Genomic DNA, 41,224 nt, shown 5'->3' on the forward strand with positions numbered 1-41,224 from the left:
CTGGACGACCTTGCGTTCGCGTTCGCCGAGGGTGGACAGCACCGCGTCGAGGTGCTCGCGGAGCAGCAGGAACGCCGCGGATTCGACGGGTGAGGCGGCGTCGCCGTCCTCGATGAGGTCGCCGAGCGCGACGTCCTCCTCCTCGCCGACCGGGGCGTGCAGCGAGACCGGTTCCTGGGCCAGCCGGAGCACCTCGCTGACCCGTTCCTCGGTCAGGTCGAGGTGGGTGGCGACCTCCACGGGGGTCGGCTCGTAGCCGCGTTCCTGGAGCATCCGGCGCTGGACCCGCACCACGCGGTTGATCAACTCGACGACGTGGACCGGGACGCGGATGGTCCTGGCCTGGTCGGCGAGGGCGCGGGACATGGCCTGGCGGATCCACCAGGTGGCGTAGGTGGAGAACTTGTAGCCGCGGGCGTAGTCGAACTTCTCGACGGCGCGGATCAGGCCGAGATTGCCCTCCTGGACGAGGTCGAGCATGGTCAGGCCGCGGCCGACGTAGCGCTTGGCGACGGAGACGACGAGGCGGAGGTTGGCCTCGATGAGCCGGCGTTTGGCCATCCGGCCGAGGACGACCAACCGGTCGAGGTCGTAGGCGAGTTGGGAGGACAGGTCGGGGGTGTTGGTGAGCTTCTCCTCGGCGAACAGGCCGGCCTCGACACGGCGGGCGAGTTCGACCTCCTCGGCCGCGGTGAGCAGCGGGATCCGGCCGATCTCGCGGAGGTACTGACGGAAGAGGTCGGAGGAGGGGCCGGTGCTGGTGTCGGCACGCGGCGCCGGTACGGACTCGGGTTCGGACTCGGGCTCGCGCTCGGTCTCGGGCTGCGCTTCCGGCTCGCGTTCGGCTTCCGCTTCTGCCTCCACATCCGGGTCGACTTCCCCCTCCGGGTCCCGTGCGGCTTCCGCCTCCGCCTCCGCCTCCGGATCGGCCTCCGCTTCCGCTCCTGCGGCTGCTTCCGCGTCTGCGGCCGGCTCTCCGGAGAGGGCCGGTCCGGGCTCCGGGTCGGGGGCGGGCTCGGGGCCGACGGCGTCCGGGGCGAGAGTCAGGAGCATTTCGGCGGCGGGGGGTTCGGCCTGCTGCGGGACGGTGAGGGACTCGTCGGCGAGGGTCTGGGTCTGCACGGGGGCGACCTCCAGGGTGATCGCTGCGGTGGCGGCAGAAAGGCCGGGTACGGTTGCGGCCGAGCCGCCGTCCGTCCCGTACGTCAAGAGCGGTTCCGCGGGGGTTTCCGGGGGCGTACGCCCGGACCCGCCGCGCTCCGAGGACTCAGGCACCGCTCCTCAGTGTGGAGTACGACACACTCCCGCCACGAGGGGCGTGCGACCACTTTTTGAGTCCGGTCCGTGACCGGACGGCTACCGCGGGGTGTTACGGGTGGCTTGGCCGGGGTGGCGGGAGCCGGGGGCGGGGTGGCGGGGGCGGGGTGGCGGGCGTGGGGGTGGGGGGCGCGGTCGGGCTCGGGGCCCCTAGGGGGCGTTCGAACGCATCCCGTAAGGGTCGCGAGGGCCCCCTGCGGGGCCACAACGTGGCGGGGTGGTGGGGTATTCCGGGTCGGGCGCCCTGGATTGGGTGTTTCCGGGTCGGGTGTCCCGGGCGGGCATCCCGGGTCGAGTGTCCCGGGGCGGATATTTCGGGTCGGGTGTCCGGGCCGTACCCCAGTAGGGACCCCGGTCGGGACCCCAGGCGCAGTCGCCTTCTACAGCGCCGCGTAGCCGCGTTCGCGGAGGGATTGGCCGTATTGCTGGAGGACCCAGAGTTCGTTCTGGACGGCGGCCAGGTGGTCGGGGTCGGCGCGGGGGCCGAGGCGCTGGAGGGCGCCGCGGATCTCGGTGACGCGCTGGTTGACCGCGGCGAGGCGGACGGTGACCAACTGGACGCCGGCGTAGGCCTCGTCGGGGTCGCGGCGGGTGTGCAGGGGCTCGACGGCGAGTTCGGTGATCATGGCGCGGACGGTGTCGTCGGGGGCGGCCTCGCGCACCCGGGCGACGTAGCCGTTGTCGGCGGCGCCGGCCGTGGCGCCGCCGGCCTCCTCGATGCACTGGCGGACCACGGCGTAGGGCGGCGCGGTGAACTCGTCGGCGCCGTACGCGTCGAAGGCCGGGGAGACCAGGTCGGGGCGCTGCAGGGCGAGCTTGAGCAGTTCCCGCTCGACGCGGTGGGCGGGGCTGCGGAGGTTGAGCGCGGGGCCGCGCGGGACGGCCGGGCGGGGCGGTTCCGCGGCGGCCGGGGCCGCGCCGGGGCGGGGTCGGCGGCCCTGGTCGGGGCCGGTGCCGTCGCGGCCGCGTTCGCGGGCCCAGCGGGCGAGCTGGGCGACCCGCTTGACCACGAACTGGGTGTCCAGGATGCCGAGCATGCCGGCGAGCTGGACGGCGGATTCGTGCTGGATGGAGCTGTTCTTGATGTTCGCCACGATGGGCGCGGCCTCGTCGAGGGCGGCGGCGCGGCCCACCGCGGTGTCGAGGTTGTGCCGGGAGACGACGTGCCGCAGGGCGAACTCGAAGAGCGGGGTGCGGGACTCGACGAGGTCGGCGACGGCGTCGTCGCCCTTGTGGAGGCGCAGGTCGCAGGGGTCCATGCCGCCGGGGGTGATGGCGATGGAGGTCTGCGCGGCGAACTTCTGGTCGTCCTCGAAGGCGCGCAGGGCGGCTTTCTGGCCCGCGGCGTCGCCGTCGAAGGTGAAGACGACCTCGGAGCCGGAGTTGTCCATCAGCAGTCGGCGGAGGATCTTGATGTGGCCCTCGCCGAAGGACGTGCCGCAGGTGGCGATGGCGGTGGTGACGCCGGCCAGGTGGCAGGCCATGACGTCGGTGTAGCCCTCGACGACCACGGCGCGGTTGCCCTTGGCGATCTCCTTCTTGGCGAGGTCGATGCCGTAGAGGACCTGGGACTTGCGGTAGAGGGGGGTCTCGGGGGTGTTGAGGTACTTGGGGCCGTTGTCGTCGTCGCGGAGCTTGCGGGCGCCGAAGCCGACGACCTCGCCGGCGATGTCGCGGATCGGCCACATCAGGCGGCCGCGGAAGCGGTCGATGGGCTTTCCGCTGCGGCTGTCCTGGGAGAGGCCGGAGAGGATCAGCTCCTTGTCGCTGAAGCCGCGGCCGCGCAGGAAGCGGGTGAGGTGGTCCCAGCCGGCCGGGCTGTAGCCGACGCCGAAGTGCTGGGCGGCGGCCTGGTCGAAGCCGCGCTCGGCGAGGAACCGGCGGCCGATCTCGGCCTCGGGGCTGTCGAGCTGGTCGACGTAGAACTGTGCGGCGGCCTTGTGGGCCTCCACCAGGCGGGTGCGCTCGCCCTGCTGGCGGCCGGGGGTGTAGCCGCCCTCTTCGTAGCGCAGGGTGATGCCGGCCTGGGAGGCGAGGCGCTCGATGGTCTCGGCGAAGGAGAGGTGGTCGATCTTCATGATGAAGTCGACGGTGTCGCCGCCCTCCTGGCAGCCGAAGCAGTGGTAGAGGCCCTTGGCGGGGCTGACGTGGAAGGACGGGGACTTCTCGTCGTGGAAGGGGCAGAGGCCCTTGAGGTTGCCGCCGCCGGCGTTGCGGAGCTGGAGGTACTCGGACACGACGGCGTCGATCGGGACCGCGTCCCGTACCGCCTTCACATCGTCATCGTTGATCCTGCCTGCCACGCGTGAATTCTACGGCCGGGGTCGGACAGTCCCGGCCGCGTGGGCCTCGCGGCCGGGCCGGCCGGGCGCGGGGCGGCGGGCATCAACCCAGGTCACCCGCGGGGCCGGATTCCCCGGACCGCGGTCGGGCCGTCAGCCGCCCGCGCCCGCCATCACCGCCAGGAACCGGTCCAGGCCGATGTTGCCGCCGGAGATGATCACGCCGGTGCGGGGCGGGAGCGGACCGGCCCTGCCGGTGAGGAGGGCGGCCAGGGCGCTGGCGCCGCTGGGCTCGGTGACGATCTTCAGTCGTTCGAAGGCGAACGTCATGGCGGCGCGGATCTCGTCGTCGGTGACCAGGACCACCGAGTCGAGGAGGCGCTGGTTGATCGCGAAGGTCAGGGCGCCGGGGGTGTCGACGGCCTGGCCGTCGGCGATGGTGCGCGGGACGGGGATGGTGACGGGGTGGCCGGCGGCCAGTGAGCGCCGGGTGTCGTCGCCGGCCGCCGGCTCGACGCCGATCATGCGGATGCCGGGGGCGAGGGCGGTGGCGGCGGTGGCCGAGCCGGCCATCAGGCCGCCGCCTCCGACGGGCACCAGGAGCGCGTCGAGCGGGCCGGTCTCCTCCAGGAGTTCCAGGGCGGCGGTGCCCTGACCGGCGATGATGTGCGGGTGCTCGTACGGCGGGATCAGGGCCAGTCCGCGGTCCTCGGCGAGCTGCCGGGCGAGGGCGGCCCGGTCGCCGGTGTAGCGGTCGTAGCGGACGATCTCGGCGCCGTAGCCGGCGGTGGCGTCCCTCTTGGAGCGCGGGGAGTCCTCGGGCATCACGATGACGGCGTGGCTGCCGAGTTCGCGGGCGGCGAGGGCGACGGCCTGGGCGTGGTTGCCGGAGGAGTACGCGACCACTCCCCGGGCGAGCTGGTCGGGGGCGAGCCGGGAGAGGGCGTTGTAGGCGCCGCGGAACTTGAAGGCGCCGATGCGCTGGAAGTTCTCGCACTTGAGGTGGGCCTCGGTGCCGGCCAGCGCGTCGAGGGTGCGGGAGCGCAGGACGGGCGTGCGGTGGGCCACGCCCGCCAGCCGCCGGGCGGCGTCCCGGACGTCGTCGAGGGTGAGGGTGTCCGGGGCGCCGGGGCCGGCGGGGCGGGGGTGGCCGCTGGGGCCGCTGGGGCTCTGCGTCATAGGCGCACGCTACGGGAGCAGCGAGGCGAGCGGAACATCCGGATCGGCCAGCGCGGTGGGCTCCAACGGGGCACCGCTGCGGATGAGTTGCTGGATGGTCTCGGCGACGTCCCAGACATTGACGTTCATGCCCGCCAGCAGCCGGCCGTCGGCGGCGAGCCAGAAGGCGACGAACTGCCGCTTGGCGACGTCGCCGCGGCAGACGACCTGGGCGTACGAGCCGGGCGGGGCGTAGCCGGAGTACTCCATTCCGACGTCGTACTGGTCGGAGAAGAAGTACGGGACGCGGTCGTAGCTGATGTCCTGGCCGAGCATGGCGCGGGCGGCGGCCGGGCCGCCGTTGAGGGCGTTGGCCCAGTGCTCGACCCGGATGCGGGTGTCGAGCAGGGGGTGGTCGGCCGCGGCGACGTCACCGGCGGCGTGGACGTACGGGTCGGAGGTGCGCAGCGCCGCGTCGACGGCGATGCCGCCGCCGGCCTGGGGGTCGGCGAGGTCGAGGCCGGCCTGTTCGGCGAGGGCGGTGCGCGGGGCGGCGCCGATCGCGGCGAGCACGTCGTGGGCGGGGTGTTCCTCGCCGTCGTCGGTGCGGACGGCGACGACCATGCCGTCCTGGCCGACGATTTCGGTGAGGCGGGCGCCGAAGTGGAAGCGGACGCCGTGTTCGCGGTGCAGGTCGGTGAAGAGGGCGCCGAGTTCGGGGCCGAGGATGCCGTGCAGGGCGGTGGGGGCGGGTTCGACGACGGTGACCTCGGCGCCGTAGGAGCGGGCCGCGGCGGCGACCTCCAGGCCGATCCAGCCGGCGCCCGCGATGACCAGCCGGTCGCTTTCGCGGCCGAGGGAGGCCAGGACGCCGCGGAGCCGTTCGGCGTGGGCGAGGCGGCGCAGGTGGTGCACGCCGGCCAGGCCGGTGCCGGGGATGTCCAGGCGGCGCGGTTCGGCGCCGGTGGCCAGCAGCAGCTTGTCGTAGGCGATGAGGGTGCCGTCCCCGAGGCGGACGGTCCGGCCGGCCGGGTCCAGGTGGACGGCGGGCTGGCCCAGGTGGAGCTCGATGTGTGCCTGGGCGTACCAGGCGGGTTCGTGGATGAAGACGCTGTCGCGCTCCTCCTTGCCGAGCAGGTATCCCTTGGAGAGCGGCGGGCGCTCGTACGGGTGGTCGCGCTCGTCACAGATGAGGATCACCCGGCCGGTGAAGCCCTCGGAACGGAGCGTTTCCGCGGCCTTCGCCCCGGCCAGGCCACCCCCGACGATGACGAACGTCTGGTGTGCGTCGACCACTTGCTTCCTCCTCGTTGCGGTGCCGTACGTCCGCGTCCGCGTCCGTAAACGCCCCCGATGTGCCCCCGGTGTGGTGTTTCCGGTGTGCCTTCCCCGTGTGCTGACCGGGTGTGCCGTCCCGATGCGCTGTCCCGGTGTGCTGTCGCCCGTAGGTGTGGGCGGTGGTGCTGTCTCCCGTGGATGTGGGCGGTGGTGCTTTCCCTCGTAGATGTGTGCGGTGTTGGCGGGGTTCTCTCAGTTCGCCGTTCGATAACGGTCGGGTTCGAGCGTCCCGCACGGAGCGTGAGGGGGGAAGAGGGGCTTCCCCCCTAGGGTCACCCTGGGTTGCCCGGCGCGTTACCGGGCCGTCGGGTGAGACGGGCGTGCAGGGAGCGGGCCGTCGTGTCCGTCAAGGCCGCGATCTGGTCGATGACGGCCCGCATCCGCGCGGTGTCGTCAGGGGCCGCCTCGAACAGCGAACGGAACTGTGGGTCAAGGCCGTCGGGGGCCCGGGCGAGGAGTGCCTCGGCCAGTTCGGCGATGACGATGCGCTGGTCGGCGCGGAGGGCCTCCTGGTCCGGGCGCTGCATCACGTACCGGTCGGCGACCGCTTTCAAAACGGCGCATTCCAGCCGGGTTTCGGCCGGAACCACCAGCTCCGCGGTGTACCGGGTCAGCCGGCCGCTCCCCCACCGGGCCCGCGTCGCGCCCTCCGCGGCGAGGCAGAAGCGGCCGATCAGCTGGCTGGTGGCGTCCTTGAGGCGGGCCTGGGCGAGCGCGCTGCCGTCGTAGCCGTGCGGCCACCACTCCTGCTCCAGCAGGCGGTCCAGCGCCGCGGCCAGTTCCTCGGGGCCGGCGCCCGGGGCGTAGCGCTCGGCGGCGACCGCGAAGATCTCGGCGCGCTCGGCGTCGGCGAGCAGGAGGTTGGGGTCGAGGTGACCGGCGTGCAGCCCGTCCTCGACGTCGTGCACGGAATACGCCACGTCGTCGGACCAGTCCATGACCTGGGCCTCGAAGCTGCGGGCCGCGTCGGGCGCGTCCTGCCGGAACCAGACGAAGACCGGCCGGTCGTCCTCGTAGACCCCGAATTTCGGGGAGTGCGGATCGGTGGGGTGCGCGCCGCGCGGCCAGGGGTACTTGGTGGCGGCGTCGAGGGCGGCGCGGGTGAGGTTGAGGCCGACGCTGAGCGCCGTGCCGTCCGGTGCGGGCACGAACCGCTTGGGCTCCAGACGCGCCAGCAGCCGCAGCGACTGGGCGTTGCCCTCGAAGCCGCCGCAGGGCGCGGCGACTTCGTTGAGGGCCTGTTCCCCGTTGTGCCCGAAGGGCGGGTGGCCGAGGTCGTGCGCCAGACAGGCGGTCTCGACCAGGTCGGGGTCGCAGCCGAGGGCGGCGCCCAGTTCCCGGCCGACCTGGGCGCATTCCAGGGAGTGGGTCAGCCGGGTGCGCGGGCTGGCGTCCCAGGCGTGGGTGAGCGTGCCGGGGGTGACGACCTGGGTCTTGCCGGCCAGTCGGCGCAGCGCCGCGGAGTGCAGCACCCGGGCGCGGTCGCGCTGGAAGGCGGTGCGGCCCGGGCGTTTGTCGGGCTCGGGGACCCAGCGTTCGGTATCGGCCGCGGTGTAGCCGGTGATGGTCGGTCGTGTGCCCGTCATACAGCGACGGTAGCCGCCCTGATGCTTTCGGGACCGGATCCGGTGCGGGTCAGGAGCGCCTGGTCGTAGCGGTGCAGTACGAGGCGGGCCAGCGCGGGGTGGTCTCCCAGGGGCGCGGCGGCGACGCCGGGGGCGGCGGCCGCGCACTGGGTGGCGAAGCGGCCGGGGGCGGTGAAGCAGCCGGCCAGCGCGATCCGCTCGTGGCCCTCGGCGGTCAGCGCCCGGACGGCTTCGGCGACGGTCGGGGCGGCGGCGGACGCGTAGGCGGGGACGACCGGGAGGCCGCCCAGGCGGGCGGAGAGGAGGCGGGCGGTGTGCTCGGTGTCCCGGGCGGAGCGGGCGGCCCGGGAGCCCGCGGCGGCCAGGACCACGGCGGTGCTCCCGGGCCCGGCGGCGGCGCCGGCCTCCAGCAGCCGGCCGTGCAGCGCCTCGGCGAGGAGCGGGTGCGGGCCGAGCGGTGCGGCGATCCGGCCGGTCAGGTGCGGCGCGGCGGCGAGCGCGGCGGGCAGGTCGTGGGTGACGTGGTAGCCGTGGCCGAAAAGCAGCGGGACGAGGACGGCGTCGCCGCGGAGATCCGCGAGGGTGTCGGCGAGCAGCGGCCGGTTGAGCTCGATGTGCCCGAGCCGTACGGGGAGGCCGGGGCGGAGCGCACGGACGCGGTCGAGGAGCGCGCGGACGGCCGGCAGGGCGCGCGGGTCCCGGCTGCCGTGCGCGACGGCGACGAGGGTGGGGGCGGCCGGGCGCGGTGGGCGGAAGCCGCGCAACCGGACCGTGCGGAGCCCTCTGCTGAGCTGCGCGGTGATCTCGGCGGCGAGCTCCCCCGCACCGAGCGGCGCGGAGGAGGCGGAGGCGGAGGGCTGCGGTATCGGCACCGTCATGATCCGAGCGTGGCAGCCGGGCGTTGCGCTGCCGTTTCGTGGTGGGGAACTCCGTGTTCCGTATGCCTGCCGCCGGCGTCACGCCCCGTGTGCGTGGGCACTACGGCCCCTCCGCGTCGGCGTTTCGCCCCACGTACGTCGGCGTCACGCCCCGTGTGCGCCGTCCTCCGCGCCGTGCCCGCCGCTCGCCGCGTCGCTCTCCCTGGTGGCGACCTCGTGGGCGTCGATCTCCTTCAGGTAGCGCTCGCGCGTCGGCTCGTCCAGGAAGGACGCGCGGAAGGAATTGCGGGCGAGGGTGCGCAGGGTCGCCTCGTCGAGGCCGAGGGCGTCGCGTACGGCGGTGAAGTTGTCGTCCGCGTAGCCGCCGAAGTACGCCGGGTCGTCGGAGTTGACGGTCACCAGCAGCCCGGCGTCCAGCATCGCGGGCAGCGGGTGGTCCGCGAGGTCGTCGACCACTCGCAGGCGGAGGTTGGACAGCGGGCAGACCGTGAGCGGCACCTGGTCCGTCACCAGGCGGGCGACCAGCCGCTCGTCCTCCATGGAGCGCACGCCGTGGTCGATCCGGTCCACGCCGAGGACGTCCAGGGCCTCCCAGACGTACGCCGGCGGGCCCTCCTCGCCCGCGTGCGCCACGCACTTGAGCCCGGCCTCCTTGGCCCGCGCGAAGACCTCCCGGAACTTCACCGGCGGATGCCCGACCTCGGCCGAGTCCAGCCCGACGGCGGTGAGCCGGTGCAGGTGCGGCCGGGCCGCCTCGAAGGTGGTCAGGGCCGACTCGGCGCTCTCGTCCCGGAGGAAGCACATGATCAGCCGGGTGCTGATGCCGTACGTCTCCTCGGCGGCGTCCAGCGCCCGGGCCAGGCCGTCGATCACCGTGCCGATCGCGACGCCGCGCGCGGTGTGCGCCTGCGGGTCGAAGAAGATCTCGGCGTGCCGTACGCCCTGCTCCTTGGCGCGGGCCAGATAGGCGTGCGCGAGGTCGGCGAAGTCGTCCTCGGTGCGCAGCACGGCCATCAGCGCGTAGTACAGGTCCAGGAAGGACTGCAGGTCCTCGAAGGAGTAGGCGCGGCGCAGCTCGTCCTCGGTGGCGTAGGGCAGCCGCACGCCGTTGCGCCGGGCGAGCGCGAAGGCCAGTCCGGGCTCCAGCGTGCCCTCGATGTGCAGGTGCAGTTCCGCCTTGGGCAGCGGCCCGGCGGCCGGCCGGTCGGTGGAGGGGTTCGGGGAGGAAGCCACGCTGGTCAGACCTGTTCTGCGGTAGGTGAAGGGCCCTCGGTACTACGGGAGGGATCTTCCAGGTTAGTCGCCGGAGTGCCGGAGCCCACCGGGTGGTGGGGAGCCGCGGAACCGACCGGGTGAAGGACGCGCCCGGCGGGGGCGGCCAGCCAGTCGCCGCCCTCTATGGGGGTGCCGGTCGTGCGCAGGCGGGCGGCGAGCGGCGCGGCGGCCAGGTAGACCCAGGCCCGTACGGTGCGGCCGTCCGGGCGGACCGCGTCGGTGACCACCCGCTCGTAGAGGTTGCGCGGGTCGCCGGGGGCGTAGTCCTCCAGCCGGTCCAGCACCGTTTGCACCTCGTCGTAATCGGCGGGCCGGGGGTGGACGAGCGCGCCGTGCACCACCGCGTCCGGCGGCCCGGGTACCGCGTACGGGTAGCCGGGGCCGTCGTAGAGCAGCGCGCCGGCGATCCGGGCCGGTTCCTCGTGGGCGGTCCGGCCGCGGAGCGCCCAGGCGTGGTTGGCCTGGCCGGGGAGCAGCGTCCCGTAGACGAAGAAGGGCAGGCGCTCGGGCTCGGTGGTCATGGGGCGCGGTCCTCTCCCGGGTGGTGGGGTCCTGGTGGTGAAGTCCTGGTGGTGGAGTCCTGCTGGTGGGGTCCTGCTGGTGGGGTCCTCTCCAGGGTCGTACGGCATCGGCGGCAGGGTCGTACGGCTTCCAGCCGCATCGCACCGCATCGCCCCGCGGCGCCCGTCATCGGCCGGTGCAACCATCATCGGCCCGTGGGCGTCGGTGCCTGCAGACACGATCGCGATCAGACGCGATCAGACGCAGTCGGGCCCGGTCCGGGTGCGGTGCGAGCGGCTGCGATCATTTGCGATCGGGGACGGGGGCGGGGCATGCGGGAGCCGGTGGCAGGGCTGGTGCGGCGCATACGGGGCGGGGTGTCCCGGCTGCGGCTGCCGCGGACCCGGCGCGGGCAACGCCGCGCCTTTCAGACCGTGGTGGCCGCGACGGTGCTCGCGCTGGCCCCGGCGACCTGGCTGAACGCCACCGCGGGCCCCCGGGTGCGGACCGTCGCCGACGCCCCCGCCGCGCCGGTCGCCATCGTCTTCGGCGCGGGCCTGTGGGACGGCAAACCGTCCCCGTACCTCGCCCACCGGCTGGACGCGGCCGCCGCGCTCTACCGGCGGGGCACCGTCCGGGCCCTCCTGGTCACCGGCGACAACAGCCGCCACGACTACGACGAACCGGACGCCATGCGCGGCTATCTGCTGCACCACGGCGTACCGGCCAGGAAGATCGTCAGCGATTACGCGGGCTTCGACACCTGGGACTCCTGCAGCCGGGCCCGCCGGATCTTCGGCGTGGACCGGGCGGTGCTGGTCAGCCAGGGCTTCCACATCCGGCGTGCGCTCGCGCTGTGCACGGCGGCCGGGATCGACTCCTACGGGGTCGGGGTCGCCGCCAAGCGCGATGTGACCTGGGCGTACGGCGGCGTGCGGGAGATCTTCGCGGCCGGGAAGGCGGCGGCGGACGCGCTGCTGCGGCCCGACCCGCAGTTCCTCGGCCCGCGCGAGAAGGGCGTGACGGAGGCGCTGCGCTGAGGCCGGCGGGGGGCGCCGGCTGAGGCACTGCGCCGAGGCCGGCGGGGGGCGGTACAACGGCCGGCGCGAGTCACCGCTGAGACTGGCGGAGGCACTGCGCCGAGGTGTGACGGAGGCGCTGCGCCGAGGCGGGACGGAGACGCTGCGCCGAGGGGCGCGCGCCTCCGTCTCCGGCCCCGGTCCCGGTCTCACGCCTTGGTCGCGCGGGCGTACAGGCTGAGGATCTTCGCCCCGAAGTAGGGGCTGTAGGAGACCCGGTCGCTGTTCGGGCCCTTGGGGCCGCCGCCGTTGAGACCGCCGATCAGCCCGATGATCCGGCCGGTTCCGGTCCGCTCGTCGAAGCCGGTGAGCCAGGGGCTGCCCGAGGTGCCGCCGTAGAAACCACCGCATTCCATGCGGAGTTGGTCGGTACCGGCGAGCCGGGAGGTCCGGGTGGCACAGCGCACCGCACGGTCCTCCGGGTCGTTGCGGACGGTGGGGTAGCCGATGACGGTGACGTCGTTGGTGTAACCGGGCGTCGGGGCCAGGACGTTGCCGCCGGTGACGTCCTCCAGGGCGCGGCCGTCCGCGTCGTGCTCGACGGTGGCGAAGGCGAAGTCGAGGTCGGACTTGTCGCCGGTGGTGCCGCGGTCCGGGTAGGCGAAGGACTCGTCGATCGCCCACACCCCGTGCGGCTGGGTCTGCGCGCCGGAACGATACTGCGGGACGAACGCGGCCCGGTCGCCCGGATCGCAGTGCCCCGCGGTGAGGATCAGGTTGCGGTGCGGGCTGTGCACGACGCTGGCGGTGCAGTGGTGGGCCCGGGCGTCGCCGTCCACCGAGAACAGCACGCCGACGGTCGGGACGCCGTCGAAGTGCCGGGCGGTGGCGGGGAGTCGGGCGGCGGCACCGGACGGTCGGGCGGCCGGGGCGGACCCGGAGGACCCCGCCGCGCCCGGGGTGGCCTTCGCGGCCGGTGCGGCGGCGGCCATCCGCTCGGGCGTCCAGTAGGCGGCGGCATCCCGGCTGGTCCAGGGCGCGTCGGGGGCCCGGGTCGGCCGGTCGCCGGCGGCGGCACTGCCCCGGGCGCTCTCTGCCGCGTGCACGGTCGGTGTCGCGGCCAGGCAGAACGCCATGCCGAGGGCCGTCGTCACGGCCTTGCCGCCGCGGGTCAGCAGGGGGATGCGCAGCGGGCCCGGGGTCCGCCGCCTCGCGTGTCGCGCCACGTCAGCTCGTCTCCTCTGCGACCCAGGACAGATAGCCGGCCCCGCCGCGGGTGATCGGGGTGGCGATGATCTCGGGGGTTTCGTAGTCGTGCGTCTGGAGGAGGTACCGCTCCAGCTCCGGGTAGCGCACCTGCGAGGTCTTGAACAAGACCTGCCATTCCCGCGAGGTCTCCACCGCGTCCTTCCAGCGGTAGACCGAGGTCACCGGGGCGCCGACCTGGGCACAGGCGGCGAGCCGGCCCTCGATCGCGCCGCGGGCCAGGCGCTCGGCCGTCTCCTCGCTGTCCGTGGTGGTCATGACGGTCAGGAACTCGGTGGATACGGGCGGTTCGACCGGGCGGGAGCTGGGGTCGCCCGGGCGGGAGGTCGGGTCGGTGGGATCGGCCACGGCGGCATCCTTCATGGTGGGGGACATGGCGGGGGCACATGGTGGGCACCCGGTGGGGGACAAACGGACGCTGCCCGCATCGTACGGACCGGGATGATCATTCCTCAGCTGACGGGCCGCCCCCGTAGGGGCACGCACCCGGAAGCACGGGGCCGAATTCCCCGGTTGCATCCGCTGGTACAGCGGCAACGATGGAAGGGAGCCAGCCGCCGGCACCGCATCGAAAGGCCAGCACCATGGACGACCTCGACGCACTCACCCGCCAGCAGCTCGACGACGCCAGGGCCTCCGCGCACGGACGCAGTGCCCATCTCTTCCTCCACGACGGTCCGCTGCGGCAGACCGTGATCGCGCTGATCGCCGGGGCCTCGCTGGACGAGCACCAGGCGCCACCGGCGGCGAGCCTGCAGGTCCTCAAGGGGCGGGTCCGGCTGACCGGGCCGGGCAACGGCACCGAGCTGAAAACGGGTCAGATCGCCGTGCTCCAGAAGCGGCACGGCGTGGAGGCCGTCGAGGACTCGGCAGTGCTGCTGACGTCCGTCACGGAGTTCAAGGGCGAGGACGTCCGCGGCGCGGAGACGGCGGGGGCGGCGCGGGGGTAGGGCGCACAGCTTCACGTTTTTCTGAATCTTATGTAGCTTGAGGAGCATGCCAAGTTCCAGGCCCGGTGACGGCCCCGCCGGTGACGGCCCCGCCGGTGAGGGCCCCGCCCGCGGCGGGCCGGGCATCAAGGTGCGGCTGACCGGCGAGAAGGAGACCCTGCTCCCCACGCTCTACGCCCGCGCCGTCGACTGCCTCTCCCCCGACCCGGTCCTCGGCGACACCATGGCCCTGGACACCGTCCGCCGGATCGACTACGACTTCCGCGCGATGCGGCTGACCGCCGGCGACGCCGTCACGGTGGTCCTGCGCGCCCGCCAGTTGGACCGCTGGACGGCGGAGTTCCTGGACCGGCACGACGACGCGGTGGTGGTGCATCTGGGCTGCGGTCTCGACACCCGCGTCCACCGGCTGGACCCGGACCCCGGAGTGCGCTGGTTCGACGTCGACCACCCCGAGGTCATCGATCTGCGCCGGCAGCTGTACCCGGAGCCGGCGGCCGACTACACGGCCGTCCCCTCCTCCGTGACCGACCCGGCGTGGGTCGCCCAGGTGCCCGCGGACCGGCCGACGATGATCGTCGCCGAGGGGCTGCTGATGTACCTCACCGAGGCGGACGCCACCGCGCTGTTGCGGCGGCTGATCGTCCACGCGCCGCACGGCGCCGCGGCCTTCGACGCCTTCAGCGGCTTCGCCATCCGTACCCAGCGGCTCAGCCGCATGCTCAGGAAGGCCGGGGCCCGGGTGCGCTGGGGCACCGACCGCGCGGGGATCGCCGCGCTCAGCCCGCGCCTGCGGATCGTCGAGGACGTCAGCGCACTGGAGCTCCCGGGGATCGAGCAACTGCCGCCCGCCTCCCGGCTGGCCGCCCAGGCCGCGGCCAAGGTGCCGGCGGTACGGGACACCTGGCGGCTGTACCACTGCCGGTTCTGAGCCGCCCTCCGCCCCGCCTCGCGTCCCTCAGACCGCGATCCACTGGTCGTACGCCAGCTTGCACAGCAGGGCAACGACCACGACCACCAGCACCCCGCGGACGAACCCGGCCCCGCGCTTGAGCGCCATCCGGGCACCCACCAGGCCGCCCACGAGGTTGAACAGCGCCAGCAGCGCGCCCAGTTGCCACAGCACGGTGCCCTGGACGGCGAACATCGTCAGCGCGCCCACGTTGGTGCAGACGTTCACGACCTTGGCCGTGGCGGACGAGGTCACCAGGTCCATGTGCAGCACCGCGGCGAGCGCGATGACCAGGAACGCGCCGGTCCCCGGCCCGATCAGGCCGTCGTAGAAGCCGATGCCCAGACCGGCGACGAGGACCGCGGCGAGCACCCGCCGCCGGGAGACCGGTCCGGACGGCGCCGGTGCGGTCCCGAAGGCCGGGCGGAAGAGCACGAAGGCGAGCACGCCCAGCAGGACCGCCATGATCAGCGGGCGCAGCACCTCGCTGTTGATCCCGGCCGCGAAGAACGCCCCGCCCAGCGAGCCGGCCACCGCCGCCAGCCCGATCCGCAGCGCGGTCCGCAGATCGATCGGCGCCTTGCGCACGTAGGTGACCGCGGCCGCCGTCGTGCCCACGATGGCGGTGGACTTGTTGGTGCCGAGGACGTACGCGGCAGGCGTGTGCGGAAGGCCGACCAGCAGGGCCGGGAGCAGCAACAGTCCGCCCCCGCCCACCACGGCGTCGATCCAGCCCGCCGCGAGCGCGGCCAGGCAGAGCAGGGTCAGGGCGAAGAGCGATATGTCAGCGGGCACCGGCTGATCTTAAGAAGCGGGCCGCGGACCGGGCCCCGGAATGACGGCCGCTGTGACGAACACCGCCGGGACGAAAGGGTTGTGGGCGGTGCTGCGGCCACTGCTGCCGAGGGCGCACTCACCCGTGGCGCTTGAGGTCCTCCAAACCGGGTGCGACCAGCAAGGGTTCGAACTCGACCACACTGTGCGAGGCGACGCCGTTGAGCACGTACGGATCGGTCGCGAGGATCTGGTCGAGCTCCTCGACGGGCATCTTGGCGGCCAGGTAGACGCCCCCCACCAAAGGGACTTGGCGACCGACTGCCAGCAGCCGCCGCCGTGAAATGAGGTCGTTCAGCCAGTCGCCGTGGGTCGGTCTCCACGGGTCCACTTCCGCCAGGGGTGCCGTATAGGTCACTGTGACAACGAACATGGCGGGACCGTAGCCGAGCGCCACGTACCCCAGCGACTCCCTTTCCGCGCTCAGCTCCGGGCGGCGATGTGACCGCGACTCAGGCGGGCGGCAGCTGGGCCTTCGCATCGAGATGCGCCCCTCAGCCGAAGCTGCTCTACTGGGGATAAATGTGCATATTCGCGGCCGTCAGGGAATGACGGATGGCCGCGAATTCTTTTGCCGTGGGGGGTTGCCCAGCGCGGGATTTCTCGGCGCGAGATTTCTCAGCGCGAGAGGAGATGTCATGAGCAGGGATGACCTCGTGCAGACGCCGTACGGCCTCGTTCCCAGGTCTGAGGTGGTTCCGATCAGCAGGGACGAGACCGTCAAAGTGGTCGAGGGCCGTCTGAAGAAATGCGATCTCCACACGGACCGCGTGCTGGAGGACCTGGGCCCGGTGGCGGATGAGGCGCTGTCCGCCGACCCGTACGCCTACGCCGCACGCCTGAGGGAAGACTCGGCGCCCGCGGGGCGGAAATTCGTCGACGGACAAAGGAGCGGCGGGCACGCTGCGCAGGACGAGTCCCTGACCTACATCCAGTCGTTCCGGACGACGTGGACCGTGCCATCCAAGCCCAGGAACCCGCTCAGCCCGAACGTCTTCTTCCTGTGGAACGGCTTGCACCGCGGTGCGCTGCAACCGGTGCTGGACTGGTCCAACAATACCGAGGGAAAGGCGAGTTACGGCATCGCGAACTGGGCCTATATCGGCAACAAGTACGTGCACGGTGACCATCTCTACGTCGACCCAGGCACTTCCCTCACCGGCGTCATCCGGTTCCGTTCGCTTATCAGCGCGGGCTATATGTACACGCTGGGATTCGTCGGCTTCCCCGATGCCGACTTCACCGTCGTCCGTTCGCTCACACAAGGCCCGGCAAACGGTGTCATCCTGTGCTTCGAGCCGTACTTCGACACCTCGGACGAATCGTCCCTGCCGCCCGACACGAAGGTTGACTTCGTCCAGATCAACCTCTCCATGCAGTCCGGACACCCCACCCCGCCAACGATCAATTGGGACACGTCGGGCGGCATGAAAGTGGTGGACAACAGCAGCTCTCATGGCGAGGTCGACTGCTACCTCCACTCGCAGTAGCCTCCCGCTGCCGGCCCGCCCGACGGCAGATCGCGCACGGGAACGGGCACGGCGCTATGGCAGCACCCGCCGGGACGTGCACCACGGCGGGTGACGGCCGACCCAGCAGGGGCGCCTCGGAAGCGGGACCTGACTCTTCCCCCGATGATGCAGTCGGCGTCACCGGGCGCCCCGGCTCTCCGCGATCCGCTGCACCGCGTCGAGCGCTTCCGTGAGCTCCACCGCCAGCAACTGGAGCTCCCCGATCGTCCAGCTCCGCCCGTCGAGCATCCGCCGTGCCTCTTTGCGCAGTTCGGTGGTGTAGCAGAGCTGCTCGGCCTCGATGTCGTTCGCAAGCCGCGAGATGAAGCCCTCGCCGTCCCCGAGGGGCAGGCAGGGCTTCTCGTCGGGACTCGTCCAGGGGAGGAGTCGGGGGGTGGGGGTGGAGGTGGAGGTGGGGGCGGGGGTTTCGTCCGTCATGTCGTCGGCCTCCTGGGCTCGCTTGCCGAGTAACCGGATGTAGTCATTCGGTCACGCGGCCAACGCAACGGCCAATAGGATGAAGCTGTTTAAACGGCAGTGCTGACATCAGCAGCCTGCCGCTATGCAGTCTGTGGTCACAGGACGAGAGGTCACAGCGTTGGACGAGACGACCGCACCTGAGATTTTCAATCCGCTTCAAAGCTTCGGCCTCGACGTGAAACGGGTGCGCTCGGGGCGCAAGCTCACCCAGAAGCACTTAGGCAAGGCCACGGGCTACTCACATGCGTACGTCAGCATGGTGGAGGCGGGGAGGGTGAAGGCGAGCGAGAAGTTCGCGCAAGGTTGCGACCTCGCGTTCGGGACGAACGGCCTATTCGCCGGTCTGCTCCGGAGGATCGACGAAGGAGACCACCCCTCGTGGTTCGTTCCTTACCTCAACCTGGAACGGAAGGCGTCGCGGATTCTGACCTACGAGACGAACCTCGTGACGGGCATCGTCCAGACAGCGGACTACGCGAGAGCCGTCTTCCGAGCGTCCAATCCCCGAGCGAGTACGGAGGGGATCGAGGACAAGGTTGCCGCGCGACTACGGCGGCGCGAGGTGTTCGATCAGGACAATCCACCGTTCGTTTGGGTCATCCATCACGAGGCGTGCCTGCGAACCGTCGTGGGGGGTGCCGATGTCATGGCCAGGCAGCTTGACTACCTGCTGACGGTAGCTGCGTCGCCACACGTCGAACTCCAGGTCATGCCGTTCTCAGCGGGTGTACCGGCAACATCCACGCTGCCCTTCACCGTGCTGCGCTTCCGGGACTTCCCCACGGTGTTGTACACGGAGACCAGGGTAGGGGGAAGAATGCATGATTTCGCACAGACGGTCGACGCAGCACTGGATGACTATGATCTGCTGAGGGCGCGCGCGTTGTCCCCGGATGAATCGCTGACCTTGATCAAGACTCTGCTGAAGGAGCATCGAGCATGAGCGCCGACGTGGATCTGGCCGCCGCCGAATGGGTCAAGTCGTCCTACAGCGAGGGCAACGGAGGCCAGTGCGTCGAGTTCTCCCGCGCCCTCACCGTCGCCCACGGCCTCGTGCCCGTCCGGGACAGCAAGGAACCGGGCAGGCCGGCGCTGATCTTCCCGGCGGGCGGCTGGGCCGCGTTCATCTCAGCGGTCAAACAAGGGCAGTTCACCGCCTGAGGAGGCCGCGTGGATCTCAGCACCGCCACATGGGTCAAGTCCACCTACAGCGACGCCAACGGCGGCGAATGCCTCGAATTCGCCCGAGACTTCGCCTGGATCAAGTCCTCCCACAGCGAAGGCAACGGCGGGGAATGCCTCGAATTCACCCGCGCCCTCACCGACGCCCACGGCCTAGTCCCCGTCCGTGACAGCAAGGACCCCAGCGGCCCCGCCCTCGTCTTCCCCGCCACCAACTGGACCGCGTTCATCTCCGCCGTCAAACAAGGCGAGTTCGGCGCCTGAAGGGAGCGAGCCCGTGAACCTCCGTGACGACGCCCGGGCGCTGTCCGACGACCTCATCCAGCTCCGCCGTACGCTGCACCGCATCCCGGAGACCGGGCTCGAACTGCCCCGCACGCAGGAGGCCGTGCTGGGCGCGCTCGACGGGCTGCCGTTGGAGGTCGGTACCGGCGACGGGCTCAGCTCGGTGACGGCGGTGTTGCGTGGGGGACGGCCGGGGCCCACCGTGCTGTTGCGCGGGGACATGGACGCGCTGCCGGTCGCCGAGCGGACCGGGCTGGACTTCGCCGCCGACAACGGGCGGATGCACGCCTGCGGTCACGACCTGCACACCACCATGCTCACCGGCGCCGCGCGGCTGCTCAGCGCGCACCGTGACCGGCTCGCGGGGGACGTGCTCTTCATGTTCCAGCCGGGCGAGGAGGGTTACGACGGGGCGCGGCACATGCTCGCCGAGGGGCTGCTGGACGCGACCGGGCAGCGGCCGGCCGCGGCGTACGCGATCCACGTGCTGTCGGCGGGGCTGCCCAGCGGTGTGTTCCGGACCCGTGGAGGTACGGCGATGGCCGCGTCCAACACGTTGCGGGTGACGGTGCGCGGCGAGGGCGGGCACGGGTCGATGCCGCACCGTGCCAAGGACCCGGTGCAGGCGGGCTGTGCGATGGTGACCGCGCTGCAGGCGTGGATCACCCGGACCTTCGACGTCTTCGACCCGGTGATCCTGACGGTGGGCACGTTCCACGCCGGGACGAAGCAGAACGTCATTCCGGACACCGCGGTCTTCGAGGCGACGGTGCGCAGCTTCTCGGACGCGGCACAGGCCCGCGTCAAGGACGGCACGGTGGAGGTGTGCCGCGGCATCGCGGCGGCCTACGGGGTGGACGTGGACGCGGAGTTCCTGGAGGTGTACCCCGTCACCGTCAACGACCATGCGGAGGCGGACTTCGCGGCGGGCGCGATCCGCGAGGCACTGGGCGAGGAGCGCTACGTACCGCAGGCGCAGCCGCTCCAGGGCTCGGAGGACTTCTCCCGCGTGCTCGCCGAGGTGCCGGGGGCGATGCTCTTCCTCGGCGCACCGCCGCGTGGCGCCGACCCTGAGCGGAGCGCCAACAACCATTCCCCGCTGGCCGAGTTCGACGACGCCGTACTGGCGGACGGTGCCGCCGTCTACGCCGAACTGGCGGCCCGGCGACTGGCCTCGGCCTGATGACACCCGTACGGAGAGTTCCGGCATGACCCCCACCCCACGCGACGCCCCGCACCGCCCCGAAGACCGGGTCTACGACTCCAGCCCCTGGTGGGCGGGGCTGGGGCCGGTCGGGGCCGTGGTGCTGATCGTGGGTGGGGTGGTGTGGGCCGTGTGGTCGTTCCTGCGGCTGCCCGGGGATGCGCAGGGGCAGGCGATGGGCTACTACCGCGCGAGCCGGTTCGTCGCCATCGGGCTGGTCGTCGGGGGCACGGCCTTGCTCGGGTGGATGCGGGACCGGGCTTCAAAGGCGGCGGAAGGGGCTGCGGGCGACCCGGAGCAGGACGACGAGGAGTGAGGCGCGGTGAGCGGTTGTCGGAGGGCTTCTCGGAAGGGTTCTCAGAGGTCGCGCAGATAGGCACGGTGGTATCCAAGCAACGAGGCAGGGACAGAGCCCTGGCACTCAGGGAGTTGCGACGCCCTGTGATCATGGATGAGTGCTTTTCTTAAGCACACCCCCTCACTCGACGGCCACCGTCGCCTGCCACGAGCCAGGGCGCATGCCTGTCGCCTTCCGGAAGAACACCGAGAAGTTGGACGCGTCGGGGAAGCCGAGCGTCTGGGCGCAGGCGGCCGCGGTGAGACGGTCGTGTGCGAGGAGCCGCTTGGCTTCCAGGACGATCCGCTCGACGATGTACACCTTCGCGCTGCGGCCGGTGACCTGCTGCACCGCTCTTGAGAGAGTGCGGGGCGCGTATCCCAGTGTCCGGGCGTAGTAGCCGGCGTCGTGATGTTCCCGGAAGTGCGCTTCGACGCTGGACCGGAACAGTCGGAACACCGGATTGATCGACCGCGCTTCGGCGTGCGGGGGCCGGAGCCGGGCGATGAGTGCGGAGAGCAGGATCTCGGGCAGCTCCGTCGAGATGTCCCCGGGTGGGGCGGAGGCTTCGAGAAGGAGATGGTTACGCGCGGTGTCGACGAACGGCCAGTCGGCGTCGGGAATGGTCCAGTGTGCGACCAGGTTCGGGGACGCGACGAGCTCCCGGGTGGCGTGGGTGACCGGCGCGGTCGGCACGAACAGCACGACGTGCCCAGCCACGCCGGCGATGTCGTCCCACCGGTGCACAGCTCCAGGAGCGACCCACACCGCGGACCGCTCCTGGATCGGATGTCGGAGGAAGTCCACGGTGACGGAGCCGTGCCCGGCATCGACGACGGCGAGGACGTGGAAATCGGCACGCTGTGTCCCGCCGTCGTTCAGCTCGCGAAGGCGGTCGAACGTCATGGTTTCGACAGTGGCGGCAGGGCGCCCGACGGGCTGGTAGGTCATCTGCCGGATCACGGTCATCTGTCCAGTTTCCACCATCAGGCGACCAGTCATGCCGATGCCCCGGCACAGCGGAAGAGATTCCATGAACACATGGAACAACCGCCCAGAACACTGATCGAGAGAGTCACGATGCACACGACGCAGCAGCCGCTGCTGCCCGCCCATGACCACCGGCCGGGGGCCGGACCGACCCTGGTGTTTCTGCACTACTGGGGTGGATCCGCCCGCACCTGGGACCTCGTCGTCGACCGCCTCGCGGGACGCGACATGCTCACTGTCGACTTCCGCGGGTGGAGCCGCTCGAGCAACCTGGCCGGCCCCTACACCCTCCGCCAACTCGCCGACGACACGCTCGCGGTGATCGCCGACCTGGGCGTCACCGACTACGTCCTCGTCGGACATTCCATGGGTGGCAAGGTCGCGCAGCTCATAGCGGCGACCCGGCCCACCGGCCTCCGCGGGATCGTCCTCGTTGGTTCGGCTCCGGCGAAGCCCGCCGCAGGGCTCACTCCCGAGTACCGGGAAGGCCTTTCCCACGCCTACGACTCCGACGAGTCCGTCGCCGGCGCCCGGGATCACATCCTCACCGCGACCGAGTTGCCCGAATCGATCAAGTCGCAGATCGCGACCGACTCGCGGGCCGGCACCGACGCCGCCCGCATGGAGTGGCCGCTGCGCGGCATCGCGGAGGACATCTGCGAGCACACCCGCATGATCAGCGTCCCCACCCTCGTCGTCGCCGGAGAGAACGACCATGTCGAGCCCGTCGACGTGCTCGTCAACAACCTGGTGCCCTACCTGTCCGGAGCTGACTTCGCGGTGATTCCGAACACGGGTCACCTGATCCCGCTGGAAGCTCCGGCCGACCTCGCCGACGCAATCACGGCCTTCGCACCAGCAGCCTGACCATCTGCGCGGCCTGAAAATCGGCTTCGTCCCCGATCACCCGCGGGGCGCCACGCCGCGTGACAGCGCGAGGCTGAGGCCCGGCCCTCCCGCGTTGATACGCACCCCATGCCGGACCTGCTTGCCGCGGCCGACCGGGGCGACAAGCAGGTCGGCCTCACCGCCCGGTGCCACGCCTATCTGCGCGACCTCTTAGAAGGCTCTTAAGGGTCCTCACTATCCAGGGGGCATGACCTCATCATTCACGAGCTCCCAGGGTGTCAACTCCCCTACGGGCGGGCCGCCTCGCCGCCGATTCTCCCGGGCCCGGACCACTCGCGTCCTCGCCGCGTCCCTCGCGCTCGCCTCGACCGCCCTCGGTGTGACCGGATGTGACAGGGCCGCCGCCGGGACGCTGCACGGGAGCAAGCTCGAATTGCCCGTGGCGGGTGGCACGGCCGTCGTGGACACCGGGACGCTCGCGGTGAGCGCGCGGGCCGGGGACGGGCGGCGGATGGTGTTGTCCGAGGCAGCGGCGGCGGCCGGGGGCGGGCTCGGGAAGCCGGGGGCGGTGACGCGTACGGCGGACGGGGCGCGCTGGAGTTATCCCGCGAAGGGGCTGTCGGTGACGGCCGGCGCGGAGCACGGGCGGCTGCGGATCCGGCTGCGGGCGGAGCGGGACGGGTCGGTCAGCTGGCCGGTGACCGGGACGGACCGGGCCGCCTCGTCCGTCCAACTGCCGCGCGGCGAAGGGCTGGACATTCCCGTGCGGGACGCCTTCTGGAACGCGGGGGCGGAGAAGGGCGGGCTGGCCGGGAGCACGGCCGATGTGGGCGCGGATCTGGCGTTGCCGCTGTGGGGGTATGCGCTGGACGGCTCCCGCGGCCGCAGTGGTGGCGGCAAGGGCGACGGGCAGGGGCACGGGGTGAGTTATCTCGTGCCCACGGACATCGGGACGTCGTTGCGGTTCGCGTCCGTGGGCGGGCGGTTGCGGAGCACCGCCACCCATGCGTTCGACGGGGGCGCGGGCACCCGGGAGTACGAGGTGTCGTTCGCGCTCACCGACGGTGATCCGGTCGCGCCGGCGGACGACTACCGCGCGTACCTCGCCCAGCACGGGAAGCTCGGCAGTCTGCGGCGGAAGATCCGGCAGAACCCGGCCACCGCCAAGCTGCTCGGGGCGTTCCACGCGTATGTGTGGGGGGAGGCGCGGACCGCCGCCGGTATCGAGACGCTCAAGCGGCTCGGCGTCGGGCGGATGTGGCTCGGGTATGACGCCGGCCCGCATCCGATGGACGCCGCGGCGGTGCGGGCCGCCAAGAAGGCGGGCTATCTCGTCGGCCCGTACGACACGTTCGCCAACGGGCAGGACCCGAAGACCGCCGACAGTCCCACCTCGGCGTGGCCGGACCGGGTGTATCCCGACTTCTGTATACGAAAGGCGGACGGCACCTGGGAGACCGGCTTCGGCGGCCGCGGCTGCTACCTCAGCTCGCGCGCCTTCGAGAAGGCCGAGGCGACGAAGCACTATCTGGCCGACCGTACGCGCACGATGACCGCCAACGGGGCGGACAGCTACTTCCTGGATGTCGACGCGACCGGGGAGGTCTTCCGGGACCACACCGCGGGGCACGAGATGACCAAGGCGGGCGACCGGGCCAACCGGCTGGCCCGGATGCGCCGGCTGTCCCGGGACTTCGTGCTGGGCTCGGAATCTGCCCAACCGTGGGCCAACGAGGTGCTGGCGTACGACCACGGCTCGGGCACCCCGGTCGCGGACGGGCTGTGGGCGCTGGAGCGCGACAAGCCGACCTGGGGCAACTACTACCCGGAGAACGCGCCGAAGGCGTTCTTCAAGCCGGTGCGTCTGCCGGCCGAGGTGGCGAAGGCGATGTACGACCCGAAGTACCGGGTGCCGCTGTACGAGACCGCGCTGCACGGCTCGCTGGTCAACGCCGAACGCTGGGAGCTGTCCTACGAGAAGCTGCCGGCGCAGAAGACCACCCGGGCGCTGCTGGCGATGCTCTACAACACGCCGCTCAACTATGTGCTGGACGGTCGCTCGCTGACCGAGCACGGGAGTGAACTGGCCGCGCTGCAGCGGTACTTCGCGCCGTTGCACCGGGCCGCGGGGACCGAGCGGATGACGTCCTTCCGGTGGCTGACCGGCGACCGCACCGTCCAGCGCACGGTCTTCGGCAACGGCACCCTCACCGTCACCGCCAACTTCGGCAGCACGGCCCACGACGGGCTGCCGGGCGGCTGTGTCGACGCCAAGCTCCGCACCGACGCGCAGCCGCGCCGGCTGTGCCCGGCTCAGCTCACGCCGGCGGAGCCCGCGGCCTCCAGGTAACGCAGCACCGCGAGCACCCGGCGGTGGTCCGTCTCCGAGGGCGGGAGGCCGAGCTTGGCGAAGACATGGGCGACGTGCTTCTCGACCGCCCGCTCGGAGACGGTCAGGGCGGTGGCGATGGACTGGTTGGTGCGGCCCTGCGCCATCAGGGCCAGCACCTCGTGCTCGCGCGGGGTGAGCGCGTCCAGCGCCCGGGACCGGCGGCTCGCGCCGAACAGCTGGGACACCACGTCCGGGTCCAGCGCGGTGCCGCCGGCCGCCACCCGTTCCAGCGCGGCCACGAACTCGCCGATGTCCATCACCCGTTCCTTGAGGAGGTAGCCGACGCCGGCGAAGCCCGCGCCGAACAGCCGGTCGGCGTAAGCGGTCTCCACGTACTGGGAGAAGATCAGTACGCCGGTACCGGGGTGGTCGCGGCGGAGCCGGACGGCCGCCCGCAGGCCCTCGTCCGTATGACCGGGCGGCAGCCGGATGTCCACCACGGCGGCGTCCGGGCGGTGCGCGGCAACCGCCGCGAGCAGCGCCTCGGCGTCCGCGACGGCGGCCGCGACGGTCACCCCGCGCAGCTCCAGCAGCTGGACCAGGCCCTCGCGCAGGATCGCGGAGTCCTCGGCTATGACGATGCGCATGGGGTCCCCCGTCGGGTCGTCGTGTCTGCCCCGTCCAGCCTCCCGCGCGGGCGCTTCACGTGGGTGCCCGGCCCGTTGCCGGGCAGGGAAGGCGGACGGTGATCACCGTAGGGCCACCGGGCGGGCTGTCGCAGGTCAGCGTGCCGTCGACGGTACGGATCCGGCCCAGCAGCCCGGTCAGGCCGGTGCCCGCGCCGACCACCGCACCGCCGCGCCCGTCGTCCCGTACGGTCAGCAGGAGGGCCCCGTCGGGGGAGCCGCCCGCGGGGCCGGCCGCAGCTTCCGGCCCGGGGGCCGCGGGCTCGTGCCGCGCCTCGACCGTCACTTGTGCCGCGCCGCTGTGTTTGACGGCGTTGGCGAGCAGTTCGGCCGCGCAGAAGTAGGCGAGGGATTCCAGGGCCGGGGAGGGGCGCGGGCCGAGGGCGGTGTGCAGGGCGACCGGCAGCGGGGTGTCCGCGGTGAGGGTGGCCAGGGCGGTCGCCAGGCCCTGGTCGAGCGCGGGCGGGTGGATGCCCCGTACGAGGTGGCGCAGATCGGTGACGGCCTGGGTGGCATTGCTCCGGGCCGTCTCCACCACGGCGAGCAGCCGGTCCCGGTCGGCGTCCTGGGCGATCAGTTCGCTGATGAGGGTCAGGTGCATGCCCAGGCCGACGAGCCGGGCCTGGGTGCCGTCGTGGAGATCGCGTTCGATGCGGCGGAGAGTGGCCACGGCGTCGTCGACGGCATGCGCGCGGGTCTCCTCCAGGGTGCGGATACGGGCCTCCGCGGCGCTCGGCCCCAGCAGGGCGCGCAGCAGCAGCCGGTGCGGGGCGCCCGCCCGGCGCACCAGCCAAGGTGCGAGCAGCACGAGCAGCGCACCGGCGGCGACCACCACGGTCCAGCGCGGCCAGCTGTCGAACTCCACGCCGTAAATCTGCAGCGACACCCGGCGCACCGAGCCGTCCGCGCCGCGCAGGGTGACGTAGTTCCAGCGGCGCAGCACGGGGTGGCCGAGCGCCAGCAGGCCGTAGACGTAGCCGACCAGGACCGCGAGCAGCGGCAGCAGGGCGGTGACCGGGGTGAGCAGCGCGGCGGCGACGGCCCGCCGGCCGGCCGGGTCGCCGAGCAGCGCCCGCCGCCAGCCGAACGCCCCGCGCGCGACGCGCCGCCCGGCCGGTTCGATGTCCACACCCAACAGGCGCCGCGCGAGGGCCAGTTGGATTCCTCCCAGGCCGAGGGCGCCGCGTACGGTCAGCGCCAGCAGCCAGGGCCCGAGGGCGGTCCACGACAGCACCGCGCCCAGCGCCAGCCCGCCCGGCACCAGGACCAGTCCACAGAGCGCGAGGGGCGCGGCGAGCAGGGCGTGGGCCACGGCCGCGAGGCTGCGGGGGGTGAAGGGCGCGGTGAGGACGGTGCGCAGGGGGCGGGCCCGGGGCACGGGGCCCGTGGAGCCCGCAGCACCCGGCACGGTCGTACTCAACCGGAGTGCCGGGCGAGCCAGATCCCGCGGCCGGCGGCGATCAGCACCAGCGCGGCCACCACCGGGCCGAAGGCCATCAGGACCACGCCCGCCCCGATGTTCGCGCCGATGGTCCCGGCGGTCAGCACCCGCCACCCCCAGCCGGCCAGCAGCCCGGCCGCCAGCAGCGGGGCCAGCACCTGCCACCAGCGCCGGTCGAAGGCGTGGTGGCAGGTGGCGCGGGCCAGCGTCACCGCGCTCACCACCACGGCCGTCAGGGCCAGCACGCCCAGCGCGGTGTCCAGGCCCGGCGGCAGCTCCGGGGGCCGGACGAAATAGTCCAGCCGGGACGGCGGCACGCCCTGGTAGTCGTCCTGTCCCAGCAGCCCCCACACCGCGACCGGTAAGGCCACGGGCAGCACGGCGGCGGCCGCCGTAGGTGTCCCCGGTATCTTCATGCGCCCATGATGGCGGGCGGTCCCCAGCGCGGCATGAGTAGGGGTACTCACCGGATCACCGCCCGGTACGAGAACCGGGGCCCTGCCTCACACGCCCTCCTCTCCCGCACTGAGGCAGGCGTTCCGCCCGGGAAACAGACCAGATGCCGGCGGGTAACAGCGGCCCCGCAGGCTGACGACCATGACCTCCACTCCATCGCTCCCGGACACCGCACCGGCCACCTCACCGGACACCGCCCCCACCATCGCCCTGATAGGCCACGGCATGGTCGGCCAGCGCTTCCTGGAAGAGCTCGCCGACCGCGGCGTCACCGCACGGGCGCGGGTGGTCGTCCTGTGCGAGGAGACCCGCCCGGCCTACGACCGGGTCCAGCTGACCTCGTACTTCGCCGGCCGCAGCGCCGACGATCTGAGCCTGACCGATCCCGACTTCCTGGCCCGGCACGGCATCGAACTGCTCCTCGGCGACCCGGCCACCGCCGTCGACCGGGCCGCCCGCACGGTCACCGCCCGCTCGGGGCGGACCGTGCGCTACGACGCCCTGGTGCTGGCCACCGGGTCGTATCCGTTCGTCCCGCCGGTGCCCGGCAAGGACAGCGCGGGCTGCTTCGTCTACCGGACCCTCGACGACCTGCTGGCCATCGAGGAGTACGCCAAGAACGCGCGCACCGGTGTGGTGGTCGGCGGCGGACTGCTCGGCCTGGAGGCGGCCGGTGCCCTCAAGGGGCTCGGACTGCGCACCCACATCGTGGAGTTCGCGCCGCGGCTGATGGCGCTCCAGGTCGACGAGGGCGGCGGCCGCGCGCTGCGCCGTACCGTCGAGGAGATGGGCCTCACGGTCCACACCGGCGTCGGCGGCAAGGAGATCGTCGCGGACGGGGCCGGGGCGGTGACCGCCATGGGCCTGTCGGACGACTCCCGCATCGACACCGACCTGGTCGTCTTCTCGGCCGGCGTCCGCCCCCGCGACCAGCTCGCCCGGGACTGCGGACTGCCCGTCGGGGAGCGCGGCGGCATCGTCATCGACGCGCAGTGCCGCACCGAGGACCCCGCCGTCTACGCCATCGGCGAGTGCGCGCTGGCCGTCGACGGCCGGGTCTACGGGCTGGTCGCCCCGGGCTACGACATGGCCCGGGTGGCGGCCGCGGACCTCGCGGAGCGGCTGGCCGAGGCCGCCGCCCTCGCTGAGGAGCCGGCGGAGCCCGCCGGGGAGCGTCCCGGATTCACCGGCGCGGACCTGTCCACCAAGCTGAAGCTGCTCGGCGTGGACGTGGCCTCCTTCGGTGACGCGCACGGCGCCGCCGCCGGCTGTCTCGACGTGGTCTACTCCGACGCCCGCAGCGGCGTCTACAAGAAGCTGGTGATCGGCGCCGACGGCGCGCTGCTGGGCGGGGTGCTGGTCGGCGACGCCGACGCGTACGGCACGCTGCGCCCGCTGACCGGCACGGTGCCCCCGGTGGCGCCCGAGCAGCTGGTGCTGCCGGCCGGTCTCGCGGAGGGCGGCGGCGCCGCGCTGGGCCCGGACGCGCTGCCCGGCGACGCGGTGATCTGTAGTTGCCACAACGTCACCAAGGACGCCATCCAGGCGTGCGCCACGCTTCCCGAGGTCAAGCAGTGCACCAAGGCCGGTACCGGGTGCGGCAGTTGTGTGAAGCTGATCGGCCAGCTGCTGCCGCAGTCCGAGGACCAGGGCCTGTGCGGCTGCTTCCCGCACACCCGCGCCGAGCTCTACGAGATCGTCCGGGTCCGCCGGATCACCTCGTACGGCGAACTGCTGGACGCGTACGGCCGGGAGGAGGCGCGCGGCGGCGAGGGCTGCGAGATCTGCAAGCCCGCGGTCGGTTCGGTGCTGGCCTCCCTCGCCCCGGCGGTCGGTGCCGACGGCTACGTGCTGGGCGGTGAGCAGGCGGCGCTCCAGGACACCAACGACCACTTCCTCGCCAACCTCCAGCGGAACGGCTCCTACTCGATCGTGCCGCGCATCCCCGGCGGCGAGATCACCCCGGAGAAGCTCATCGTCATCGGTGAGGTGGCGCGCGACTTCGGCCTCTACACGAAGATCACCGGCGGCCAGCGGATCGACCTCTTCGGCGCCCGCGTCGACCAGCTGCCGGCCATCTGGGCGCGCCTGGTGGACGCCGGTTTCGAGTCGGGCCACGCGTACGGCAAGGCGCTGCGCACCGTGAAGTCGTGCGTCGGCGAGACCTGGTGCCGCTACGGCGTCCAGGACTCCGTCCGGATGGCCATCGATCTGGAGCTGCGCTACCGGGGGCTGCGCGCACCGCACAAGCTGAAGTCCGCGGTCTCCGGGTGCGCACGGGAGTGCGCGGAGGCCCGCGGCAAGGACTTCGGCGTGATCGCCACCGCCGGCGGCTGGAACCTCTACGTCGGCGGGAACGGCGGTGCCACCCCGCGCCACGCCGATCTGCTCGCCCAGGACCTGAGCGACGCGGAACTGATCCGGCTGATCGACCGCTTCCTGATGTTCTACATCCGCACCGCCGACCGTCTGGAGCGCACCTCCGCCTGGCTGGAGCGGATCGAGGGCGGCCTCGACCACGTACGCGACGTCGTCGTGCACGACTCCCTCGGGCTGTGCGACGAACTGGAGGCGCTGATGGCCGCCCATGTCTCCCACTACCGCGACGAATGGGCCGAGACCCTTGCCGACCCCGAACGGCTCGGCCGCTTCGTCTCGTTCGTCAACGCGCCCGGCGCGCCGGACCCGTCCGTCCGCTTCGTCCCGGAGCGCGACCAGGTCAAGCCGGATCTGACGCTGCTGGCCGGACCGACCCTGCCCGTTCGCACTCTGGAAGGGACCTCTGCCCGATGAGCCTGATGACCACCACCGTTTCGCCCGAAGCGACTCCCGCCCTGCCCGAAGCCACCGTGCGCACGGACACCGGTACTGCCACCGGTGCTGCCGCCGGCACGTCCGGCGGCACGGCGGCCGCCCTCGTGGAGATCCACTGCCCGGAGGGCAGCTGGCTCCCGGTCTGCACCCCGGAGGACCTCACTCCGGGGCGCGGAGTGGCCGCCCTCCTCCCGGACGGCAGCCAGGCCGCACTCTTCGCGGACCGGGCCGGCCGGCCGTACGCGATCGGCAACCGCGACCCGTTCACCGGCGCCCAGGTCCTCTCCCGCGGCCTGACCGGCAGCGTCGACGGCCGCCCGTTCGTGGCCTCGCCCCTGCTCAAGCAGCGCTTCGACCTGGAGTCGGGCGACTGCCTCGACGATCCGTCGGTGTCGGTGCCGGTGTACGGGGTGCGGGTGCGAGCCGGCGAGTGACGACGGCCGGTGGCGGTGCACGCCGACGGGCGTGCCCGTCCGGCCCGGTGAGCGTGCCGACCGGCCCGGTGACCGTGGCGGCCGGCCCTGTGATCGTGCAGACCAGCCCGGCGACCGTGGCGACCAGCCCGGTGAGCGTGGCGACCGGCCCGGCGATCGTGCCGACCGGCCCGGCGATCGTGCCGACCAGCCCGGCGATCGTGCCGACCAGCCCGGCGATCGTGCCGACCGGCCCGGCGATCGTGCCGACCAGCCCGGTGACCGTGGCGGCCGGCCCGGTGATCGTGCCGACCAGCCCGGTGACCGTGGCGGCCGGCCCGGCGACCGCGTCGGCCCGGGGGGCGCCCCCGGGCGACCCGGGGCCCGCCCCCGCGCGCCAAGCTACTCGGGCGTAGGGTGGGTGATCCGTCGGCTCGCCGGCCGCGGGCTCACCCCCGGCCGCCGGCCCCGTAGGGAGGAGTGCAGGCGTGACCCGGTGGAACACCAGCCACATCCCCGACCAGACCGGCCGCTCGGCGGTGGTCACGGGCGCGAACAGCGGCATCGGCTACATCACCGCGCGCGAACTGGCGCGCCGCGGCACCCGCGTGGTGCTGGCCTGCCGCAGCGCCTCGCGCGGCAAGGCGGCCCTGGACCGGCTGCGCACCGAAGTCCCCACCGCCGAGGCGGAGTTCCGGCCGCTCGACCTCGCCGACCTCTCCTCCGTACGGGACTTCGCGGCCACCCTCGACGACCTCACCGGCGACCGCCTCGACCTGCTCATCAACAACGCGGGCGTGATGGCACTGCCGCACCGCACCACCGCCGACGGCTTCGAGATGCAGTTCGGCACCAACCACCTCGGCCACTTCGCACTCACCGGACTGCTGCTGCCCCGGCTGCTGGCCACCCCGGAAGCCCGCATCGTGTCCGTCTCCAGCATGCTGCACGCGCTCGCCGACCTGGACTACGACGACCTCAACAGCGAGCGCTCGTACGGTCGTTGGATCGCCTACGGCCGCTCCAAGAGCGCCAATCTGCTCTTCGTCCACGAGCTGACCCGGCGGCTCGCGGCGGCCGGTTCGCCGCTGGTCGCGGCCGCCTCGCACCCCGGTTACGCGGCCACCAACCTGCAGACCGCGGGCGCCCGGATGGAAGGCCGCAACGCGGCGGAACGGGCCATCGAGCTGGGCAACCGCCTGATCGCCCAGCCCGCGGAGGGCGGCGCGCTGGGCACCCTCTGCGCGGCCACCGCCCCGCACATGCGGCCGGATTCCTTCGTCGGCCCGCGCAACGGACTGCGCGGCGCTCCGGCACAGTCCTTCCGCGCCCCCTGGACGAAGAAGGACGCAAACGGCGAACGGCTCTGGGCCGCCTCGGAGCAACTGACGGGCGTGCACTACGACTTCGCCGCGGCCCTCACGTCCGGCTGAGCGCTCACTTCGGCCCCCAGCCGCCGCGTGTCGTCCGGCTGAGCGCTCGCTCCGGCCCGGGCGCTCCGTGCCGACCTGCTGAGGGCCCAGTCCAGCCCCGGCCGCCCGGTGCCGTGTCGACCGGCTGGGCCTCACTCCGGCCCGGACGCCCCGTGCCGACCGGCTGGGCCTCACTCCAGCCCCAGCCACCCCGTGTCGACCGGCTGAGCCTCACTCCAGCCCGGACGCGTCGAAGACCGCCCGTGCGCCGTCCTGATCGATCCGGTCCGCCAGGACCTGGAGCGTCGCCACGCCGCAACGCAGCAGTCCGCGCTCACGGGACCGGCGGACGCCCTGGTCGAGTCGGTGCCACAGCACGGGGTTGGCGCTGAGGACCTTGGGATCCAGCTCGACCCGGCCGCCCCGGGCGTCGCGGAGCACCAGCCGCGGCGCCATCCCGTCGGTGCGCCGTACGACGACGAGCCGGTCGGTCTCGACCCGGTGCCCGCGCACCAGCCCACGGGACCTCAGCCAGCCGTCCCCGGCCGTCACCCGTGGCGGGAAGAGGACCGCGAACAGCACCAGAGCGACGGCCAACCAGCATCCGGCGCGCCACGGCGTGAGCGTCCCGTTGGCGAGGTCGACCAGCAGCATGACGACGAGCAGCCCGGCCGTGCAGCAGAGCGTGGCGCACAGCTCGGGCAGCCAGGTCCGGTCGTGAACGGTGCCGTTCGCAGGCAGGGGCGGGGGGATCGCCGACCGGGCGACCGGCAGCCGCCACGCGACCCGTCGTCCTCCGTCGTCGCCCCCGCCGTCCCCGTCCTTCGTGAAGCCGGGCCCCAGGCCCCGTCGCCGTCCCATGCCTCGACGCTAGGGCGGCGCACCGGGCCCTCCCCAGACGTTTACAGGGCGCTGATGCGGCCGCTCCCAACCTTGACGTGCCGATGACGTGGCGTTGACACGGGCACCGGAAAGTGGCCATACGAGGCGCCGGATCCGGCCGTGCGGCATGTGCCCGCTTCAGGGCGGAGGCGCACGCGTCAAGAACCGGTGAAGAACGCCCCACCGTCCGCCAAGGGACCACCAAGGCCGCTCGTCGGCGTCCGCCACGGCCCGCACACTGGACCGGTCCAGCCGGACCGCCGCACCGCGCTCCAGGGCCTGGCCGCCCGCTCCCTCGACGCCATGGCCTCCGTCGCGTACGGCCCCGAGTCGATCGTGCTGGTCCTGGCCGCGGCGGGCGGTTACGGGTGTCGACGGCTCCGGGGGGCGACGGCTCCGGGTGTCGACGGCACCGGTTTCCGAGACCGTTCGCGATTGCCGACGGACGCCGCGCCGGACCACCACCGGCAGGACCGACCGCCTCAGCGACGTCGTAGCCGGACGCCGTAGCGGACCACCACCCGGCAGGACCGACCGCCTCGGTGACGTCATAGCCGGGCGTTGTCCGTCATGCCGCCTACGGTGACGTCATGCCCCCAACCATGGATTACGACAGCCACTGCACCGAAATCGTCACCCAGTCCCTCCTGCTGGGCTCCGCCCTCACGGAGGACATGGACCTCAGCCCCGTCGTACCGTCCTGCCCGGACTGGAACCTCGCCCAGTTGGTACGCCACCTGGGCGAGGCCCACCGCTGGGTCGCGGAGGTCGTACGGACCCTGGCCACCGCACCCCCGCCCGACACCGCCCTGCGCGTCCTCTCCCGGGACACCACCGAGCCGCCCACCGCCCTCGCCGGCTGGCTCATCGACGGTGCCGAGCTGCTCGCCGCGACGCTCCGCACCGCCGGCCCGGAGGCCAGGATCTGGACCCCGCTGCCCTCCGGGAGTCCTCGTTTCTTCGCGCGCCGTATGTGCCACGAGACGGTCATCCACCGGGCCGACGCCACCCTCGCCCTGAACACCGACTTCTCCGTGACCCAGCCGGTCGCCCTCGACGCCCTCGACGAGTGGATGGAACTCGGCTCGCTGCCCGAGATGTTCGACTACCACCCCGACCGGCGCGCCCTCCTGGCCCCCGGCCGCACGCTCCACTTCCACGCCACGGACACCCCGCCGGAGGCCGCCGCCGACTGGCTCGTCGACCTCACCGGCGACGCCCTCGCCTGGCGACGCGCCAAGGAGCCGGCCGCCGTCTCCGTCAGCGCCCCGCTGACCGACCTCCTGCTCCTCATCTACGGCCGCCGCTCCTCCGATCAGGAGGCCTTCACCGTCACCGGCGATGCGGACCTGCTGGAGTTCTGGCTGTCGCTGGTCAACTTCGAGTGAGCATCCGTTGAACGTGTTGAGCATCCGCGGGGCCTCGTAGGGCTTCCGCGGGGCCTCGTAAGGCCTCCGTTGGGCCTCCGTGGCCGCCGTGGGCCGCCGTTCGGCATACGCGCACCGGACGCCCGGGCAATCAGCGGACGACCATGCCTCCAGGCGAACCAATCAAGCCTTCAGCGCGTGAGTTAAGTTGACCACCATCGACAGGATCAGCGCCGAGGAGACAGCCACATGACCGATTCCGATCAGACGGGAAGCGACCCGACGGCAAGCGGCCCGACGGGCGGCAACCCGGCAGGCGGCAACGCGGCGGGTGGCAACGTAGCGGGTGGCAACGTGACGGGTGGCAACCCGGCAGGTGATATCCCGGCAGGTGGCAACCCGGCAGGGAACGGACTGACGGGGCACAACGGGTCGCTGCCGCCCGCGCCTCCGCCGCTGCCCCCGCAGGTGGCGGACGAGGGGCCCCGGCCCGTCCCGGCGAATGCGGACGAGGCGCTCGAAATCGGCCGTCAGCACTTCCCCGATGTCGGCTCGCCCAACGGTCCTGCCAGCCTGCACGTGCACGAATTCGATCTCGGCTACCTCATCTACGCCGGCTGGCCCCTCCCCGAGGACCCCACCGCCCCGCCCGCCTCTCCCGGTGGCAGCAACATCGTCATCAACAAGGAGAACGGCGACGTGACCTTCCTGCCCAACTTCCCCCCGGCCGCGGCCGAGAAGCTCTACCACCGCATCTACCGTCCGTCTTCCGAGGCCTGAGGCACGACCGGGCCGGGGCCGGGCCGGGCTCGGCGGCGGTGATGCCACGGCCGGGGCAGGGCTGGACCGTCAGCACCTGTCGGCGTGTCAGTGGCGACAGTTAAGCTTTACCTTGAATATCTCATTGGGTAACCGTTACGAACGCGGGGGGCGTTGTGGCCGGAGCAGGCGGTTTTCAGACCGATGTGGAGTCCCTCAAGTCCGAGGGCACGACCTTCACCAAGCTCGGCGAGGACTTCTATCAGTCCGTGGCGCGGCTGATGAACGGCCTGAGTGCACTGGGCGCGGGCCCGCCGGCCGACCCCTCGAACGCCCCCAAGCCGGAGGAGAAGTCGTTCGGCCAGCAGTTCATAAGCGGACTGACGACGTTCGACAGCAAGGACGGCGCTCCGCCGTGGGGGGACGACGACCTCGGCGAGAAGTTCGGCGTGGCCTACGAGGGCGTACGTGACGGCATGTACGAGTCGATGGGCCACCTCTCCGCGAAGCTCCAGGAAATCGGCAAGGCGCTGACCGATATGTCCAAGAACCACGCGGAGAACGAGGACTTCAACGAGGCGCTGATGAAGCAGCACGTCGACAACAAACAGGCCTGGCAGGACCCGACGAAGCAGCAGCCCGACGAGGTCGTCACAACCGCCTGGTACCCGGCCAAGAACTGAGCCCACCAGCCGCAACACCCGCCTGGCCGGACCGCACACCCAGCCGGGCCCGCCCTTCTGACGCCTTCCTGGCGCCCTTCTGACGCCCTTCTGACGAGCGCGCCTCCCCGCGAGGCCCTCATCCGCACCACGCCGATATGCGCACATTTCACGGGGGAGCTCCACCTTGTCCATGATGCTGCCGAACGCTCTTGAGTGGGTCCTCGAGATGCTCGGCTTCAACTGGCCCACCGCCGACGAGGACAAGCTGATCGAGTGCGCCAACGTCTGGCGTACGTTCGCCTCGGAGGTCGAGGGCCACCAGGCCACCGGCACGAGCGCCGCGTCGAACGTGCTCAGCCAGAACGCCGGCGACTCCATCGAGGGCTTCAGCAAGGCATGGGACAAGTTCGGCGGCGGCTCGGGCTACTTCAACGACGCCCGTGAGGCGGCCGAGGTCATTGCCTTCACCTTCGAGGCCGCCGCCGCGCTCGTCATCGGCATGAAGGTCGCCGTCATCGTCCAATTGGCGATATTGGCGGCAGAAATCATCGCCGCGCAAGCCGCGGCACCCTTCACGCTAGGCCTATCGGAAATCGGCGGCGCGGCGGCGACCCTGGCCACCCGCGAGATGGTCCGCAAGATCCTCAAGGAGGTCGCGAAGCAGCTGCTCGACGCGATCCTGGAGGCCGCCAAGGAGCCGGTGATCTCCGCCCTGGAGGCCATGGTCTCGGACATCATCGCCCAGACCGTCAACCAGAACTTCGGCGCGCAGAACGGCTACAACCTCGGCCGGACCCTCAAGGAGGGCCAGAGCGCCGCCACCGACGCGATCAAGAACACCGGCGAGTCCCTCGGCGAGAGCCTCCGCGACGGCGCCGGCCACCGCGCCGGCCACCGCGCCCGCGGCGGCCTCGACTCCGCCGCCGGCCACGGCAACAGCCACGGCGGCGACGGCGACCACGGCAGCAGCGACAGTGGCAGTGGCAGTGATAGCGGCAGCGGCAGCGGCAGCCACTCCAACGATTCCGGGAGCGGCTCGGGGTCAGGTTCCGGGTCCGGGTCCGGGTCGGGCTCGGGATCCGGCTCCGGCTCCGGCTCCGGCAGCGGCTCGTCGTCGGGCAGTGGCTCGTCGTCGGGCAGCGGCTCCGGGTCGGGTTCCGGCGGGTCACACGATGGCGGCTCCAGCGATGGCGGTGCCGGCAGCAGCTCGGGCGCGGGTTCCGGCAGCAACTCCTCCTCCCACGACTCGTCCGGCGGCTCCCACAACACCGGCGGCAACGGCTCCACCAACGGCGGCTCGGACGGCAACCGCCCCAGCGATGGCGGCGGCAGCCACACCCCCCGCCCGTCGGACACCACCCCGACCTCCGACAACAGCTCCGGCAACTCTGGTAACTCCGGTGCCGCCGACAATTCCGGTGGCGCGGGCAACTCCACTCACTCTGGTAACGCCGGTAACTCCCAGCCCTCCGACGGCTCCGACACCTCCGCGAACGGCTCGCAGCCCAGGCACGACGTCCCCCCGACCCAGCCGCTGCCGCCCCCGGACCAGCGCTCCCCCTTTGACGAGGGGTACACAGGCGGCAACGACAGCAGCTCCCACGGCTCGTCCCCCTCCCACACCCCCGACGGCGGCCCGGACACCTCCCGCCCGGACACGGACGGCGTCAGCACTCAGCCGACGCACGACAACACCCCGGACGCGGCCCGCCCTGACAGCTCCCGCCCGGACACCGACGGCGTCAGCACCCAGCCCACGCACGACAACACCCCACAGGCCGCCCGCCCCGACACGGACGGCGTGAGCACTCACCCCACCCGGGACACCACCCCCGACTTCGCGCGCCCGGACACCGAGGGCATCACCACCCAGCCCGCGCACGACAACACCCCGGACGCGGCCCGCCCCGACACCGACGGCATCAGTACCCAGCCCGCCCGGGACACCACACCCGAGGCAATCCGCCCGGACACCGACGGCGTCAGCACCCAGCCCACCCCGGCGACCCCGGCCACCGACGCGGTGGCCGGCAACCCGCCCTCGTACGGCGATAACACCCCCGACTCCAACACCGGCGCTGCCTCCCACGACGCCACCGGCACCAACCCCACCAACGGCGACAACTCCAGCAGCGGCGCCGGCGGCCGCCCCTCCGTGCCGCACCTCAGCACCCCGCAGGGCGCCCCGGTCCAGCACGCGCCGTCCAGCCAGCCCATCCAGCAGCGCGACCCGGCCCCCGGCGACCCCATGCCGACCGTGGACGGCAGCGACGACACCACCGTCACCACCCAGTCCGCAGGCACCGCCACCCTCCCCCCGCCCACCCAGCACACCGCCGACCCCACCAACTCGGCCCCCACCAGCCCCACCACCCCCCAGGCCCAGCCCAACTCCCCCCAGGCCAACGGCCCGATGATGATGGGCGCGGTCCCGCATCAGGGCGGTGCTCCGACGGCCGGCACCCCACCCCGCGCCACCGGCACCCCGTCCAGCGCCACCCCGCCCCGCACGGGCGCCCCCTCCGCCAACCAGCCGCAGGCCAACTCCCCCAGCAACGGAAACGCTTCCGCACGCCCCACCAACCGTCGCCCCGACGGTTCCCAGGCGGTCCAGGACCACACCCAGCGGCCCGCCCCGGACCGCCCCGCCTACAACCCCCGCCTCGACGGCCCCCGCCGCGACCAGACGCCACCCCCGCACGACAGCCGTCTGGACGGCCCCCGCCAGGACGCCCCCGCCACGCCGCCCGGCACCAACCGCCGCCCCGACGGCTCCCAGATCGTCCAGGACCACACCCAACAGCCCAGCCCCGAGCGCCCCCCGCACAACCCCCGCCTGGACGGCCCCCGCCGCGACGACCCCACCCGCCCCGAATCCCCGGGCGCCCCCACCACCCCCCGCAACGACACCCCCCGCCCGGACAACACCCGTCCGGACAACACCCGTCCGGAAGGGGCACGCCCCGACGCCACCCGGCCCGATGGCACCCGCCCGGACTCGTCACGCCCGGACACCACCCGCCCGGAAGGCACGCGCCCCGACGCCACCCGTCCGGACTCGACCCGCCCAGAGACGCCACGCCCCGACGCATCACGTCCCGATGCGTCGCGCCCCGACGCGTCACCCCCCGACGCCACCCGCCCGGAAGGCACGCGCCCCGACGCCACCCGTCCGGACTCGACCCGCCCAGAAGCGCCACGTCCAGACGCATCACGCCCCGACGCATCACGTCCCGATGCGTCGCGTCCCGACGCGACACGCCCCGACGCGTCACGCCCGCAGGACAGCCAACAGCAGCCTGCCCCCAACCGCTCGGACCGCCCCCGGACCGACGCCCCCGCGCAGGCCCCGACCACCCCCGGCGCGCAGTCCCCCGCTGCCCCCACCCCCAACACCCCCCACCAGCAGCCCCAGCAGCAGCCGAACCCGCAACAGCAGCAGCCCCAGCCCCAGGCCCAGCAGCCAAACCAGCAACAGCAGCAGCCCCAGCAACAAACCCCGCAAAACCAGCCCCAGCCCCAGAACCAGCAGCAGCCGCAGACCCAGCAGCCGCAGCAACCCCACCCCCAGCAGCAACAGCAACAGCCGTTCATCCACCAACAGCCGACCCCGGCCCCCCACCAGCAACAGTCCCCCCACCACCAGAACCAGGCCCAGCCCACCGCTCCCCAGCAGCAGCCCACACAGCAGCAACACCAGTCGCCGATCCCCCAGCCCACGAACCTCCGCAGCCACACCGACGTGCGGGTCGGCCTCAACCACCAGCCCAGCGGCCTGTACTCGCCGTTCCCCCACGACCAGCAGGCTCTGGAGGCGAACTTCCCGCGGAACCCGGACGGGACCCCGCGCGCGTTCAACGACCCGTTCCAGCCCTGGGCCCAGCTCCAGAACGACGGTGGCCCCAGCGTTCTCGGCCGCTCCAACAACTGCGCCGACTGCACCCGCTCCTTCATGGAGTCCTGGTACGGCAACCCGCAGGTGTCCGCGGTCCGCACCTACGACCCGGACGGCAAGGGCGGCATCGACCGCGCTTCAGGTGAGCGTGAGGGCACCCGCAACATCGAGGAGTACACGGGCGCGAAGTTCCGCAACTCGGGCCCGAACTCCAAGGACGGCTACGACCGAATAGCCGACGAGCTCCGCCAGGCCGGCCCCGGCGCGGCCGCCGCCGTCCTCGTGACCTGGCCGAAGAACCCCGACGGTTCCGGCGGCGGCGCCCACGTCTTCAACGCCGTCAACCACGACGGCAAGGTCGTCTGGGTCGACAGCCAGACCGGCGACGTCAGCCACCAGCCCATCAACACCGGCGCCGAAGGCGTCTGGCACCTCGTCCTCGACGCCAACCGCCAGCCCTTCGACCCCGCCACCCACCAAACCCAAACCCCCCAGACCCAGCAGCCACACCAACAACAGCCCCAAACCCAGCAGCCGCAGCAGCAGCCTCAGCCGCAGCCGCAGCCGCAGAACCAACAGCCCCAGCCCCAGCAGCCCAACCCCCAGCAGCAGCCGCAGCAGCAACCCACCCCGCACACCCAGCAGCCGCAGCCCCAGCAGCAACCCCACCCCCAACAGCAGGCACAGCCGCAGCCGCAGCAACACCCGAACCCGCAGCAACAGCAGCCGCAACACCCCCAGCCGCAGCCGCAGCCACAGCCGCAGAACCAACAGCCCCAGCCCCAGCCTCAGCAGCCCACCCCCCAGCAGCAGCCCAACCCGTACGCCCAGCAGCCGCAGCCCCACCAGCAGCAGCCGAACCCATACGCCCAGCCCCACCAGCAGCAACAGCAGCCTGGCCCGTACAACCAGCCCAATCAGCAGCAGCCGACCCTTCAGGCTCAGCAGCCGAACCCGTACGCCCAGCAGCCGCACCAGCAGCAGCCCGGCCCGTACCAGCAGCACCCGTACGCCCAGCAACAGCCACAGCAGCAGCCGGGCCCCTACAACCAGCAGCCGCAGCCCCATCAGGGGCAGCAGCCGAACCCGTACGCCCAGCAGCCGCAGCCCCACCAGCAGCAGCAGCCCAATCCGTACGCACAGCCGCAGCCGCACCAACAGCAGCCAGGGCCGTACCAGCAGCAGAGCCCCTACGCTCAGCAGCCGGCCCCGCAGCACCAGCCTGGGCCGTACCAGCAGCACCCGCAGCAGAACCCGTACGCCCAGCCCCAGCAGCAGCCGAACCCGTACGCGCAGCAGCCGCATCAGCAACAGCCGGGCCCCTACAACCAACAGCCCAACCCATACCAACAGCAGCAGCCGCACGCGCAGCAGCAGCCCAACCCGTACCAACAGCAGGCACCGCACTACCCCCAGCCGCAGAACTTCCAGAACCCGCAGCACCCGGCAGGCGCCCCCAACACCGCCGCCGGCACTTCGCCCACGCCGGATTCCGACCGCCCCAACGACGCCCAGCGTCCCCAGGACGCAGAACGTCCCGAGGCTGCCGACCACTCCCGCGCCCCGGAGGAGAACTCCCAGGACCGGGACCACGCGCCTGCCGATCAGTCCCACGATTCCCACAAGACCGACCAGGCCGACCAGGCCGACCACTCGGAGACGCCGCACCACACCGAGCAGGGCGACCCCAGCGACCAGGGCGACCACGACCGCTCCCACGACGATCCGCCCGCCGCCTCCGACACCCGTAACCGCGAGCGCCCCGGCGGACTGGACGGCCCCACCGACGAGCACCAGCAACACGTCGAGAACACCATCCCGAAAGACGACAACGGCGATCCCCAACGCCACCCCGACCCCCACGACAGCAACTGGGTCGACACCATCAACCACCCCGGCCCCGACGCC

35 protein-coding genes and 2 pseudogenes (1 of these 37 cut by a window edge) are annotated in these 41,224 nt (G+C 72.4%); 19 read left to right on the forward strand and 18 right to left on the reverse strand.

Annotation, left to right across the window (positions count from 1 at the left end; translation table 11 throughout):
- From AB0E02_RS06675 to AB0E02_RS06710, 8 genes and pseudogenes are all read right to left on the reverse strand, one after another.
- Window positions 1-1,275: the 5' portion of an RNA polymerase sigma factor gene (locus AB0E02_RS06675; RefSeq protein WP_362136709.1), read on the reverse strand. Its footprint begins 159 nt before the window's first position; 1,275 of the gene's 1,434 nt are visible here — the first part of the coding sequence; its start codon is at window positions 1,273-1,275; its stop codon lies off the left edge, out of view.
- Between the two features lie 422 nt (window positions 1,276-1,697).
- Window positions 1,698-3,620 carry a DNA primase gene (gene dnaG, locus AB0E02_RS06680; RefSeq protein ID WP_362136712.1) on the reverse strand — a complete coding sequence of 641 codons (1,923 nt, stop codon included), beginning with the start codon at window positions 3,618-3,620 and terminating at the stop codon, window positions 1,698-1,700.
- A 132-nt stretch (window positions 3,621-3,752) separates the two neighbouring features.
- Entirely contained in the window at window positions 3,753-4,778 is a 1,026-nt protein-coding gene (locus AB0E02_RS06685) for a pyridoxal-phosphate dependent enzyme (protein ID WP_362136714.1), read from the reverse strand.
- A 9-nt stretch (window positions 4,779-4,787) separates the two neighbouring features.
- A complete protein-coding gene (locus tag AB0E02_RS06690; RefSeq protein ID WP_362136716.1) occupies window positions 4,788-6,053 on the reverse strand; it encodes an FAD-dependent oxidoreductase in 1,266 nt (421 codons plus the stop codon).
- A 314-nt stretch (window positions 6,054-6,367) separates the two neighbouring features.
- A complete protein-coding gene (locus AB0E02_RS06695) occupies window positions 6,368-7,681 on the reverse strand; it encodes a deoxyguanosinetriphosphate triphosphohydrolase (protein ID WP_362136718.1) in 1,314 nt (437 codons plus the stop codon).
- The gene (locus AB0E02_RS06700; protein ID WP_362136720.1) at window positions 7,678-8,559 is read right to left on the reverse strand and encodes a CbiX/SirB N-terminal domain-containing protein; all 882 of its coding nucleotides are present in this window, start codon (window positions 8,557-8,559) and stop codon (window positions 7,678-7,680) included. Before AB0E02_RS06700 ends, AB0E02_RS06695 begins: the two co-directional genes overlap by 4 nt.
- 216 nt (window positions 8,560-8,775) lie before the next feature.
- A pseudogene (locus tag AB0E02_RS06705) lies at window positions 8,776-9,792 on the reverse strand (adenosine deaminase); the annotation flags it as partial.
- 146 nt (window positions 9,793-9,938) lie between these two features.
- A pseudogene (locus AB0E02_RS06710) lies at window positions 9,939-10,355 on the reverse strand (gamma-glutamylcyclotransferase family protein); the annotation flags it as partial.
- A 312-nt stretch (window positions 10,356-10,667) separates the two neighbouring features.
- Between AB0E02_RS06710 and AB0E02_RS06715 the strand changes: the two are divergent.
- Window positions 10,668-11,375 (forward strand): ElyC/SanA/YdcF family protein, encoded by a 708-nt coding sequence (locus AB0E02_RS06715; RefSeq protein WP_362136723.1) that lies wholly within the window; start codon window positions 10,668-10,670, stop codon window positions 11,373-11,375.
- A gap of 188 nt (window positions 11,376-11,563) precedes the next feature.
- Here the strand turns inward: AB0E02_RS06715 and AB0E02_RS06720 are convergent, their stop codons facing one another.
- Complete coding sequence (locus AB0E02_RS06720) at window positions 11,564-12,580, reverse strand: hypothetical protein (RefSeq protein WP_362136725.1); 1,017 nt, start codon at window positions 12,578-12,580, stop codon at window positions 11,564-11,566.
- 1 nt (window position 12,581) lies between these two features.
- Window positions 12,582-12,878: a divalent-cation tolerance protein CutA gene (gene cutA, locus AB0E02_RS06725; protein ID WP_362136807.1), complete on the reverse strand. Its 297-nt coding sequence runs from the start codon at window positions 12,876-12,878 to the stop codon at window positions 12,582-12,584.
- Window positions 12,879-13,204: 326 nt separating this feature from the next.
- Here cutA and AB0E02_RS06730 point away from each other — a divergent pair, with 326 nt between their 5' ends.
- Window positions 13,205-13,570: a cupin gene (locus AB0E02_RS06730; protein WP_362136809.1), complete on the forward strand. Its 366-nt coding sequence runs from the start codon at window positions 13,205-13,207 to the stop codon at window positions 13,568-13,570.
- Between the two features lie 46 nt (window positions 13,571-13,616).
- Window positions 13,617-14,501, forward strand: coding sequence for a class I SAM-dependent methyltransferase (locus tag AB0E02_RS06735; protein ID WP_362136727.1), 885 nt, complete (start codon window positions 13,617-13,619; stop codon window positions 14,499-14,501).
- A 27-nt stretch (window positions 14,502-14,528) separates the two neighbouring features.
- On the opposite strand, the gene AB0E02_RS06740 is transcribed toward AB0E02_RS06735, so the two are convergent.
- Window positions 14,529-15,317 carry a TSUP family transporter gene (locus AB0E02_RS06740; RefSeq protein WP_030415020.1) on the reverse strand — a complete coding sequence of 263 codons (789 nt, stop codon included), beginning with the start codon at window positions 15,315-15,317 and terminating at the stop codon, window positions 14,529-14,531.
- Window positions 15,318-15,435: 118 nt separating this feature from the next.
- Entirely contained in the window at window positions 15,436-15,729 is a 294-nt protein-coding gene (locus AB0E02_RS06745; protein WP_362136730.1) for a YciI family protein, read from the reverse strand.
- 265 nt (window positions 15,730-15,994) lie between these two features.
- On the opposite strand from AB0E02_RS06745, the gene AB0E02_RS06750 reads away from it, so the two are divergent.
- The gene (locus AB0E02_RS06750) at window positions 15,995-16,846 is read left to right on the forward strand and encodes a hypothetical protein (RefSeq protein ID WP_362136732.1); all 852 of its coding nucleotides are present in this window, start codon (window positions 15,995-15,997) and stop codon (window positions 16,844-16,846) included.
- Between the two features lie 159 nt (window positions 16,847-17,005).
- Here AB0E02_RS06750 and AB0E02_RS06755 read toward each other — a convergent pair whose 3' ends face one another.
- Window positions 17,006-17,305 (reverse strand): hypothetical protein, encoded by a 300-nt coding sequence (locus AB0E02_RS06755; RefSeq protein WP_362136734.1) that lies wholly within the window; start codon window positions 17,303-17,305, stop codon window positions 17,006-17,008.
- Between the two features lie 160 nt (window positions 17,306-17,465).
- Here AB0E02_RS06755 and AB0E02_RS06760 point away from each other — a divergent pair, with 160 nt between their 5' ends.
- The 5 genes from AB0E02_RS06760 to AB0E02_RS06780 are packed head-to-tail and all read left to right on the forward strand — an operon-like array spanning window position 17,466 to window position 20,334.
- Window positions 17,466-18,290: a helix-turn-helix transcriptional regulator gene (locus AB0E02_RS06760; protein WP_362136736.1), complete on the forward strand. Its 825-nt coding sequence runs from the start codon at window positions 17,466-17,468 to the stop codon at window positions 18,288-18,290.
- Window positions 18,287-18,508 (forward strand): DUF397 domain-containing protein, encoded by a 222-nt coding sequence (locus tag AB0E02_RS06765; RefSeq protein ID WP_362136738.1) that lies wholly within the window; start codon window positions 18,287-18,289, stop codon window positions 18,506-18,508. The genes AB0E02_RS06760 and AB0E02_RS06765 overlap by 4 nt, the downstream gene beginning before the upstream one ends.
- A 9-nt stretch (window positions 18,509-18,517) precedes the next feature.
- Entirely contained in the window at window positions 18,518-18,793 is a 276-nt protein-coding gene (locus tag AB0E02_RS06770; RefSeq protein WP_362136740.1) for a DUF397 domain-containing protein, read from the forward strand.
- A gap of 13 nt (window positions 18,794-18,806) precedes the next feature.
- A complete protein-coding gene (locus AB0E02_RS06775) occupies window positions 18,807-19,997 on the forward strand; it encodes a M20 family metallopeptidase (RefSeq protein ID WP_362136742.1) in 1,191 nt (396 codons plus the stop codon).
- Window positions 19,998-20,022: 25 nt separating this feature from the next.
- Window positions 20,023-20,334: a hypothetical protein gene (locus AB0E02_RS06780; protein ID WP_362136744.1), complete on the forward strand. Its 312-nt coding sequence runs from the start codon at window positions 20,023-20,025 to the stop codon at window positions 20,332-20,334.
- Between the two features lie 162 nt (window positions 20,335-20,496).
- On the opposite strand, the gene AB0E02_RS06785 is transcribed toward AB0E02_RS06780, so the two are convergent.
- Window positions 20,497-21,324: a helix-turn-helix transcriptional regulator gene (locus AB0E02_RS06785; protein WP_362136746.1), complete on the reverse strand. Its 828-nt coding sequence runs from the start codon at window positions 21,322-21,324 to the stop codon at window positions 20,497-20,499.
- A gap of 111 nt (window positions 21,325-21,435) precedes the next feature.
- Here AB0E02_RS06785 and AB0E02_RS06790 point away from each other — a divergent pair, with 111 nt between their 5' ends.
- Together AB0E02_RS06790 and AB0E02_RS06795 are read left to right on the forward strand one after the other, a co-directional pair.
- A complete protein-coding gene (locus AB0E02_RS06790) occupies window positions 21,436-22,212 on the forward strand; it encodes an alpha/beta hydrolase (RefSeq protein ID WP_362136748.1) in 777 nt (258 codons plus the stop codon).
- A gap of 229 nt (window positions 22,213-22,441) precedes the next feature.
- Entirely contained in the window at window positions 22,442-24,544 is a 2,103-nt protein-coding gene (locus AB0E02_RS06795; RefSeq protein ID WP_362136751.1) for a glycoside hydrolase, read from the forward strand.
- On the opposite strand, the gene AB0E02_RS06800 is transcribed toward AB0E02_RS06795, so the two are convergent.
- Genes AB0E02_RS06800 through AB0E02_RS06810 form a run of 3 tightly spaced genes read right to left on the reverse strand, consistent with a single transcriptional unit; the run spans window position 24,508 to window position 27,069 of the window.
- On the reverse strand, window positions 24,508-25,173 hold the full coding sequence (locus AB0E02_RS06800; protein WP_351529447.1) for a response regulator transcription factor: 666 nt from the start codon (window positions 25,171-25,173) through the stop codon (window positions 24,508-24,510). The two genes, AB0E02_RS06795 and AB0E02_RS06800, sit on opposite strands and share 37 nt — an antisense overlap.
- A gap of 55 nt (window positions 25,174-25,228) precedes the next feature.
- Window positions 25,229-26,620: a sensor domain-containing protein gene (locus AB0E02_RS06805; RefSeq protein WP_362136754.1), complete on the reverse strand. Its 1,392-nt coding sequence runs from the start codon at window positions 26,618-26,620 to the stop codon at window positions 25,229-25,231.
- Window positions 26,621-26,628: 8 nt separating this feature from the next.
- Window positions 26,629-27,069: a hypothetical protein gene (locus tag AB0E02_RS06810; protein ID WP_362136756.1), complete on the reverse strand. Its 441-nt coding sequence runs from the start codon at window positions 27,067-27,069 to the stop codon at window positions 26,629-26,631.
- Between the two features lie 181 nt (window positions 27,070-27,250).
- Between AB0E02_RS06810 and nirB the strand changes: the two genes are divergently transcribed.
- The 4 genes from nirB (at window position 27,251) to AB0E02_RS06830 (ending at window position 31,769) form a co-directional block, all read left to right on the forward strand.
- The gene (nirB, locus tag AB0E02_RS06815; RefSeq protein WP_362136758.1) at window positions 27,251-29,902 is read left to right on the forward strand and encodes a nitrite reductase large subunit NirB; all 2,652 of its coding nucleotides are present in this window, start codon (window positions 27,251-27,253) and stop codon (window positions 29,900-29,902) included.
- A 5-nt stretch (window positions 29,903-29,907) separates the two neighbouring features.
- Window positions 29,908-30,357 (forward strand): nitrite reductase small subunit NirD, encoded by a 450-nt coding sequence (nirD, locus tag AB0E02_RS06820; RefSeq protein ID WP_362136760.1) that lies wholly within the window; start codon window positions 29,908-29,910, stop codon window positions 30,355-30,357.
- A gap of 47 nt (window positions 30,358-30,404) precedes the next feature.
- The gene (locus tag AB0E02_RS06825; RefSeq protein WP_362136762.1) at window positions 30,405-30,752 is read left to right on the forward strand and encodes a hypothetical protein; all 348 of its coding nucleotides are present in this window, start codon (window positions 30,405-30,407) and stop codon (window positions 30,750-30,752) included.
- A gap of 72 nt (window positions 30,753-30,824) precedes the next feature.
- Window positions 30,825-31,769 carry an oxidoreductase gene (locus AB0E02_RS06830; RefSeq protein WP_362136764.1) on the forward strand — a complete coding sequence of 315 codons (945 nt, stop codon included), beginning with the start codon at window positions 30,825-30,827 and terminating at the stop codon, window positions 31,767-31,769.
- Window positions 31,770-31,979: 210 nt separating this feature from the next.
- Here the strand turns inward: AB0E02_RS06830 and AB0E02_RS06835 are convergent, their stop codons facing one another.
- Window positions 31,980-32,609, reverse strand: a complete 630-nt coding sequence (locus tag AB0E02_RS06835) for a hypothetical protein (RefSeq protein WP_362136767.1) — start codon at window positions 32,607-32,609, stop codon at window positions 31,980-31,982.
- Between the two features lie 611 nt (window positions 32,610-33,220).
- Between AB0E02_RS06835 and AB0E02_RS06840 the strand changes: the two genes are divergently transcribed.
- The 4 genes from AB0E02_RS06840 to AB0E02_RS06855 all read left to right on the forward strand — a co-directional run.
- Window positions 33,221-34,018, forward strand: coding sequence for a maleylpyruvate isomerase family mycothiol-dependent enzyme (locus AB0E02_RS06840; protein ID WP_362136769.1), 798 nt, complete (start codon window positions 33,221-33,223; stop codon window positions 34,016-34,018).
- 228 nt (window positions 34,019-34,246) lie between these two features.
- Window positions 34,247-34,777, forward strand: coding sequence for a hypothetical protein (locus AB0E02_RS06845; RefSeq protein WP_362136771.1), 531 nt, complete (start codon window positions 34,247-34,249; stop codon window positions 34,775-34,777).
- A gap of 155 nt (window positions 34,778-34,932) precedes the next feature.
- Window positions 34,933-35,439, forward strand: a complete 507-nt coding sequence (locus tag AB0E02_RS06850) for a hypothetical protein (protein WP_362136773.1) — start codon at window positions 34,933-34,935, stop codon at window positions 35,437-35,439.
- 172 nt (window positions 35,440-35,611) lie between these two features.
- On the forward strand, window positions 35,612-41,224 hold a 5,613-nt coding region (locus AB0E02_RS06855; protein ID WP_362136811.1), incomplete at its 3' end, for a toxin glutamine deamidase domain-containing protein.

Origin of the sequence: Streptomyces sp. NPDC048196 (assembly GCF_040652715.1) — a bacterium.
Lineage (GTDB): Bacteria > Actinomycetota > Actinomycetes > Streptomycetales > Streptomycetaceae > Streptomyces > Streptomyces siderophoricus.

Bases quoted from the DNA above. Each gene is read 5' to 3' on its own strand.
- AB0E02_RS06685 (WP_362136714.1), bottom strand. From the start codon at position 4,778: ATGACGCAGAGCCCCAGCGGCCCCAGCGGCCACCCCCGCCCCGCCGGC.
- AB0E02_RS06695 (WP_362136718.1), bottom strand. From the start codon at position 7,681: ATGACGGGCACACGACCGACCATCACCGGCTACACCGCGGCCGATACC.
- AB0E02_RS06700 (WP_362136720.1), bottom strand. From the start codon at position 8,559: ATGACGGTGCCGATACCGCAGCCCTCCGCCTCCGCCTCCTCCGCGCCG.
- AB0E02_RS06715 (WP_362136723.1), top strand. From the start codon at position 10,668: ATGCGGGAGCCGGTGGCAGGGCTGGTGCGGCGCATACGGGGCGGGGTG.
- cutA (WP_362136807.1), bottom strand. From the start codon at position 12,878: ATGACCACCACGGACAGCGAGGAGACGGCCGAGCGCCTGGCCCGCGGC.
- AB0E02_RS06730 (WP_362136809.1), top strand. From the start codon at position 13,205: ATGGACGACCTCGACGCACTCACCCGCCAGCAGCTCGACGACGCCAGG.
- AB0E02_RS06735 (WP_362136727.1), top strand. From the start codon at position 13,617: ATGCCAAGTTCCAGGCCCGGTGACGGCCCCGCCGGTGACGGCCCCGCC.
- AB0E02_RS06745 (WP_362136730.1), bottom strand. From the start codon at position 15,729: ATGTTCGTTGTCACAGTGACCTATACGGCACCCCTGGCGGAAGTGGAC.
- AB0E02_RS06750 (WP_362136732.1), top strand. From the start codon at position 15,995: ATGAGCAGGGATGACCTCGTGCAGACGCCGTACGGCCTCGTTCCCAGG.
- AB0E02_RS06755 (WP_362136734.1), bottom strand. From the start codon at position 17,305: ATGACGGACGAAACCCCCGCCCCCACCTCCACCTCCACCCCCACCCCC.
- AB0E02_RS06765 (WP_362136738.1), top strand. From the start codon at position 18,287: ATGAGCGCCGACGTGGATCTGGCCGCCGCCGAATGGGTCAAGTCGTCC.
- AB0E02_RS06780 (WP_362136744.1), top strand. From the start codon at position 20,023: ATGACCCCCACCCCACGCGACGCCCCGCACCGCCCCGAAGACCGGGTC.
- AB0E02_RS06785 (WP_362136746.1), bottom strand. From the start codon at position 21,324: ATGACCGTGATCCGGCAGATGACCTACCAGCCCGTCGGGCGCCCTGCC.
- AB0E02_RS06790 (WP_362136748.1), top strand. From the start codon at position 21,436: ATGCACACGACGCAGCAGCCGCTGCTGCCCGCCCATGACCACCGGCCG.
- AB0E02_RS06795 (WP_362136751.1), top strand. From the start codon at position 22,442: ATGACCTCATCATTCACGAGCTCCCAGGGTGTCAACTCCCCTACGGGC.
- AB0E02_RS06800 (WP_351529447.1), bottom strand. From the start codon at position 25,173: ATGCGCATCGTCATAGCCGAGGACTCCGCGATCCTGCGCGAGGGCCTG.
- AB0E02_RS06810 (WP_362136756.1), bottom strand. From the start codon at position 27,069: ATGAAGATACCGGGGACACCTACGGCGGCCGCCGCCGTGCTGCCCGTG.
- nirB (WP_362136758.1), top strand. From the start codon at position 27,251: ATGACCTCCACTCCATCGCTCCCGGACACCGCACCGGCCACCTCACCG.
- nirD (WP_362136760.1), top strand. From the start codon at position 29,908: ATGACCACCACCGTTTCGCCCGAAGCGACTCCCGCCCTGCCCGAAGCC.
- AB0E02_RS06835 (WP_362136767.1), bottom strand. From the start codon at position 32,609: ATGGGACGGCGACGGGGCCTGGGGCCCGGCTTCACGAAGGACGGGGAC.
- AB0E02_RS06840 (WP_362136769.1), top strand. From the start codon at position 33,221: ATGCCCCCAACCATGGATTACGACAGCCACTGCACCGAAATCGTCACC.
- AB0E02_RS06845 (WP_362136771.1), top strand. From the start codon at position 34,247: ATGACCGATTCCGATCAGACGGGAAGCGACCCGACGGCAAGCGGCCCG.